We start from the raw sequence: 56,561 nt of genomic DNA, 5'->3' as shown, positions 1-56,561 counted from the left end.
CATAGTAAACCTGGAAATAGGGGAGTTTTAAGTCCTTAGCCAGCTGCAATTCGGCTTCTACATCATAATCCACTCGACGAAAATCGATATCGGCCAGTCCACCTTCGTCAAACTCTAAAATCATATATTGGGCACGCAGATCCTTACGCAACCATGCATCTAAAAAGAAGGGTTGCCCAATCGAACCTGGATTGAGAATCAACTGTCCGTCACTTCCATAGCGAAGCAACTGTTGGTGGATATGGCCATACACTGCTATAGAAGCATGCGGTTCCGTCACCAACCTATCAAAATCTTCTTGTTTTCCCGTATGAATCAACTCTCTACCCCAGTTTTTATCAGGGAGATGGTGAGTGATTCCTACCGTCAAATCACCAAACTGACGATGAACTTGCATGGGTTGATTGTGGAGGTCTTCGATTTCTTTAGGGCTAATTTCTTCTAAAATGTACTGACTTTGGCGCAGGAGGTAGCGATGACTCGCTTTTGTAGGATCTAGCTTACGATGCAAGCCTCGCCAGAGGCTATTCTCCCAATTACCAAGAACTCTTACAGAGATAGGCAAAGTAGCTAAAAGATTCAATATCCTTCTACGTCCCGTTCCCGGCATAAGTATATCCCCCAAAAGCCAGTACTCATCTACCTTTGCCTTTTCAGCATCAGCCAGTACAGCCTCCAAGGCTGTCGTATTCCCATGTATATCTGAAAGAACTGCTATTTTCGTCATTCTTTCTCCTCATTTCCTCTTACTTCTTCTGTTAGTATTATAGCAGAAAACACTCCAAAAAATCACTATCACTGCTTACCTGATCAACTTGTAAGAGCTTCCAAATCGTGCTATAATATAGGTAGAGAACTCCCCTTCATTTAGGATCATGTGGTCTTCAACCTCTCTCTATTTTTGCAGATTGGAGGACTATTGCCATGCGGAACTATCTTAAGTATATCCCATACTACCTTGTCATATTCTTCTTTTACTGGCCTTTCTATGAGTTGCTTTTACTGCTGATATCTGACCCTTATACGCTGAAAGGACTTTACATTTATAACATCATCCTCTTTTCACCTTTGGCAACCTTCATCGTGTCCCTTCTTTATAGCTACCGTTTCCATTTCTCACTCTGGTGGCTACTCGGTATTGGTCTGCTCTATTGCTTTACCATCATCACTTTCAATGAATTCATTCTCGTTTATTTCCTAGCTTATGAACTCTTTGCCCTACTTGGTATGGCTTCAGGGAAAGGTCTTAGTCATCTTACAAACAAGCAGAAAAGTAAAAAAATAGAATAAAAGCCTTGAAAAATCTCGCAATCATGCTATAATAATCCATAGAGACAAGTCACTTAGTCCCTTTCTACTAGAGAGTGCGTGGTTGCTGGAAACGCATAGAAAGCCTAAACTGATACTACTCAACTGACTTTTATGAAAACATAAAACGGTGGCCACGTTAAAGCCAATCTGAGGTGTCCCTCTTTTTTGAGGAACATAAATGAAGGTGGAACCACGTTGCGACGTCCTTTCGAGGATGTCGTTTTTATTTTGTCAGAAGGAGGAAGAATGATGCTTTATATGATTGGCGGATCGCCTTGTAGTGGAAAGTCAACAATTGCTTCACTTCTTGCTAGACAGTATCAACTACTTTATATCAAACTGGATGATTTGGTAGAAGAGATGATGAGTCAAGCAAGTGCAGACTCACAGCCAATTTGCCTTCTTAGGCAGGATAGAAATCCAGAACAAATCTGGATGAGAAATCCAGAAGAGATGGCAGATGAAGAATGGCGCTTTTATGAAGAGATTTTTCCTTATGTAAAATCTTACTTGATAAAAAATCAAAACAGACCTCTCTTGGTGGAGGGAGCAGGACTTTTGCCTCACTTGGTAAAGAAGCTTGAATGCCCAGCGTCTTCCTATCTATGCTTGACTCCGACAGCTGATTTTCAAAAAAAGCATTATAGACAAAGAGAATGGGTTCCTTATGTCTTAGAGGGTACAACCAACCCTGAGCAAGCTTTTGAAAACTGGATGCAACGAGATATTCTTTTTGCTCAAATGGTTCGTAAGGAAGCGGTGAGATTAGGCTATCCTAGCCTCATAACAGATGGCAGTCAATCAGAGAATCAAACTGCGGAAGAGGTTGCTCGGCTCTTAAAATTGTCCAACAAAAAAAGAATAAATATTTAAGGAGAAAACCATGATTAAGATTACTTTCCCAGATGGCGCTGTTCGTGAATTCGAATCTGGCGTTACTACTTTTGAAATTGCCCAATCTATCAGCAATTCTCTAGCTAAAAAAGCTCTCGCTGGTAAATTCAACGGCAAACTCATCGACACGACTCGTGCTATCACTGAAGATGGAAGCATCGAAATCGTGACACCTGATCACGAAGATGCCCTTCCAATCTTGCGCCACTCAGCTGCCCACTTGTTCGCCCAAGCAGCTCGTCGCCTTTTCCCAGACATTCACTTGGGAGTTGGTCCAGCTATTGAAGATGGTTTCTACTATGATACGGACAATCAGGCTGGTCAAATCTCCAACGAAGACCTGCCTCGTATCGAAGAAGAAATGCAAAAGATCGTTAAAGAAAACTTCCCATCTATTCGTGAGGAAGTATCGAAAGATGAAGCGCGTGAAATCTTCAAAAACGACCCTTACAAGTTGGAATTGATTGAAGAACACTCTGAAGACGAGGGTGGTTTGACCATCTACCGTCAAGGTGAATACGTGGACCTCTGCCGTGGACCTCACGTCCCTTCAACAGGCCGCATCCAAATCTTCCACCTTCTTCATGTAGCAGGTGCTTACTGGCGTGGAAATAGCGACAACGCGATGATGCAACGGATCTACGGTACAGCTTGGTTTGACAAGAAAGACTTGAAAAACTACCTTCAAATGCGTGAAGAAGCCAAAGAACGTGACCACCGTAAACTTGGTAAAGAGCTTGACCTCTTCATGATTTCACAAGAAGTCGGACAAGGTTTGCCATTCTGGTTGCCAAACGGTGCGACTATCCGTCGTGAATTGGAACGCTACATCGTAGACAAGGAGTTAGCTTCTGGCTACCAACACGTTTACACTCCACCACTTGCTTCTGTTGAACTCTACAAGACTTCTGGTCACTGGGATCATTACCAAGAAGACATGTTCCCAACTATGGACATGGGTGACGGGGAAGAATTTGTCCTTCGTCCAATGAACTGCCCACACCACATCCAAGTCTTCAAACACCATGTTCACTCTTACCGTGAATTGCCAATCCGTATCGCTGAAATCGGTATGATGCACCGCTACGAGAAATCTGGTGCCCTCACTGGTCTTCAACGTGTACGTGAAATGTCCCTCAACGACGGTCACCTCTTTGTCACTCCAGAACAAATCCAAGAAGAATTCCAACGTGCCCTTCAGTTGATTATCGATGTTTATGAAGACTTCAACTTGACTGAATACCGCTTCCGTCTCTCTCTTCGTGACCCTCAAGATACTCACAAGTACTTTGACAACGATGAGATGTGGGAAAATGCTCAAACCATGCTTCGTGCAGCACTTGATGAAATGGGTGTTGACTACTTTGAAGCTGAAGGTGAAGCAGCCTTCTACGGACCAAAATTGGATATCCAAGTTAAGACAGCTCTCGGAAAAGAAGAAACCCTTTCGACTATCCAGCTTGACTTCTTGCTTCCAGAACGCTTCGACCTCAAATACATCGGGCCTGATGGTGAAGAACACCGTCCAGTTATGATTCACCGTGGTGTTATTTCAACCATGGAACGCTTCACAGCTATCTTGATTGAGAACTACAAAGGTGCCTTCCCAACATGGCTTGCACCACACCAAGTAACTCTCATCCCAGTTTCTAACGAAAAACACGTAGACTACGCATGGGAAGTGGCTAAGAAACTCCGTGACCGCGGTGTCCGTGCAGATGTAGATGAGCGCAATGAAAAAATGCAGTTCAAAATCCGTGCTTCACAAACAAGCAAAATTCCTTACCAATTAATCGTTGGTGACAAGGAAATGGAAGACGGAACAGTCAATGTTCGTCGCTACGGCCAAAAAGAAACACAAACTGTCTCAGTAGATGACTTTGTGCAAGCTATCCTAGCTGATATCGCCAACAAATCACGCGTTGAGAAATAAGAGATAAAATCCTAGCTACCTAAAAAGCAACAACTATTTCAGCTGTTGCTTTTTATATTTTTACTCAATGAAAATCAAAAAGCAAACTAGGAAGCTAGCCGCAAGCTGTACTTGAGTACGGTAAGGCGACGCTGACGTGGTTTGAATTTGATTTTCGAAGAGTATTATTTAATCCGAGCTAGTAGTGATTGACCAAACCACCACACAAGATTTACTTTCATGAGTTAGATAAAGTCAGTATCCTCAATCCTTGTCTGCTTCATTTTCTTTTACGAGATCGTTTTGTGAATCTTTTTCAGAGAGTTTTTGATCAATATACTTGTCAATGTTTTCATAAAATTCCTTGGTCGCTTCACTATCTAATGTTGGCGAGTTCTGAACTTGATTCACTTTCAATTGAACAGATTGAATACCGTAAGAGGCTTGTTTTTGGTGGAGTGTTTCTAATTCTTCTTCTGAAATCGGATCTCCAACAACCGTCAAGACCAATTCATTGTTACTTGACTTGTAGACTTGATTAATAACCGTATAATTGGCGAACTCTTTTCCTACAAACTGTTTGATCCCTTCTTTGCGCGCTTGTTCTATTGTCAGAGTAACTGCCGAATAGCTAGCTGGAAGAATCAACAATACAATCAAAGAAATCAAGCCAATTCTCATTTTAATGCTCAGCTCTTTAAATGAAGTTAAAGGAGATTTTCTCATCAAAATTCTTGTTCCAACAATGTTGGCTAGCATGATAAAGACACAGTTGATCAAGAAAAGATAGAGAGCCCCCAATAAAAATCGTACATTCCCATTAGCTAAACCATAGCCAGCAGTACAGATAGGCGGCATCAAAGCTGTAGCAATGGCTACTCCTGGCACGATATTGTTTGCTTCTTTTTTCCTTGAACCGATCACACCAGCAATCCCACCAGCAATAGCAATGAGAACATCCCAAATGGTTGGAGAGGTTCGTGCGATCAACTCGCTACTTGCATAAGACAAGGGAGAAATCCAGAAATACAGAGTCGAGACAAGCAAACTGACCAACACTTGAGTCAATAAAACCTCTAGAGATTGCTTGATTAAACGCGTATCAAAAATAGCTAAACCGAATCCCAGTCCAACAATCGGTGTCATGAGAGGTGAAATTAACATGGCTCCAATAATAACAGCTGTTGAATTCATATTTAGACCGATAGAGGCAATAAAAATTGCACACATCAAAATCGCTGTATCTCTCAATCGAACATGAAGGTCATCGTATAATTTCTCACGGTATTCCCGTGTTGAATAATTGGCAGTCATTTGTCCTCTCCTCTTTCCTTATTTAAATCGGTATAATAATTAATAATAACAGCTGATAAACAGCCAAAAAATATGAGCCCATAAATCGTCAAGAAGACACTGGTAATCCTTCCAATCAAGGTCACAGCTAGGAGATCCCCGTAGCCGACAGTCGTCGAAGTCACAAAAGCATACCAAAGACCGTCTCCGTAATTTGTGATAGCAGGTTCAACTAGGAAAAGCACGCCTCCTGACCCAAAAACAAAGGTCACAAAACTCAGAGCAAACCGAGTAAAACCCGTAACCTGTATAATATGCCATAACATTTTTAAACGTCTCATTTGTTCTCCTTATTCATACTAGCTCCTGACCGAGCCGTTTTTTCCAATAATCAAAGTGAAGATAGGACATGATCTCCATCAGAGAAAGATAGACAAACTGATAGATCTGATTTAAGCTGATTATCAACTGATATTGTTTGAAAAATGACTGGAAGAAAGACCAGATATGACTGTCTTGAATCAGTCCCTTCTTAACATCAGACAGGATATTAGCTAAAGCTCCCAAGGACTGAAACGGTAAATCCTTGACATTTATATAGATCCGGTCCACCACATCATTCAGACTGGTATCTTGGATGGCATGAAATTCTCCAAAGAGAACTCCTGCCGCTCCAAGAGTAGAAACAAATTCCACCAAATAATTTCTGAGGAAATTTTCTCAACCTTTTCCCATAATGTGTTTAGTGCCATCCATAACGATCCCAACCAGAAAAAGGAAAGAAAACAAGCAAAGAAATTTTGCCGTAAATCCCAAAAAGCTTCAAGACTTGGTGTTGTTGGTTTTTCTAACTCTAAAATCAAGATGGTCATAATAATTGCTAGAACAGCATCTGTCAATACAATTAATCTGTCTTTCTTCATCGGATTGCATCCCCTTTCTTTTTTGTAACATTCTATCTTATCGCATAATATTGGATATTCTTTCATAATCCGACTACAAACAAAAATAAACCAAAAAGTCTGTCCCTATTATGCTATATTTAACTCTAGAAGTATTCATCCATCTAATTAATAAATATATCATATTTCACAATAAATGAATACTATCAAAGATTCATCCCCTTTCACTTCATCATTTAGTGTTGCTTAGATTTATCAAAAACAACCTGCTATAAGTAAGAAAGAGGAAGATACAAGAAAAACACGGCGTAAAAACCGATTCAGTTCATTGTCCTCAATCCTTGTCTGCTTCATTTTCTTTTACGAGATCTTTTTGTGAATCCTTTTCAGAGAGTTTTTGATCGATATACTTGTTAATGGTTTCATAAAATTCCTTGGTCGAATCACTGTCTAATTTTGTCGAATTATGAACTTGATTGACTTTCAATTGAACAGATTGAATACCGTAAGAGGCTTGTTTTTGGTGGAGCGTTTCTAATTCTTCTTCTGAAATCGGATCTCCAACAACCGTCAAGACCAACTCATTGTTTCTTGATTTGTAGACTTGATTAATGACCGTGTGATTGGCGAACTCTTTTCCTACAAACTGTTTGATTCCTTCTTTTCGCGCTTGATCTATCGTCAAAGTAATTGCTGAATAACTAGCCGGAAGAATCAATAATACAATCAAGGATATCAACCCAATTCTCATTTTAATGTTTAGCTCTTTAAATGAACTTAAGGGAGATTTTCTCATCATAATTCTTGTTCCAACAATGTTGATTAGCATGATAAAGACACAGTTGATCAAGAAAAGATAAAGAGCTCCAAATAAAAATCGTACATTTCCATTAGCTAAACCGTAACCTGCAGTGCAGATAGGTGGCATCAGAGCTGTTGCAATGGCTACTCCTGGTACGATATTGTTTGCTTCTTTTTTCCTTGAACCAATGAAACCTGCTATCCCACCAGCAATAGCAATGAGCACATCCCAAATTGTTGGAGAGGTTCGTGCAATCAATTCGCTACTTTCATAAGATAAGGGAGAAATCCAGAAATACAGAGCCGAGACAAGCAAGCTAACCAATACTTGGGTAAATAAAACCTCTAGAGATTGCTTGATTAAACGCGTATCAAAAATAGCTAAACCAAACCCCAGTCCAACAATCGGTGTCATAAGAGGGGAAATCAGCATGGCTCCAATAATGACAGCCGTTGAATTCATATTTAGGCCGATAGAGGCAATAAAAATCGCACACATCAAAATCACTGTATCTCTTAATCGAACATGAAGATCATCATATAATTTCTCACGGTATTCACGTGTTGAATAGTTTCCGGTCATTAGTTACTCCTTTTATTTCATATAATCTTGTTTCTGCATGGATGATGGTAGAGATACTTCTGTCCAATCTTACATATTTTTCTTCTCACCTGTTATTCTTTTGAACATTATCTTTTAAATATCCGTCAGTCCATCCCTAACATTATATCAAAAATTTTACAGTCTTTCTCTGAGGAAATCTCTCAATTTAACAGATAGATAAGATTATCGTTAACATCATGGTCGCATCAACTACTTCAATGATCTTGAGAATCAAACTAGGCATATGATAAGAAAAGGCAAAATGGAGGAAGGCAAAAATTACAGGAAGAAAGAAAACGGTCAAGATTTGCTTGTTAATGGTTTGCTTGATCTGCTTTTGATCAGGACCTACCTTTTTCAAGATGATAAAGCGTTCGCAATCTTCATATCTCTCAGAGATTTGTTTATAGTGGATAATTAATACTGCACCAACCATAAAAATAGTAAATAGGAAGAGACCGATAAAGAAGAACGCACCAAAAATCTCATTGATTTGCTCACTGGTACTTGCTCGAATAGAGCCGTAAACAGGACTAGCCTGAACTTCAAAACGCAATATCGATTTATTAAGACAGTCTGAATAATCATCAGCTAGTTTCAACTGTCCCTCTTTGCTTACAGTCACATCCATCCCACCAGCGAGTTCACTAGTAATTTCTGCATTTTGATGTTGAACCCAGTTCTTAGGAAGGATTGAAGATTGGATGCGACTAGATAATTATAGTCTGATGTTAAAAGAATAGCTTGATTTTGTAGATGACCTTTCACAAAGTCTGGTTGATTTTTATTTTTTAACCGGAAACGCCCAAGCAAATAGTGTACTAGGATACACAGTTAAAGATAAAAAAGCCCAGTTGTCTTATCCTGGGCTCTTATCTATTATCCTCACTCAATCATCAGATTCCTATTGGAAAACTTGATGCGTACTGTTGTTCCTTTTCCAACCTCAGACTCGATGCGAATCTGGTGGCCCAGTTCTTCAGAAATTTTCTTAGATAAGTAAAGACCAAGGCCAGATGACTGCTGAGTCAAACGACCATTGTAGCCTGAAAACCCACGTTCAAAGACTCGGAGAACATCACTGTTTTTAATCCCGATTCCCGTATCCTTGATACAGAGCTCCTGACCTTCCATATAGATCTCTAACCCACCTTCCTTGGTGTACTTGAGACTGTTTGAGAGGATTTGTTCAATGACGATCAACAGCCACTTCTTATCGGTCACGATGATTTTGTCAAGGTCATGGAGATTGAGCGTCAGTCCTTTTTGGATAAAGAAAAGGGCATACTTGCGAACCACTTCCTTCACCAAATCCTCCACTTGAACCTTTTCAAATACCAAGTCATCGTGGAAACTTTCCAAACGAAGATACTGCAACACCAGATTGGTATAGGAGTCAATCTTAAAGATTTCCTGTTCCAGTTGCTGCTTGACCTCCCGATCAGAGACTTCTGCTACCAAGAGACGACTCGCTGCAATGGGGGTCTTGATCTGATGAACCCACAAGGTGTAGTAGTCCAGCAAATCCGTCAGCTTGCTCTGCGCTTCCGACTTCTTTTGATACAATTCAGATTCACGCTCTTCGAGCTTTTCTACTAGCGCACATTCCAGAGGAGACTTGGGGTCTCTCTCAGCATAGAGTATTTCCTGCCGGTAAACCTGAGCTTCTGCAAATATATCCCAAGCCCAAAATAAGAAGGTCAAAAAACTACTGAGCAGAAAGAAATAAAGAAAATAAGTTCCTAGACTAGCAAATAAAAACTGAAAGAGAAGGACGAGAAAGCCTAATGAAAAAATATAGACAAAGATGCGACTGCGAGAACGCAGATAGGCTAGAAAAAATGATTTCCAATCAAGCATGTTTCAGTCCGTATCCTATCCCTTTCTTGGTTTCGATAAAGCCTGCCAATCCTTGTTCCTCCAACTTTTTACGCAGGCGAGCAACATTGACAGACAAGGTATTGTCATCGATGAAAAAGTCGCTATTCCAGAGTTCCCGCATCAGGTCATCACGCGCCACGATATTGCCAGCATGTTCAAACAAGACTCGCAAAATTTGAAATTCATTCTTGGTCAAACTCAGAACTTCCCCCTGATAGTGCAGGTCCATAGACTTGGTATTGAGGATCACACCTGCATACTCTAGCAAACTTTCATCCCGCCCAAACTCATAGGAACGGCGCAACAGACCCTGAACTTTGGCAAGGAGGACCTGCTGGTCAAAAGGCTTAGTTACAAAGTCATCCGCTCCCATATTGATTGCCATGACGATATCCATAGCCTGATCTCTCGAAGACAAAAACATGATGGGTACCTTGGAAATCTTGCGAATCTCCTGACACCAGTGGTAACCATTAAAAAGAGGCAGACCAATATCCATGAGGACCAAATGAGGTTCTGACTGAACAAAAAGGCTCAATACTTCCATAAAATCTTCTACCAAAACGACCTCAAAACCCCACTCAGAGAGCAGTTTCCCCACTTGTTGCCGAATAACTTGGTCATCTTCTACTAGTAAAATCTTGTGCATGCGCTCCTCCTTTGTTATTTCTCAAAGTATCAAAACCCTTCATATCAGATTTACGGATCAGTATCTCATACTGTTTAGCAGCCTATTTCCCAAATTCAGATCAGAAAACAGATGCTAAATAGAGAACATTCTCACTGATATCATACCTTATTTTTAATTATAGTTCCAGCCTTATCCTATATTTTCCTTTTTGTGCTCATTTTGTTAGCGTTTCTTTAACTTATTTAACAGATCTAGCCTTCTTATTGACAAGCTAGCCATGATTTGTTAGAATATGAATGAACTAATAAATTTATTCATTCATGAAGCAAAGGAGGTTAAATCCTATTGGACAAAAAACAATCTTTAAAGACAGCAGCCTATGAAGTTTTTTCGAAAAAAGGTTACAAGGCAACAGGTATTTCAGAAATTGCTAGGCAAGCTGGTGTTGCAGTTGGTTCTTTTTATAACTATTACGAGAGTAAAGAAGCCATTTTTCTAGACATCTATATAGATGAAAACAACCGTGTTCGCCAAGCTATGATCGAAGAACTGGATTGGGAAATTGACATGATTGACCTCATTGGTCAACTATTTGCTCAGTCCAGAACTCTCGTTTCTTCCAATAAAATCCTTGCAGAATGGTACAATCCTTCCATCGCAGATGAGTTACACAGCTACTATTCCTCGGAAGAAGGCAAAGTCGCAAATCCTTTTCATCAGTTTCTAGTTAAAACTTTTACAAATCGCATGCAGGCTGAAGGGTACTCGCCAGAAAAGATTCAAGATATTTTACAGGTTTATAATCTGTTTTACTATATGGATATGCATATCACGGAAAAAGATTTTCCAGATATTGGCAAAACTGTTGAAATACTTGCAACCAACTTCATTAAAGGAGTTCTAAAATAAAGAATGGATTTCTTTATTTTTTAAAAAAATATGAATGAATTATTTTTTTAGTTCATTCATAAAATTAAGAACAGGAGTCATAAAAAATGAAAAGAGGTAAAAAAATGTTTATTATCATTCTATCAACACTTGGAGCGCTATGTATTATAACTTGGGGTGCCATCGCTTATCTTGGACGAAACCAGACATTATCGATAAAATCCATCGAAAACCCCAGCGGAGATCTATATGTAATTCATATCACAAAACCGAGTCATCAAATCTGGAAAGCTGGGGCTTATGCTAAGTTTACACTCCCTGATACCTCGTCCGCTACTAGGAAAAACGAAGCTAAGGGAGAGCAGACCAGTCGATGGCTAACCATTGCCTCCACACCTGATGAAGATGAAATCCTCATTTTAACGCATAATAGTGGTAGCCACTTTAAGGAAACCTTGACACATTTACCGACTGGCAGTGAGATTGAGATGAGTTGGCTTGATTCCTCTTTAACCGTTAAAGATACGAATCAGCCACTAGTTTGCTTTGCATCTGATGTTGGTATTTCTGCTCTACGCCCCCTTATCAAAGAATGGGCTGGTAAAGCACCAATTATTCTCAACCATTTTGACAAAGGAGTAACTATTTTTGATAAAGAGATGAAAGAACTAGCTCAAAACACACCGAATTTTACTTATAAAACTAACGATGATTTTTCTCAAAGTCAAGAATTTTTAAAACGTGCTATTGATGAATACGGCAATCAAGCTAGCTATCTTATCACAGGACAGCCTGATGATGTAAATGAGATGAAGAATTTTTTAAAGGAAAATGGAATCGATAGCAAAAACATACAAGTAAGCTCGTTTAGAGGTTTGAAATAGGAGCAGCCTGTCTTCTATGTATTTCAATCAAACCCTACTAGGTCATTCTAACAAGCCCACTAGCTAATTCTAGGTAAATGTGGTAGGATAAACATAGAGAAAGGAGCTTTTATGGCTAATATTTTTGACTACTTAAATGATGTAGCATACGATTCCTTTTATGACCTCCCCGTGAATGAGTTAGATGTTCTTGCCCTTACTGAATTAACCTACCTTGCTTTTGATAATGTAGTCACTCAAGAACCAAAGCGTCTCATAGATCTTGCATCTCAAATCCCTAGAGACACGACTATGCTGACCAATAAGAACCGCCTCCAGTTATTAGATCAGCTCGCTCAACACAAACGCTTTAAAAATTGCAAGCTCTCAGACTTTATCAATGATATCGATCCTGAATTGCAAAAACAGTTCGCAGCCATGACTTATCGTATCAGTCTCGATACCTATTTGCTTGTCTTTCGTGGAACTGATGATAGCATCATCGGTTGGAAAGAAGATTTCCATATGACCTATATGAAGGAAATCCCTGCTCAAAAACATGCCCTCCAGTATTTAGAGAATTTTTTTGCTCAACACCCCAACCAAAAGGTTATCCTAGCAGGACACTCAAAAGGGGGCAATTTAGCTGTCTATGCTGCCAGTCAACTCGACCCACTCTTACAAAAAAGCATTGTCTCTGTCTATACTTTTGATGCGCCTGGACTTCACAAGGAACTAACCAAAAAAGCTGGCTATCAAAACATGATGGAAAGAACAAAAGTATTTGTCCCACAAGGGTCTATCATCGGGATGATGCTAGAAATTCCTGATAAAAAAATCGTCGTTCGAAGCACTGCCCTAGGTGGTATTGCCCAGCACGACACCTTTAGTTGGCAGGTTGCAGACAAACACTTTGTCCAACTGGATGAGACCAATAGTGACAGCCAGCAAGTCGATACTACTTTCAAGGAATGGGTTGAGACAGTTCCTGATACGGAACTGCAACTCTACTTCGACCTCTTTTTCGGAATCATTCTTGATGCAGGCATCTCCTCCATCAACGATCTTTCTTCCTTCAAGGTCATTGAACACATTCACCATCTCTTTGTCCAAGCCCAGTCCCTCACTCCCGAAGAAAGAGAAACCATGGGACGCCTAACTCAACTCTTGATTGACACCCGCTACCAAGCTTGGAAAAATCGTTAATAGAAAGAGAAGTTAGATATCAACTCAAGTTGAGGAGAAAATCCAGTAAATCTCTCTATGACAAAACGCATAGTATCAAGTTTTTTAATACCTGATATTATGCGTTTTTTGATTTTAAAGCTGTTTTCCCCATCTTCTTCGTCTGCTATCTACCCTTTTTCATGATGTATTTTCGTATAGGTACTTCAACCATTTGAACGATTTCAAATCCTGCTTTTTGGTAAAGATTGTAAGCTGTTTGATTTGCCTCGTAGACATTTAGAGAGACAGTATCTATGTCTTCATTTTCAAAGGCCAAACTAACAAATTTCCTTAAAGCCTGGCTACCTAAGCCCTGCCCCTGCTTCTGGGGATTGATAAAAAATCTCCCGATATGAAGATTTCTCTCTTCTAGCCTGATTTTCTGGATAAGCCCCACAAACTCTTGTCCATCAAAGATTGAAAAGATTCCTTCCAAATCTTGCAAGATTTGAATTGTTAAGGGAAAAGGAATCATTGTTCCCATCCATTGTTCTTGAAAGGATTTGCCAAGGGAGTTGGACCATTGGCATACGAGCTGAGCATTTTCTGTGCTCACATTTTCTTCAAAACGAATTGTCATCTTGACCTCACTATCTTATCTATGTTTCTCCATTATACCACTTCTCCTATTTTTTACGAATAGATAAGTATGATTGATCTTTATTTTTTTCTTGTCGGGAGTATTCTCGCTTCCTTTCTAGGTTTGGTCATTGACCGTTTTCCTGAGCAATCCATTATTCGACCAGCTAGCCACTGCGATTCCTGTCAGACTCGCTTGCGTCCGCTAGATTTGATTCCTATCCTTTCGCAGGTGGTTAATCGCTTTCGCTGTCGCTACTGCAAGGTTCGCTATCCTGTCTGGTATGCCCTATTTGAATTGGGCTTGGGATTCCTCTTTCTGTCTTGGTCTTGGGGCTTTCTTTCCTCGGGGCAAGTCATTCTAATCACTACTGGCTTGACCTTGGGCATCTATGACTTTCGCCATCAGGAATATCCCTTACTGGTCTGGATGACTTTCCACCTAATCCTCATGGCCTGCTCTGGTTGGAATCTGGTCATGGTCTTCTTCCTTGCCCTCGGAATCTTGGCTCATTTTTTCGATATCCGCATGGGCGCAGGGGATTTTCTCTTTCTGGCTTCTTGTGCTCTCGTCTTTAGCGCGACAGAATTACTCATCTTGATTCAGTTCGCTTCTGCGGCAGGGATTTTAGCCTTTCTTTCGCAAAAGAAAAAGGAAAGACTTCCTTTCGTGCCTTTCCTCTTACTTGCTGCGACTATAATAGTTTTCTATCAGTTCTTATTAGTTTGTTGAATTGGGAACCCAAAGCTCAACTTCTGCATCCATGGGATTACCGTTTAAAAGTATTTCTAAGATAATTCCATCATTGTAAAGCGAGCTATATTCTCCCTCAAAAAAGTTATCCTCCAATTTATCAAACAAGAGTCTTGATTTATCACCACTGGCTGAGCTTACTAAATAATCTTTCTCTGGGACAAGAATGCTTTCGTAACCTGCCACAGCATTATTTGCCGCAACTCCTGCGTAGTATTGTATACCATCTTTATGAGGAACTATCAAAGCATAGCCTCTTTTATCTATGGAATGGGGCATCAATTTTCCTAGCATTCCTTCTTTAAATAACTGAGTATAGAATGCCGTTTTCTCTTTAGAATAGTGATGTTCATGAACTGTAGTTCCTTCTATCAAAATACTCTTGCCAACTAAGGTAAACGATGGTTTAGTTTGATGTTTCATTATATGAACTCCTTTCTTTATGGTATAATCATAACAAAAGTAATATGACAACTATCTGTCATATTTAAGGAGAAAATTATGAAAATTGACCGTCAAATGGGGATTATTTCTCATTTAGTAAATAAACGAAAAACAACAGCTAAAGAATTATCAGAACTTTTTAAAGTCAGCACACGAACTATTATGAGAGATATTGATGATTTATCTCTTGCAGGCATTCCTCTCTATGTAATGAAAGGAAAAAATGGAGGCATTTTTCTTATGGAAGACTTCCAAACTGACAAACCTCCCCTGACCCAATCCGAACGGCTTTCGATCGAATCTGGTTTAAAAAGCCGTTATCAAGTATTGGAAGATGCCTCTACTTTCAATGCTATATTGAAATTAAATGCTGCCAATACATACTCTGATTTCGAAATTGATTTATCTCTATCTCAAGGGAACCTGGAAATACGAACTTTGATTTTTAAGTTATTGGAAGCTATCAGAGGTAGAGTAAAAATAAAATTTTCCTATATTAATTCACAAGGACTGGTGAGTCAAAAAAATTGTGAGCCTTACCGTATTGTCTATAAGGACCGGAGTTGGTATATGGATGCCTACGATACTGATAAAGCGCGTTTTTCTGTTTTTAAAGTTGCTAGAATTAGTGAACTTACTCTCTCCGATACTTTTTCAAAAAGACATTTTACACCACTTCCCTATGATGGTGGTGCTTGGATGAATGAAAACAAAGTACCTGTCATCCTGCATGTCCAGAAAATTGTTCTTGATCGATTTGTGGAACTCTTAGGCTATAATGCAATAAAACCTATTAATAGCGATATTTACGAGATTACTTATCCGTTAAACGACAATGATTGGGGATACAATACCTTGCTTGCTTTTGGAAAATACATCACTGTTATATCTCCTAAGCATTTCCTGAAACATTTCACCAACTATATAGATACCATTCATAAGCAATACCCAAACTAATATTCAACTGTCATTCATGAACTTATACCCTCAAAAGAAAAAGGAAGGACTTCCTTTTGTGCCTTTCCTCTTACTTGCTACTTATGTTATTATTTTTGGTAAGCTACTGCTTGTTTGATAAAGTCCTCAATCGGCTCTCCTTGGTGGAGAGCTTTTACAATTTTCGAACCGACGATAACGCCATCTGACACCGCATTGAAGCGCTCTACATCAGCCTGGCTAGACACACCAAAACCTGTCAAGACTGGGATGTCAGCTACTTGATGCAATTGCGCCAAGTGCTTGTCCAAGTCTGCACGGTAATTTCCTGATTTCCCTGTCACCCCATTGACAGCAACGGCATAGACGAATCCTTCAGCCCCCTTGATCAACTCTTTTTGGCGCTCAAGTCCTGTGGTCAAACTAACTAGGGGAATCAAGGCGATATCTGTGTCTACCAAAAATGGCTCTACAAAGTTGGCATGCTCATGAGGCAGGTCTGGGATAATCAAGCCCTTGACCGCTGTATCTGCCAGATCTTTGATAAATTTGTCCACACCGTACTGAAAGAGGGGGTTGAAGTAGGTCATGATGACAAGCGGAACTTCTGTTTGAATGGTTTTCAAGGTTTCAACCAAAGCCTGGGTAGAAGTCCCATGAGCTAGACTGCGCAAGCCTGCTTCTTCGATTACAGGTCCATCTGCAACAGGGTCTGAAAAGGGAATGCCCACTTCAATAGCTGAAACACCCAAATCTTCTAAAAAGTGGATTGTTTCACCAAGACCATCTAATCCTTTCTCATGGTCCCCAGCCATGATATAGGGAACGAAAATTCCTTTTCCGGTTGCTTTGATAGCGTTCAATTTTTCTGTTAGTGTCTTAGGCATGAGCTTCTCCCTTCTTTGTTGCGTCTGCTTCCAAACGGTCTTTGACTTGAACTACATCCTTGTCCCCACGACCTGATAGACAGACAATCATAGACTTGTCTGGACCAAGTTCTTTGGCCAATTTCACTGCAAAAGCGATGGCGTGGCTAGATTCCAAGGCTGGAATAATCCCTTCCACGCGAGACAAGAGTTGGAATCCTTCCAAAGCTTCCTCGTCTGTCACAGGAACATAGCTGGCACGTTTGATATCGTGGTAGTGAGAATGTTCTGGACCGATACCAGGATAGTCCAAACCTGCTGAGATAGAGAAAGCTTCAAGAATTTGACCATGAGCATCTTGGAGAACATCCATGAGGGAACCGTGAAGGACACCCGGACGACCCTTGGTCAAGGTCGCTGCGTGATGCTCTGTATCCACACCAAGTCCTGCTGCTTCAGCCCCATACATTGCTACTGACTCATCTTCTACAAATGGATGGAAGAGCCCGATAGCATTCGACCCACCACCAACACAGGCTACTAGGGCATCTGGTAAATCTTGCCCTGTTAAGTCACGGTATTGTTGTTTAGCCTCTCGGCCAATGACACTTTGGAAATCACGAACGATTTCTGGGAAAGGATGAGGTCCCAAGGCAGAACCAAGGATATAGTGGGTATCATCGATATTTGCCACCCATGAACGAAGGGCCGCATTGACCGCGTCCTTGAGCACGCGCGAACCATCTGTCACGGCCTCAACCTTGGCTCCCAAAAGCTCCATACGGAAGACATTGAGGGCTTGGCGTTTGACATCTTCCTCACCCATATAGATGGTACATTCCATGTTAAAGAGGGCTGCAGCTGTTGCAGTTGCCACACCGTGCTGACCAGCACCAGTTTCAGCAATAATTTTATTTTTGCCCATGCGTTTAGCCAGAAGAACCTGTCCCAAGGCATTGTTAATCTTGTGGGCCCCTGTATGGTTGAGGTCTTCCCGTTTGAGATAGATCTTGGCGCCACCGATATGCTGGGTCAAGTTTTTTGCATAGTAAAGAGGAGTTTCACGTCCTACGTACTGACGTAAGAGCTGGTTCAATTCCTCTTGGAAACTTGGGTCCGCCTGACTTTCACAGTAGGCCTTTTCCAACTCCAAAACTGCTGTCATCAATGTTTCTGGGACGAAACGTCCGCCGAATTTTCCGTAAAATCCATCTTTATTTGGTTCTTGATATGCCATTCTTTGCCCTCTCTATAAATCTTCTAATCTTTTCCTGATCTTTCTGTCCATCTGTCTCCACTCCGCTTGATACATCTACTGCATAGGGAGTAAAGTGTTGAATTGCTTTTACTACATTGTCTTCATTAAGCCCACCTGCGATAAAGAAGGGCTGAGCTAGTCCTGTCGTATCCAGTTGACCCCAGTCAAAGGTCTGGCCACTCCCAGCAACAGGGGCATCAAAGAGTAAATAATCTGCCCGAGAATGAGGGACATGACCATTTCCGTCAACCTGCACAGCCTGAATGCTGGCACAAGGCAAATCCTCTAACAAATCATCTGCTACCTGACCGTGAACTTGAACCAAGTCCAAGCCAACTTTGTCAATCGCTTTTAGCAGATCTGCTCGACTTGGTGAAACAAATACACCAACCTTTTTAATGTTGACAGGAATGAGCTTTGCCAGCTCTGTAGCCTCTTCCAAGGTCACCTGCCTTTTACTAGGTGCGAGGACAAAACCGATGTAATCCGCCCCTGCTGATACGGCTGTCTCTACCGCTTCTTTGGTCGATAGTCCACAAATCTTAACCTTTGTCAATCTGCAACTCCTTGATTCTTTGAGCCACATCCCCTGCCTGCATAAGAGCTGTCCCTACCAAAATTCCGTTAAAGTATGGTGCTAGTCGTTCCGCATCCTGACTTGTGAAAATAGCAGATTCGGAAATGTAGAAGCAATCGTCCTTGAAGTATTGTGCCAAGTCTACACTGGTCTGTAAGTCGACTTCAAAGGTGGTCAAATTGCGGTTATTGACCCCAATAATCTCAGCACCAAGTCTGTGGGCCACTTCCAGCTCAGCTAGATTGTGAGTCTCTACCAAGACTTCCAGTCCAAGCTCTGTCGCGTAGTCGTAAAGTTCCTTGAGACGTTCTTCTGACAAGGCAGCGACGATGAGCAAGATAACTGTCGCCCCTGCATTACGAGCTCGGATGATTTGCTTTTCATCGATGATAAAGTCCTTGTTGAGCATCGGAATTCCTACCTGACTGGAAATCTCACGCAGATAATCCAAATGCCCTTTAAAGAAAATCTCATCTGTCAAAACTGAAATCATCACTGCGCCGTTTGCTTCATAAGTCTGGGCCTGTTGCACAATATCCACATCTAGATTGATATCTCCCAGACTAGGGCTAGCTTTCTTGACCTCAGCAATTACCTGTAATCTGTCCTGGTGATTCTTTAAAAATTCTGCTAAGCGATAGGTCTGGCGCAGGGGCTGGACTTCCTCCAGCGCCATTTGCTCGACTTCACGCGCCTTCTGCTCCAAGATTCGTGCTAAAAATTCCTGACTCATTTTTGGTACTCCTGTAACAGTCTGAGTTTTTCAAGGGCCTTGCCACTAGCAATCACTTGACGAGCCAAGGCAACACCTTCTTTAATACTATCAACCTTACCATTAGCATAGAAACCAAGACCAGCATTTAAGACTGTAGTTTCCAAGAATGGACTTGGTTCGTTCTTGAGAACACTGAGCAAAATTTCTGCATTTTCCTGAGCATTTCCTCCACGAATATCTTCGATAGCGTAGCCTTCCATCCCCAAATCCTCTGGAGTGAAGCTTGACAAAGTGATTTCACCATTTTCAAGAAGAGCAATCTTGGTTGTTCCGTTCAAGCCAGCTTCATCTAGCCCTTCTGGTCCAGCAACCACGATGGCACGTTTGCGACCCATATTTTTCAAAACCTGAGCGGTACTTTCTAGCAGTTCTGGACGACTAATACCAAGAAGCTGTGTTTCCAAAGCCATTGGGTGAATCAGTGGACCAGTCAAGTTCATGATCGTTGGAATTCCCAATTCCAAACGAGCTGGCATGATGTATTTCATAGCTGGGTGCATATTTTTGGCAAAGAGAAAGACGATTCCAGTTTTATCAAAGACCTTACCTAGTTCAGCTGGTTTGAGATCTAGGTTGATACCCAAGGCTTGAAGGACATCTGCAGAACCAGATTTGGAAGAAATCGAGCGGTTACCGTGTTTGGCCATGTGAACACCACCACCAGCCAATACAAAGGCTGCCGTCGTAGAGATGTTAAAACTGAAGGACTTGTCCCCACCTGTACCACAGTTGTCCATAGCATCATGAATTTCAGTTGGAATGTGTTGGGCATGTCCTCTCATGACTTGGGCAATGGCAGTGCGTTCTTCTGGTGTTTCTCCCTTCATCTTAAGTGCCAAGAGAAGAGAAGCAATCTGTGCTTCGGTTACACGGCCAGTTACGATACGCTCAATGACATCCGTCATTTCCACACCTGTCAAATTTTCAAATTTTGCTAGTTTTTCGATAATCTCTTTCATCCTAGTTTCCTCACTTTACAACCTTCTCGATAAAATTCCGAATAGAAGACAAGCCATCTGGCGTTCCTATACTCTCTGGATGGTATTGGAAACCATAAATTGGAAGGCTTTTGTGTTGAATTCCCATAATGGCTTGGTCATCGGTCGAACGGGCTGTCACTTCAAAGTCTTCTGGCATTTCTTCAATCAAGATACTGTGGTAACGCATGACCGGACGGCCATCCTCAATGCCTTGATACAAAACAGATGGCGCTTCAAAGCTGATATTGCTCTGTTTCCCATGCATGACTTTGGGAGCCAAACCTAGTTTACCGCCAAAGACTTCTGCGATAGCTTGATGACCCAAACAAATCCCAAGAATTGGCTTCTTGCCAGCAAAGTAACGAATCATGTCCTCCATCTTACCAGCATCAACTGGCCAACCGGGACCAGGAGAAAAGACCAGACCATCTGCTTTTTCAGCTTCTTCATACAGCTTGGGGTCATCATTTCTCAAGACCTGTACCTCAGCAAAGTTCCCAATGTATTGGGCTAAGTTATAGGTAAAGGAATCATAGTTATCAATCAATAAAATCATGGTCTTAGTTCTCCAATTCTAGTCATAGATTTTGCTTTGTTAATGGTTTCTTGGTATTCGTTTTGGGCGATAGAGTCGTAGACAATCCCTGCCCCAGCCTGCACATAGGCTCTTTGTTTTTTGAGAATCATCGTTCGGATGGCAATGGCCAAATCCATATCACCCGTCGCAGACAAGTAGCCGATTGCTCCTGCGTATACGCCCCGTTTTTCCATTTCCAGTTCATAGATGCGTCTCATAGCTCGAATCTTTGGAGCTCCTGAAACTGTTCCAGCTGGAAGTGTAGCTTTCAAGGCATCCATGGCAGTGAGTTCTGGAAGCAACCGTCCTTTCACAACACTGGTCAAATGCATAACGTAGCGGAAGAGCTCCACTTCCATATACTTGGTAACTTGGACACTGGCCGTTTCAGAGATGCGGCCAACATCGTTACGACCCAAGTCTACCAACATCCGATGTTCTGCTGTTTCCTTCTCATCCGAAAGCAAGTCTGTCGCCAAGGCCTTGTCTTCTTCATCCGTAGCTCCTCTTGGTCGTGTACCGGCAATCGGATTGGTTGTCACGATGCCATTTTTGACAGAAACCAAACTTTCAGGACTGGCACCGATGATTTGATAATCCCCAAAATCATAGAAATAAAGGTAATTAGATGGATTGGTCACGCGAAGATTTCTGTAGAAGTCAAATGAATTTCCAGTAATCTCTGCTGAGAAACGCTGACTGAGCACGCATTGGAACATATCGCCGTTACGAATCAAGTCACGAGCCCTTTCCACCATTTCCTCAAACTTCTGAGGAACGATATGGGGTTTGAAGTCAAGTGGTGATAGATCCAAGTCTTCAAATTCATTTGGAGCAGGAATGCGTAATTCCTCAAGCACTTGATTCAAGGCTTTTTCTAAGTCTTCTTGACTGCGCTCATTATAAAGTGCATCCTCTATGACATGGATTTTTTCCTTCTTGTGGTCAAAGACCATGTAACTCTCATAGACAAAGAAATGCATGTCTGGCGTCCCAATTGTATCCTCAGGAATTTGACCAATTTCTTCATAAAGCGAAATCATATCGTAACCCACAAAACCAATGGCTCCCCCACCAAAAGGTAGGTCTGAATGATGTTGGCTCTTATGAGTAACTTCATAAAGGAAATCCAAGGGATCACGATCAATCACTTGCCCATTTTGATAAAGAACTCCATTTTCAAACTTAATCTCAAAAACTGGATTATAGGCTAGGATAGAAAAACGAGCTGTTTCCTTGTCTCTCGGAATACTCTCTAAGATAACCTTGTGTTGCCCCTTTAGGCGCATATAAGCCAAGATTGGCGATAAGACATCTCCATGAATGATTCGTTCCATTGTAATTTCCCTTTCAATTCTAGTTCGTGGTGACTATATAAAAAATCCTCACGCAAACTAACTTGCGTGAGGACGAAATTCGCGGTGCCACCTCAATTATAGGATTTCTCCTATCTCTCATTCCTGTCTCAGATACCTCTTGTAACAGGCTGTGCGATAAAGGGCACTCCCTTGAGAATTATGTTTTCTCCTCTCGTTTCAGATGGACCCAACCTTACAGCTTTCTCTGCTTGTTTCCAGCAACCACAAGCTCTCTGTGAGAGAAAGGACTGTAATTTTTCCATCTATTATTTTTTAGCTTCTAGGTAGTCTGCAATCGCAGCTACGTCCTTGTCTCCACGACCAGAGACATTGATGATGATAATCTCATCTTTACTTAGTTTCGGTGCACGTTTGACCGCTTCTGCGATGGCATGCGAACTTTCAATCGCTGGGATAATCCCTTCTGTCTTGCTGAGAAGGAGCAGGGCTTGGACAGCTTCTTCATCCGTCGCTGCCACATATTCCACGCGACCTGAATCTTTAAAGTAGGCGTGTTCTGGGCCAACGCCTGGATAGTCCAAACCAGCTGAGATAGAGTAAACTGGCGCCAACTCTCCATCTTCTTTAAAGACAGCATAGGTCTTCATTCCGTCGACAATTCCGACACTACCTTTTGTCATGGTAGCTGCGTGCTTGTCTGTATCAAGTCCATGACCAGCGGCTTCGACCCCAACTAATTTAACTTCTTCATCAGCCACATACTGTGAAAAAGCACCGATGGCATTGGAACCACCACCTACACAGGCAATAACGTAGTCTGGCAAGCGTCCTTCTTTTTCCAAAATTTGACGGCGAGATTCTTCACTGATGACCTTTTGGAACTCATGAACAATGGTTGGATATGGATGAGGTCCCACAGCAGATCCTAAAACATAGAAGGCTTCAAGGTCATTCATCCATGCTCCAAAGGCTGCATCAACCGCATCTTTGAGTGTACGAGTGCCTGTTTCAACTGCGTGCACAGTTGCTCCCATCATCTCCATACGGAAAACATTGAGACGTTGACGTTCCACATCTTCTGCCCCCATGTAGACATCACAGGCCATACCAAACTTGGCTGCAGCAGCTGCAGTCGCCACACCATGCTGACCAGCACCTGTTTCTGCGATAACTCGTTTTTTCCCCATACGTTTAGCAAGAAGAATTTGCCCTAAAACGTTATTGAGCTTGTGAGAACCCAGATGGTTAAGGTCTTCGCGCTTGAGATAAATCTTAGCGCCACCTAGGTGATCTGTCAAACTTTCCGCAAAATAAAGCGGTGTTTCGCGACCTGAATAATCCTTCAAGTAATGGCGAAATTCTGCCAAAAATTCTGGATCATCCTTGTACTTGTCAAATGTCACTTCCAACTCATCCAACAAAGCCTGAATCGGCTCCGGTACAAAACTACCACCAAATTGTCCAAAATAACCTTTAGTTGTCATAATTTTTTCCTCTTTTTGTATTGATTTCAAGATATGAAAAAAGCCCACACACAGAATCTACTTCCGTGTGAGGGCGTTGGTAACGCGGTGCCACCTCAATTATAAAGGGATTATTCCCCTTTACATCTCTGCCTTGTCTAACAACAAGTTGCACTGTAAGGTGTGCGCACCGAATTTTTATTGTTTCAAATTCATTTTTTAAATCAGCCCACTTTCACTACTTCCAACCACCTGTTCACAATCACCACAGGCTCTCTGAAGATCAAAAATAACTACTTTTCTGATTTATCGAGAATATTATATGTTATTGTTCTATCTTTGTCAAGACTTTTTTACGATTTTTTTGATAAAGTTAGCACTTTTTCAGAAACTGTTTTGAAAGTCTCAATGATATAGTCCACTTCTTCATCGCTTAATTTCGTGTGAAGAGGGAGCGTAATTTCATTTTCAAAGAAGGCATAGGCCTTAGGATAGTTCGACATATCAAAACCAAGATTCTTATAGGCTGTCAAGAGTGGAAGCGGTTTGTAGTGGACGTTACTTGCAATTCCTGCTTTAGCCAATTCTTGGATGATGAGATTGCGTTCTTCTAGGCTTGCTCCTTCAACATGTGTGATGTAGAGGTGACGACAAGATTCGACAGTATCAGTCTTGTGTGCTAATGGATGGATGCGAGAACCAGCAAAACCACGATCATAACGGTCTACGATTTCCTTACGACGTTGTAGCAAAACAGGGTAACGATCCAATTGTACTAGACCAAGGGAAGCCATGATATCCGTCATGTTGCACTTGTAGGCAGGGGTTACGATATCGTATTCCCATGAGCCAAGTTGCATCTTGGCAAGGGCATCTTTGGTCTGACCATGAAGGGAAAGGATTTGGAATTCCTTGTACATTTCTTCGTCGTCAATCGCTGGATTGGCTTTCCAAGTGGCACTTCCTCCCTCAGCCGTTGTAAAGTTCTTAACGGCATGGAATGAGAATGATGTAAAGTCAGCGATGGAACCAGCCGGTTGTCCTTTATAAGTAGATCCCAAAGCATGTGCACTGTCTGAGACAATGACAATACGGTTAAAGGCTTTTTGCCACTTGCTAGACGCTACAAACAAGTCACGTTTGTTTTCCACAACTTGGAACAAACGGTCATAGTTGCAAACAATCCCTGCAAGGTCTACTGGGATGATCACCTTGGTTTTTTCAGTAATAGCTTGCTCAAGCAAGTCATAGTCCATCTCAAACGTATCTGCTTGAATATCCACCATGACAGGTGTTGCTCCTACGTGTGTGATGACACTACATGAAGCTGTATAGGTCATGGCTGGAACGATGACTTCATCACCTGGTCCCACTTCCAAAACACGTAAAATCAACTCAAGAGCCGCAGTCGCAGAGTTGAGGCAGACAGTCTTAGGTGTCTGTGTGTATTGGGACAAGCGACGCTCCAGTTCTTTTGTCTTAGGACCTGTTGTGATCCAACCAGAACGTAGGGTATCCGCTACTTCAGCAATTTCAGCTTCGGTAATATCGGGTGGTGAAAATGGAATATTGTAATTTGGCATTGATTTGCTCCTTTTATCTGTACTCATTTTCTCATGACTACTTTATTTTAGTACCTCAAACACGGTTTGAAACATGATTTTGATGTCTCCAAGGAAACTAAACTCTCGGAGATAGGCGAGGTTATAGCGCATCTTTTCAGGAAGGACGTGTTCGACATAGGCCTGGTCAACTGACAGACCTTTCTCCGTCATTTGACTGATAATGGTGTCCTCATCCTTGTAGTTGATACTAGCTGGAGAGGTGATTCCGGCTGGTAAGAGCAAGGTCGCCATCATTTCAGGACTATACTGCTCCGTGTAGCGTGGCACCTCAGGTCTTGTTCCAACAAAGGACATCTCACCTTTAAGGACATTGACCAACTGAGGCAGTTCGTCCAAGCGCACACGGCGGATGAAATTTCCAACCTTGGTAATGCGACTATCGTTAGCAGAAGTCACCAGGCTTCCTTTTTTATCCGCATCTGTTACCATAGTACGGAACTTCCAAATCTTGAACGGACGGTTGTACTGGGTCACGCGCTCTTGCTTGTAAATGACAGCTCCCTTGCTATCCAACTTGATCCAAATGCTCAAGATAAGAAAGATGGGAGAAGTCAAAAGTAGTAAAACCAAGGCCAGAACCCAGTCCAGACAACGCTTGAAAATCAGCGAACCCTTCCTTTTAGAGACAAGCTGGTAGTAAGACTCAACCTCGCTTGATTGCATTTCCACGGGCAAGTCTTCCCATTTCAGCATGCTGTTTCTCCTTTGTTTTTATTATACTATTTGTCAACATTTTTCATTATACCACAAAATGGAAAAGGCGGTGCAAGAAATCTGTAATTTAAAGAATTTCCTTCTTATACTCAATGAAAATCGAAACGCAAACTAGGAGGCTAGCCACAGGCTGCTCAAAGTACACCTTTGAGGTTGCAGATAAAGCTGACGTGGTTAGAATAGATTTTCAAAGAGTATTAGGACATAGCTCCTGCCTGCAAGCTATACATCTTGTGATAGGTTCCTTCCAAGGCCAAGAGTTCCTCATGGGTTCCACTCTCGATGATGCGCCCCTTATCCAAGACATAAATGCAGTTGGCGTCCTGGATGGTCGAAAGGCGATGAGCGATGGCAATGGTCGTCCGCCCCTGTCTCATCTTAGCTAGGGAATCTTGGACCAAACTTTCTGTTTCAGAGTCAATATTGGCTGTCGCTTCATCCAAAATCAGGATTTTAGGCTGACTAGCGACTGTTCTGGCGAAGGCAAGAAGCTGGCGCTGTCCAGTAGAAAAGCTCGAACCACGCTCAGAAACAGGGGAGTCGTAACCCTGCGGAAGGTCCTGAATAAAGGAATCTGCATCCACAAAGGCAGCCGCAGCCTGGACCTCTTCATCACTAAGATCTTGATACATGGCGATATTGGACTTGATAGTCCCGTGATAGAGGAAGGGATCCTGCAAGACCAGACCGATGTTCTTTCTCAGCTCTTCCTGACTGTAGTCCCTAATATCCACACCATCCAAGAGAACTCGGCCTGACTGAAATTCATAAAAACGCATGAGGACATTGATAATCGAAGATTTCCCCGAACCTGTATGACCTACAAAGGCAATGGTTTCGCCCTTGTTAACAGAAAAGGAAATATCATCCAGAATCGGATGTTTGCCGTCATATGAGAAACACACATGTTCAAAACGGATATTGCCCTCTTTGATTTTGGCTTGCCCATTTTCTTGAAGAGGCTCATAGGTCCTCTCATCAATCAAGGCAAAAACACGACCTGCAGACACCATGGACGTTTGAAGGGTTGAAAAGTTTTGCGTCACCTCAATCAGAGGATCAAAGAGACGGTTGATGTACTGGATAAAGGCATACATGGTTCCTGCTGTTATCCCGATTGAAAGACCACGGTAACCAAAGTAAGCCATCAAAACGGTGTAGCCTAGGAGTTTCAGTAAACTCATGGCAGGACGTAAAAAGAGGGCGTCCAAGGCTACAGAACGGTTGGCGTAGACCAAGTGTTCTTGGTTGATGTCATCAAATTCTGCCTGCAGGCGCTTCTCCTGATTAAAGGCCTGGATAATCCTAATTCCTTCGATACTTTCTGCTAGCTTACTATTGATATCTGATAAGAGACTTCTGGTTTTCTCAATAATCTTAACTGACTTTTTCCGATAGAGATTGACCAAAAGAAAAATCAAGGGGAGAAAGAGCAAGACTAAAGCAGTCAAACGAAAATCCAGCACCAACATAGTGTAAAGGGTTGTCAGAAAGATAAATACTGCTGAGATAAAGCTGGATAGAATCCCCGAAAACATATCACTGATGGTCTCAGTATCATTTGTCAAACGAGAGACGATAGAGCCTGCTGGTGTCTGGTCAAAATAAGACATGCCTAATTTTTCCATATTGGCAAAGGCATCTCGACGAATATCCCTAACGATGCTGTAGGACACCCTCGCAAAAAGAAGATTGCCGACATACTGAACTACAGTTTGCAGGATATATAGAACATAGTAGGCCAGCAAAACGGTCACAGCGAGTTGGTTGAGATTGCTCAGATACTGGTCAATAAAGTGGGAAGCCACAAGGGGAATGACACTTTTAATGACCGTCGTCGCTAGGAGAAAACTGAGTGCCAAAAAGGTAAGGAGCCCATAAGGCTTGAGATAAGACATCAAGCGCTTCAATACAGTCCATTGTTCTTGTTTATTCTGCATCTTCTTCTCCTTTCATTTCCAACTGTTGAGACTGGTAGGTCTGGGCATACCAGCCATCCAAAGCTAATAAGTCATCGTGTGTACCTCGTTCGATGATTTGACCATTTTGCAGGACTAAAATCAAATCTGCATGGACAACTGCACTCAGGCGATGAGCCGTGATAATGGTTGTCTTGTCCTTGCGCGTCTCCTTGAGATTGTCAATAATCGCATACTCTGTCTTGGCATCCACGGCTGACAAGGAATCATCCAAAATCAAGATATCAGGGTCTAAAATCATCGCCCGACTCATGGCCAGACGTTGCTTTTGCCCACCAGAAAGACTGACTCCCTTTTCACCAATCAACGTATCAAAGCCCTGAGGCATGGCTACAATGTCTTGGTAAACTTGGGCTAGCTTAGTCGCTTCCTCGACCGCTGAAAGGGGCAAGTTAGGATTTCCAAAGCGGATATTGTCTAAGATAGAGGTCGCAAAGAGGAACTGGTCCTGAGGGACATAGCCCATAAGACTACGAAGATCTGTCAAACGATAGTCTCGAATATCATGACCATTTAGGTAAATAGCTCCCTTATCCACATCGTATTCACGCAAGAGGAGTTTGATCAAGGACGTTTTCCCAGATCCTGTCTGACCAACCAAACCCAGAGTTTGCCCTTTTTCCAAACTAAAGTGAACATTTGTCAGTGTTTCCTCATTTTCAAAAGCAAAGCTGTCAATATCGTACTCTAAGCGTCCATTTTCAATACCATCTAAAGGAAACTCAGGGTCTTGTACAGGTGATTCCTGAGACAAAAGTTCCTCAATCCGCTGATAGGAAACCTTCCCTCGCTGGGTAATATTAAAGAGGAAGCCGATGGCCATAAGAGGCCAAACTAGCATATCCAAATAGCTGATAAAGGTAACTAGATTACCAACTGTAATCTGTCCCTCCTGAACCATCAAGGAGCCGACCAAGAGGGTTAACACATAGGATGAACCAACAAATAAGAGAACCATAGGGTCAAAGAGACTATCGTATTTCATGGTTTGCAGGTTCTTCTGGAAGGTCAATTCATTGACTGCCTGAAAGGACTTCAACTCGTCCGCCTGGTAACCGAAAGACTTGGTCACTTTAATACCTGATACAGACTCCTGTACCTTGTTATTAAGTTCGGAAAAGGCAGCTTGGGATTCGCCAAAGGCCTTGTGGGTCTTTCTCCCTAGACGACTGGTCGCATAAGCCATGAAAGGCAGGGGTAAAATGGCAACCAGAGTCATTTGCCAAGAAATGCTAAAGAGCATGGTCAGCAAGGTCACTAAAGCTGTGATTGAGGCATCAACCGCTGACATAACCCCTCCCCCTGCCAGACGAGTCAAGGCATTGATATCGTTGGTTGCATGCGCCATCAGGTCCCCCGTCCGATAGGTCTGATAAAAGGCTGGAGACATTTTTGTAAAATGCTCAAACAAGCGAGATCGCATAATCTGCCCCAAACGGTAGGAAGTTCCAAGGATATACATACGCCAAACATAGCGCAGATAGTACATCCCAAAGGCCGCAAGAAGCAAGTAAAATAGGTCAAAAAGGAGGTCCTGCTGGGTTAATTTCCCCGATGTGATGGCATCGATGACCCGCCCCATAACCATAGGGGGAATAAGATTGAGGACGGAAACCAAGATCAGGGCCACAATCCCGACTAAATAACGGTGTTTTTCTAACTTGAAAAACCACCAAAGTTTTTGAATAATGGACATAAAATCCCTTTCTGATTGCAAATTGAAACCTGAGGCCAAGACCCCAGGTTTTTCTTATTCATAGGTTACGACTGAGACGACACCCTTGTCATACTCAGCGATAAAGATATTGGCTACATTGTCATGTCCTTGTTTGCTGAGATTATCAAGCAACCACTCTTCGCTACGACCAATCGACTCCAAGACATCGACTTGGATCACACCGTCAGTCACAACTGGATACTTAGGATTTTCATCTCCTATTTGGACCACGATGAGTTGGCCATTTTGCTCCTGCACAGCGCATTTGACCTGTTTCATCTGGAAAATCCCTTGGCTACGAAGTTTGAGAGCAACTTCTGCTGCAGACAAACCAACTGAACGACAGGCTTCTGGGTCAATCTGCCCATTTTTGATAAGGAGAGTTGGTTTTCCATCAATCAAGCGTTTGACAAAACGAACATTGTTATTGAGCCACTTGAGGGTCAAGACCAAAATCGTCCACATCATCAAAATCACTGCGTACTGCAGAATACTGATTGAACTATTGTAAATCACCCCACCGATGATACCACCAAGAACATAGTTCTGAATTTGGTCTATAGCAGAGTTAGGTGCTAGATTCCCCTTTCCTGTCACATTAATAACAAAAACAAGAGAGAAAAGACCCAGGGCCAGTTTGATTAAAATTTCCATATAATTGAGTGTCATTTGTTTACCTCCACCAATTCAATAGCGTCTGTTTGATTCAATTCTAATTTCTCTAAAAGATACTTGTCTGGTTGGCTCCCGTTCATGGCGCGGTAGAAATTTGGACCTACCTTGACAAGCGCTCCATCAGTGGCTGCAGAAGTATTGACATAAACTTCTGATTTATCCACTCCCAAGTCTTTGGAAACAACCTCTATGAAATGAAGGGAGGTTTGAAATTGGTTGTTAGAGGCTTGATTGGTCTGGTATTTTGAGATTGTCACCAAAAGCATGGCCACCAAGGTCAAGGCCAAAATCATGACCAATTCCCGAAACTTAGTCCCCTTTTTATCTCGATAGGCTTTAAAAGCAAAAAATCCTGTAACAGCTAATAAGACGATCCCAAAGCCAATCATGATGCCATTTTGCTGACCGATTTGGCTGAGGACATAGTCATAAGAGTAGAATTTCATATAGTTTTACTCCCTTTCATAAAATCACTCTTCATTATAAACGAAAGAGGGTGATTTTTCAAACCATACGTTGGGGAAATGCGCCTTTTTTTGGTATAATATAGTCTGTAATCTCAATGAAAAAGGTAACTTTATGAAACTCATCTCATGGAATATTGATTCCCTCAATGCTGCCCTAACGAGTGACTCTGCTCGCGCCAAACTGTCACAGGAAGTCCTACAAACCTTGGTAGCTGAAAATGCCGATATTATCGCTATCCAAGAAACCAAACTTTCTGCCAAAGGGCCTACAAAGAAACACTTGGAAATTTTAGAAAAACTCTTCCCAGGCTACGAAAACACGTGGCGCTCTTCCCAAGAGCCTGCTCGTAAAGGCTATGCTGGAACCATGTTCCTCTATAAGAAAGAACTCACACCCACTGTCACTTTCCCAGAAATCGGTGCTCCGTCTACCATGGACTTGGAAGGCCGTATCATCACTCTAGAATTTGATGAATTTTTCGTAACCCAAGTATACACACCAAACGCTGGAGATGGTTTGAAACGCTTGGAAGAACGCCAAGTCTGGGATGTCAAATACGCCGAATACTTGGCATCACTGGATGAACAAAAACCAGTCCTTGCAACGGGTGACTACAATGTAGCCCACAAGGAAATCGACCTTGCAAACCCTGCCAGCAACCGCCGTTCACCAGGATTTACCGACGAGGAACGTGCTGGATTTACCAACCTTTTGGCAACTGGATTTACGGATACCTTCCGCCATATTCATGGCGATGTTCCAGAACGCTACACTTGGTGGGCACAACGCAGCAAGACTTCTAAAATCAACAATACAGGCTGGAGAATCGACTACTGGCTGACTAGCAACCGCGTGGCTGACAAGGTGACCAAGTCTGACATGATTGACTCAGGTGCGCGTCAAGACCATACACCGATTGTATTGGAAATTGAACTTTAAGGATTTTCACGATGAACTACAATGCAGTTATTCCCGAGTTTATGGTATCGAATATCGAACAGTCTCGTTCCTTCTACTGCGATTTACTCGGTTTTAGGATCGAATACGATCGTCCAGAAGAAAACTTCCTCTTTCTTTCTCTTGAAGAGTGCCAACTAATGCTAGAGGAAGGAACCCCTGAGGAACTGGCTAACCTTACCTACCCTTTTGGAAAAGGTGTCAACCTATCCTTTGGTATAAAGGATGTCCCACAACTTTATCAAAAAGTGATCGAAGCCAACTATCCTATCCATCGTCCGCTGATCAAGAGAACATTTCGTGTTGGAGATCACTATATCTATCCTCACGAATTTGCAGTTTTGGATCCAGACGGCTATTTTTTAAGATTTAGCGAATAGAAGTGAAGTATAGAAACCTGCAATACCGTATCGTGTTGTAGGTTTTTATTCGTTCGCTTTTTCTACTCAAACGCTAACAAAATATTTGATTTCTAAAGCTATTTGGTGTAAAATAATGACATTAACGCTATCGTGTTTAACTATAGTAGCATTTTACTTGTTTATGTCGTGAATTGGCACGACGTTTCTACAAGGTGCCGGAACACCTAACAATGAGTAAGTCTGTTGAAGGTATGTTTTTGCCATGCCTATTTGAAGGGCTTGCTTATCTGTTAAGTAGGTCCTTTTTTCTAGCCCTTTTTAGAGATGATAAAGGCGATAGAAAAACACAAAAGAGTTTAGACTTTAGGAGGTCTTATGAAATTATTAGAAGAGCGCATCCTTCAGGATGGGCATATCTTGGGTGACAACATCCTCAAGGTAGATTCCTTTTTAACCCATCAAGTTGACTATCGTTTGATGCGGGAGATTGGTAAAGTTTTTGCGGAAAAATTCGCTTCTGCTGGCATTACCAAGGTCGTGACCATTGAAGCTTCAGGCATTGCCCCAGCTGTTTTTACAGCTGAAGCCTTAGATGTCCCTATGATTTTCGCCAAGAAAGCTAAAAACATCACCATGAATGAAGGCATCTTAACTGCTGAGGTTTACTCCTTTACCAAGCAGGTGACCAGCACCGTTTCCATCGCTGGGAAATTCCTCTCACCAGATGATAAGGTCTTGATTATCGATGATTTCCTAGCCAATGGCCAAGCCGCCAAAGGCTTGATCCAAATCATCGAACAGGCCGGAGCTAAAGTCGAAGCCATCGGTATTGTTATCGAAAAATCCTTCCAGGATGGTCGTGATTTGCTTGAAAAAGCTGGCTATCCAGTTCTATCACTCGCTCGTTTGGAACGTTTTGAAAACGGTCAGGTCGTATTTAAGGAGGCAGATCTCTAATGCAAAAACAAGAAAAACACTCGCAAGCAGCCGTTCTTGGCTTACAGCACTTACTAGCCATGTACTCAGGCTCTATCCTAGTTCCTATTATGATTGCGACAGCTCTTGGCTATTCAGCTGAACAGTTGACCTACCTAATCTCCACAGATATCTTCATGTGTGGGGTGGCGACCTTCCTCCAACTCCAACTCAATAAATACTTTGGGATTGGACTTCCAGTTGTTCTCGGAGTTGCCTTCCAGTCAGTCGCTCCTTTGATTATGATTGGTCAGAGCCACGGTAGCGGTGCTATGTTTGGTGCCCTTATCGTTTCAGGGATTTATGTGGTTCTGATTTCAGGCATCTTCTCAAAAGTGGCCAATCTTTTCCCTTCTATCGTAACAGGATCAGTCATTACCACGATTGGATTGACCTTGATTCCTGTCGCTATTGGAAATATGGGAAATAACGTTCCAGAGCCAACTGGTCAAAGTCTCTTGCTTGCTACTATCACTGTTCTGATTATCCTCTTGATTAACATCTTTACCAAAGGATTTATCAAGTCCATCTCTATTTTGATTGGCTTGGTTGTCGGAACTGCCATCGCTGCTACCATGGGATTGGTGGACTTCTCGCCTGTTGCGGCAGCACCGCTTGTCCATGTCCCAACTCCACTCTACTTTGGTGTACCGACTTTTGAAATCTCCTCTATTGTCATGATGTGTATCATCGCAACGGTGTCTATGGTTGAGTCTACTGGTGTTTACCTAGCCTTGTCAGATATTACCAACGACCCTATCGACAGCACGCGCCTTCGCAATGGTTACCGCGCAGAAGGCTTGGCTGTACTTCTCGGAGGAATCTTTAACACCTTCCCTTACACAGGATTTTCACAAAACGTTGGCTTGGTCAAATTGTCTGGTATCAAGACCCGTCTGCCAATCTACTACGCAGCTGGTTTCCTAGTCCTCCTTGGACTCCTACCTAAGTTTGGCGCCCTTGCCCAAATCATTCCAAGCCCTGTCCTTGGAGGTGCCATGCTGGTGATGTTTGGATTTGTTTCCCTTCAAGGAATGCAAATCCTCGCTCGCGTTGACTTTGCTAACAATGAACACAACTTCCTTATCGCAGCTGTCTCCATTGCTGCAGGTGTCGGACTCAACAATAGCAATCTCTTTGTCAGCATGCCTACAGCCTTCCAAATGTTCTTCTCAAACGGAATCGTCGTAGCCAGCCTACTAGCCATTGTACTCAATGCCGTATTAAATCGGAAAAAGAAATAAGAAAAAAGAGGTGGGAACCTCTTTTTTGTGTGACAAAATAAAAACATCTACTCATATATACTAGTCTCATAGTCCTGAAAATCATCTGCATCAAGAACAATTTCACAACTCTTATACTTTTCTCTTACAATACGTTCAGCTTCATACTTATCTTCAGCTTCTATACTCACTAAACGGGTTAGAGTTTCAGTAATTTCTATAGTATACTTTTTCATCTTAAGTTTCTCTCCAATAACTCACTTATTAGCAATAATCTATGTTTTGGGCTTTCCAACCACTCTGGTAATTCATCTCCATATTCCCAGCTATATTTTTTATTCAATAAAGAAAGTTGTTTCTCATCACCAAACTCCATATTTTCAGATAACCACCTCACACAATCAGGGTCTGATAAAGTATAAACCATTACACATAAGTTTTCATAATTACTCTCTGTTTCATAATCAGGCCAGATGACTTTTAAGAAATCATACACCTCTTCTGATGCAACAAGTTGTTTCGTTTTCATAATTTCCGATACTTTCCTCTACCTTTAAATTCTATTATTTCTTTGTCTCTTAATATTTGAAGCTGTTGCCTAATCTTTTCTTTGATATGATTGTTCTTAACAAAGATATTTTTTAGGTCACTTTCAAAACGATACATATCTTCAAGGGTAAATTCTGAACCCTCTATCTTATCTATACAATTTAGAATTTCTATTGTCCAACCTCTTACTGAAAGAGAGTTCTTCCTTAAAAATAAACTTTGCTTAAATTCTTTTGTAACTTTTTCTGGATCTCTAACTTGTCCATTTTTCACAAGAAATATTCTTCCTTTAGAAGGTACTTGTGATAAATCAATGTTACAACCAATCCAACCTGCTCGTCTAGCAGTTGGAGCAAGTGGCTTCCTTTGAATAATTGATTTCGGTGTAACAAATTGCTTTGGAAGAACCAGAAAATTATTTACCTCAAAATTTTTTGTATAAGTTAAAAAAAAGAAATTAGGATTATTATCTGCCTGAACACGCTCCATCATCGTTGCATAAGCACCATCATTGATTGTTGATGAAAAATTTCCTTTTTTGCTCTTTAGTTCAAACTCCTCACTACAATGATTACAGTAAAAATCTGCTACAGGCCGATTATTTTCAAAATGATTTAAGGGATTGTTCCCACAATTAGGGCAATAAGACTGACGATAAACCCAATCCTCCGTTAAGATACGTGCCTTTTGGCTATTACTTTTATAGGTTTCTACTAATTCTAAATTAAAGTGTAATTCCATTTAAAAATTCCTCACTAATATGAGAATTCACTCGATATAAGCAATTAAAATCTACTATAACTAGTATACCACAATATGTACCTATTACATTTGTATTTCATCACTCTCTTTTATATTTCCTTCTAACATATCTCATAAATTAAAAATGAGTGAGATAAATTTATCCCACTCACCTTTCTTTATATCCTTACCTGTCTTTCTTCTGACCGCTGGCCTGTGACAAACATGGTAAAGGTTGCTTTGCAGACATTTCTGCCCTCTTGATTGGTGATATCCACATCCACGACACAGGTTGTACGACCTTGGTGGACACATTCTCCTTTAATGGTCAGCACATCGTCAAGTTTTCCTGCTTTGAGGTAGTTGATAGAGGATTGGAGTGTCACTCCATCAAGCCCCAGCGAGATGACCACCAAACCACTGATTTGGTCACAAAGGGTGAAGAGATAGCCACCATGGGCATTGCCATAGTAGTTGAGTGACGAGTCCACCACTTTGGTCGTCACTACAACCTGACCATCTCTCATTTTTTCTATTTCGTAATTTTCAAAGGCAGATATAGCGTCAAAATGAAAATCTTTCATCGTTTCCTCCTGATAGTTCAAACGACACTATGATACTACTTTTTATAGGACTGCGCAAGGAAAAAGCTCCTAGTCTGGCAAAATGCCGACCTGATCAACAAAGCGCATAAAGGCTACCTGTCCCTGTTCCGTTTGCTTGTAGACTCCTGCATCCTCAAGTACACGAGCAAAGATAGCACCCACAGAGTCCTTAACGATTTCAAGGGCTTTTTCTTTACCCGTCAGGTCTGAATGTTGGACTTTGAGTTGGTCTGCCCATTCCTGATGATAGTCTGTAACTGCATCACCTTCTCCTACAAGATAGCTAGCTACTTGCTCCACTTCTGCTTTCAGACGTGGTGGCAGGATAGCCAAGCCCATGACCTCAATCAAGCCGATATTTTCCTTCTTGATATGTTGGACATCCTTGTGGGGATGATAGATGCCATCAGGATGTTCTAGCGATGTCTGATTGTCCCGCAAGACTAAGTCCAACTCAAACTGTCCATCACGCTTACGCGCAATCGGTGTGATAGTGTGATGCGGTGTCCCGTCTGTCTCTGCTAAAATCTGCACTGCAGGATCTGAATACTGACGCCATTCCTGCAAAATCTTGTCAGCCAAGTTGATCAAATCCTCTTTGGAATCCGACGTCAAACGCAACACTGACATAGGCCACTTGACAATCCCAGCCTTTACCTGTTCAAAACCAGCAAATCGGAAGGTCTTTTGCAAAGGAGCCAATTCCATAGGAAAAACATGTCGCCCCCCCTGATAGTGATCATGAGTTAGAATAGAGCCTCCCACAATCGGCAAGTCGGCATTTGAGCCCGCAAAATATCCCGGAAACTGCTCTACTATAGCCAACAAACGCTCAAAACTCTGACGACTAATGGCCATGGGACGATGCTGACCATCTAAGAAAATACAATGCTCATTAAAGTAAGCATAGGGCGAATACTGGAAGCCCCACTCCTGACCCGCCATTTCAAAACGGATAATTCGGTGATTGCTACGAGCTGGATGGTTGACCCGACCATGGTAGCCTTCATTCTCTAGACACAGTTGACACTGGGGATAATTGCTAGCTTGCACCAACTTAGCTGCCGCAATCTCCTTAGGATCTTTTTCAGGCTTAGAGAGGTTGATAGTGATCTCAAGTTCTCCGTAGTCAGACGGTACACGATAAGCAATATTTTTAGCAATGGCCTTGAGTTTGATGTAGTCATTCTTCTGACTGAGTTGGTAAAAGTCCGCTATCGCTTGCTCAGGAGAGTGGGCATAGGTTGTCCAAAAGTCACGATTGACCTGACTTGGGCAAGGGGTTACCAAGTCCATCAATTCAGCACCAAGGATTTCACGCGCAGTCTGACTATCCTCAATCATCTCTAATCGAACGGCTTCCTCGACCAGCTGGTCCTTGAGATCAATCACTTTATCCAGATCCGTCTCAATTTCCAAAACACCTTCTCCCACTCGTGCCAAAACACGATTGATCAGGTAGATTCGATCCATTTCCTCAAATGAACTTTCAGAAATGACGTGTGTTACAAATTTATCTACTAAGGTCACCATAGAGCCTCCTTTGGACTAGTCAAGGATGCGAGTGCCACCTGCAACTTCAGCGATATAGAAGCTTGGAGCGTATCCAACTACTTCCTCGTAGTGTTTGCCTACAGCTTCTTTAAAGGCCTCAACAGTGTCTTTTTGCACCAAGGCAATGGCACATCCGCCAAAACCTGCCCCTGTCATACGAGCACCAAGAACACCTTCTTGAGCCCAAGCTGTGTGAACAAGAGTATCCAATTCCAAGCCAGTTACTTCGTAGTCATGCTCCAGAGAAGCGTGAGAAGCATTCATCAAGCGACCAAATGTTTCCAAATCACCTGCTTGAAGGGCTGCTTGGGCTTTGAGGGTACGTTGGTTTTCAAGCACAGCATGGCGAGCACGTTTCAAACGATTTTCGTCTTTAATCAGGTAGCTGTATTGGTCAAAGGCCCACTCATCCAATTCACCCAAGGTCTGAATATCCAAGGCAACTTGCAATTCTTCCACAGCTTTTTCACACTCAGCACGGCGTTCATTATATTTAGAATCCGCCAATTCACGGCGCTTGTTAGTATTCATGATGACAACGACATTGTCCTTCAAATCAAGTGGCACCAAGTCGTACTCCAAAGTATTAGTATCTAGGTAAATAGCACGTTGGTCAGCTCCCATACCGATAGCAAACTGGTCCATGATACCAGAGTTGACTCCGATAAAGTTGTTTTCTGTTTGTTTCCCGATTTTTACCAAATCCAAACGGTCTAATTTTAAATCAAAGAGATGCTCTGCCACGACCCCTGTCAAAAGTTCCAAGGATGCTGAAGAAGACAAGCCAGCACCATTTGGGATATTCCCAAAGACATAAAAATCAAAACCTTTGTCAATGACGTGCCCAGCTTCTTGCAAGAAATGAAGGACCCCTTTTGGATAATTGGTCCAGCTGTGCTCTTTTTCAAATTTGAGGTCAGCAAGAGGAACTTCGATGATACCTTTGTCCTCAAAGTTGGCTGAGTAGAAACGCAAGACTTGGTCGTCACGCTTGCGAGCCGCCCCATAAGTTCCCAAGGAAATAGCCGCCGGAAAAACGTGCCCACCGTTGTAGTCCGTGTGTTCACCAATCAAATTGATACGCCCTGGTGAAAAGAAGGTTTGGTCTGCTTCTTGACCAAAAACGGCAAGAAAGTCTTTGCGAAGGGCTTCAGTAGTAAGATGTTGTGTCATATGAATTCTCCTTTGACTGTCCGTTAAGTCACCTTAACGTGTAATCGTTTTCTTCTATTGTATCTAAGGCTTTTACCAAGGTCAATCCTTTTTACTAAACTTTTACTAAACTATCAGTAAAAAGCAGAAAAATATGATATACTAACCTAAAAGGAGGAGGATTTATGGCTACCTTAAAAGACATCGCACAGCTAGCCTCTGTCTCTATCGCGACCGTATCTCGTGTCCTCAATCGCGACCAGAGTCTATCTGTTACAGAGGAAACCAGACACCGTATATTAACCGTTGCTGAAGAGCTGGGCTATACCAAGCATCTCAAGACAGGCGAATCCCACAAACCCAAGCAAAAGATTGCCATTATCCAATGGGTCAGCGAGCAGGGGGAGCTTGATGATCTTTACTATTATCAGATTCGTCTCGGTATTGAAAAGAGAGCCCAAGAGTTGGACTATGATATCTTGCGCTATTTTAACGACCATCCTTTTACACTGAGTGAGGAAGTAATCGGGATACTCTGTATTGGAAAGTTCAGCCGAGCTCAGATTTCTGCCTTTGAAGAATACCAAAAACCTTTAGTCTTTATAGACAGCGATACCCTCTCACTAGGCCATACCTGTATTATAACCGACTTTTACACTGCTGTGAAACAAGTTGTCAATCACTTCGTCAGTCAAGGGCTGGATCGCATCGGGATTCTCACTGGCCTTGAAGAAACCACCGATCAAGAAGAAATCATCCAGGATAAACGCCTAGAACATTTTAAAAACTACTCTCTATCAAAAGGCATCTACCATGATAAACTGGTCTTTCAAGGTAGCTTTACTGCCCAGTCTGGCTATGACTTGATGAAGGAGGCTATTCACAAGTTGGGTGATCAACTCCCCCCAGCATTTTTCGCAGCCAGCGATAGTTTAGCCATCGGTGCCCTCCGTGCCCTTCAAGAAGCTGGAATCAGCCTGCCAGACCGTGTCAGTCTCATTTCTTTTAACGATACTAGCCTGACCAAGCAAGTCTATCCTCCCCTATCTAGCATCACAGTCTATACTGAGGAGATGGGCCGAGCAAGTATGGATATTCTTAACAAGGAAGTTCTTCATGGTCGGAAAATTCCTAGCCTAACTATGCTGGGAACTAGACTGACTCTGAGAGAAAGTACTCTGCCATAACTCAACTAATATAATAAAGTCAAAAATCCTAATAGAGATTCTCAAATCTCCATTAGGATTTTTTTAATCAATCACAATCATTGCCTTAATCGTCTTACGTTCATCCATATCTTTATAGGCTTGGTCAATGTCTTCCAATTTATAACTTGAAGTAAAGACACGACCTGGATTGATATCACCATCAAGGACGGCTTTTAGTAAGAATTGCTTATCGTATGTTGTGACAGAAGCTGGGCCACCACCGATTATTGTATTTTGACCAAAGGTTGAGCCAATGGCTCGATTTTCATAGTGCGGTACACCAACAAATCCCATGCGCCCTCCATTATGGAGAACACCAAGCGCTTGATCAACCGCTGCTTCCGTTCCAACACATTCAAGTGCTGCATCTGCTCCACCACCGAGGATTTCACGCACCTTGGCAATACCTTCTTGACCTCGCTCAGCTACAACAGCTGTCGCACCCGACTCCAGAGCCATCTTTTGACGATCTTCATGACGACTCATAAGGATAATTTGCGATGCTCCACGCATTTTAGCTGCGATAACAGCACATTGACCAACAGCCCCATCACCAATGACCACAACCTTATCCCCTTTTTGAACATTTGCAACACGCGCCGCATGATAGCCTGTCGGCATAACATCTGCAAGAGTCAAGAGGGACTTTAGCATGCCTTCTGTATAGTCAGAAGGTTGTCCAGGGATTTTAACCAGTGCCCAGTTGGCATAGTGGAAACGGATATACTCAGCCTGGACACCACCTGACCAGTTGTTACCAGGATGATTATCACACGAACCATCAAAACCAGCACGACAAGCATCACACTGACCACAACCATGTGTGAAAGGGGCAATGACAAAATCGCCAGGTTTAACGGTCGTCACTGCATCACCAATTGCCTCAACGATACCAATCGCTTCGTGCCCGCTATTCTGATGCCCTGCTTCAATATCCGGATTGCGATAGCTCCACAGATCAGAGCCACAGACACAAGTCCGAACGATCCGAATAATGGCATCGTCTGCCTCAATGATTTGCGGATGCTCCACTTCAACAAGACCAACCTGACCAGCTTTTGTATAAACTGTTTTCTTCATAGAATCACTCCTTTTCTATTAGTTTCTCACTTTTATTGTACACTTTTTGTCAAGCTTTCGCTCGTATCAATCATTATTAACGGCGATAAGGCACTGGTTTAGTCCAATATAGTCTTTTCTTCTCGAAATTTAAGTTTTATAAGGAGAGATTTTTCGATTACGTTTTTAATAGTTTCCAGCCAATAGAAAAAGGTGAATAAAGAAGTAGGCTTTTATCCACCTTTTTGCGGTTTAGTTGTTATTCGCTACGAAGCGATTCGACTGGGTCTTTCTTGGCGGCGATGCGTGAAGGGATTAGACCGGCTAACATGGTGAGGACAATCGAAATACCGATAAGGATTAGAGCTACTTCTATTGGTAATTGCGCTACATTTTCCACATTTGTCATTTTAGCAACAATCGCATTGATTGGAAATGTCGCAAGGAGAGTAACCGCGATACCGAGCACCCCAGAGACAAATCCTTCGATGGCTGTTTCAGCAGTGAAGATACGACGAATATCTTTCTTCGAAGCCCCCATTGCACGTAGGATTCCGATTTCTTTTGTACGTTCGAGAACTGAAATGTACGTGATAATCGAAATCATTATAGAAGATACAATGAGTGAGATGGCCACAAAGCCAACGAGCACAGTTGTCACTACGCCAACCAATGTCGTAATTGAAGACATGATAGTTTGGATATCATCTGAATAAGCGAGTACCTTATCGTCTTCTCCAGCTTCTTTTTTCGCCGTGTTATAGGCGTTTATGAATTCTTTTAAGTCTTGTTTTTGTTGGAACGAAGAGGTGTAGAGCTCAATGGCAGCTGGTTTGGATTTGTTGATGACACCCATTTTTGCGAGGTTTTCCTCGTAAGTTGAAGCCGAGTTGTCGTTATATTGTTGGACATACTGAGCTTGTTCTTCAGGCGTCATTTTGGCCAACTGGATTTTTTCTTCTTCGGTTAAATTCTCCGAACTGAATGGTTTAGGATCTTTGGCAAAGTCTTTACCCGTAAATACATTTAGATTTTGATTGGCTTCCTGTTCCTTAACGATATCACTATTTTGAATGTGTTCGGAAGTGTAATCAATAAGGGTGCTTGTGTAGGCGATTCCTCCTGAAGGAGCATTCACGCTTGAACTTGTGCCGTCTTTTTGGCGAAGGACACCCACAATTTTAAGTTCGAGCCCATTCTCGATTTGAGTTTTCATATAAGAAGCATCTGCAATCTTATTGACCCATAAGTTATTTTCTTTCACAAAACGGTTTGTATTGACAACTGCTTTGAAAGTTTTTCCGATAAAGTCACTATATTGATACGTTTGAGAAGAGAGTTCGTCGAGCTTCTTCGTATCGTTCAATTCACTGGGATCTTTGATACGCAAACTATAGAGCAACAAGTCGCTAATTTGATTGTTTTCATCTACGATAAGGACGATCTCGGACTTATCTTGTGGGAAGCGTCCTTCCAACACGTCGTACTTGCTTTCTAGCATTGAAGAATCACTAGAAAGTTCACTCCAGTAGTTGAGGTTTTGTAAGTATCCCTTCATCGTTTGATTCGCTGTTTCTACTTCATCAGCTAAGGTTGAAGGCAGAATACTTTTGGGTCCGTTGGAAGTATCACTTGCATAGATAAACGGTTGTAAATTGTATCGGTAACGAATGTCTTTTGTGAGAGATTCGACCTTCGAAGCATGTTCCTCCAAGTAAGTCTTAAAGGAAGCTAGGTCGTTCTTTCCGATTTGTTTTTTCAATAAATTCGTTAAAATCGTATTGATACCGAGCTCATGATTATCCTTGTAAGGCTTCTCGCTCAAATCTGGAGAGGTCGCCAACAAGTTGCTCTGGTTCTGCTCGCTAATCGTCAATGGAAGAGAGACGAGAGTATCTTCCTGCACCTTTTTAACGTAATCACTCACACCATTGGAAAGGGCTAAGATAAGAGCAATCCCGATAATCCCAATAGAACCCGCAAAAGCTGTTAGTAAGGTACGACCTTTCTTCGTCAATAGGTTATTAAAGGAAAGTACAAAGGCGGTTATAAAGCTCATCTTCGTCTTCGTGAACTGGATGTTGACTTGCTTTGTCTCCTCTGTTGGTTCGCATGGGTTTGAGTCGCTCAAGATGTTTCCATCTAATACTTGTACGATACGTGTGGAGTACTTCTGTGCCAGCTCTGGGTTATGCGTCACCATGATAACCAAACGTTCCTTGGCGATGTCTTTTAATAAATCCATGATTTGAACAGAAGTCTCAGAATCGAGCGCTCCTGTCGGTTCGTCGGCTAAAACGACTTTGGGATCATTAACAAGAGCACGCGCAATCGCGATTCGTTGCATTTGTCCCCCAGACATTTGACTTGGTTTCTTATATAAATGGTCTTTTAGGCCTACGCGTTCGAGCACTTCGATAGCACGTTTCTTACGTTCTGCTTTTGAAACACCCGAAAGAGTCATTGCAATTTCTACGTTAGAGAGTGCAGTTTGGTGCCCGATGAGATTATAAGACTGAAAGACGAAACCGATGGTGTGGTTTCTGTAGCTATCCCAATCGCGGTCTTTAAATTGCTTTGTTGATTTTCCTTGGATGAGTAAATCACCAGATGTGTATTGGTCGAGTCCCCCGATGATATTTAATAGGGTGGTTTTCCCAGAACCCGATTGCCCGAGAATAGAGACAAACTCATTCTCACGGAAGCGAATCGAGATATCCTTTAGCGCGTGGAACTCTTGATCGCCCGTATGATAGACTTTTGAAATGTGTTGTAGCTGTAACATCGCCTATCTCCTTTCAGTGATATAGGTAGTCTATCACAATTTCATAATGGAGTAAAGATGTTACATTTACAATTCATCAAAAATAATCAACAAATGGAAAATCGACTTCTTATGAGTGATGATGTCCATGACTTTGACCTACTCCCAACTCCTCAATTTTTCGCTTATGGGTTTGGTGACTTGCTAGGTTTGCATCAACCTCAATGGTGACATTTTGAAAGTCATAATCTTTGAGTAAATTACGAATGGATTCTTTACAATACTCTATATGTTCAATCTCTTCTAGGCAAACATGAACAATGGCATTTTTTTCCAAACCATCCATAGTCCAGAGATTGAGCTGATTAACACTGACCACATGGTCCAATTGCTCCAAGTCATTCTTCACTTGTTTGATATCTACTCCTTCAGGCACAGCATCTAGGAAAATTTTTAGTGCGCTCCAAAAGCGAGGAATGGCTTTCGACAGAATAAAGATGGAAATAACCAGTGATAAAAGCGGATCAAGGATATACCAATCTGTAAATCGGAGGATAATCGCCATTAGGATGACGGCCAACCAACCAAGAGTGTCTTCCAAAAAATGCAAGCTAAGAATTGACTCATTCTTTGTCTTTCCTTTACGAACTACCAGACTTGCTAGTACATTAATGATTACTGCAATGATTCCCAGCCAGAGGATACCTTCCTCATTGACAGGTTGCGGGTGAGCAATCTTTGTGATATTTTCCAAAATCACTAGGACAGAGCCTATCATAAGAATCACAGCCGTTAGCATGGCCCCTAAAAGACTGAAACGCTTGTAACCCAAGGTGTACTGCCCGTCTTCTTCTCGGTTTGAGATTGTTTCTAAAAGGGCTGATATGCCAATGGCTATAGCATCTCCTAAGTCATGAACAGAATCAGCAAGAACAGCACTCGAACCAAAGATTCCTCCTGCGATAAACTCAACAATAGCATAGCTTAAATTTAAGAAAAAAGCTAACCAGATTGATGTTTTAGAGCTCATTTCTCTCCCTCCTTTGGTATAATGGGTATATACATACTTCTTTCATTTGTATTATCTAATAAAATCCAAAGAAAGGATAGAAGCAAACGGTCAGTCTTATTCAGTTCTGAACAGTTTGTCTCAAGTGTCTATATGCTAAAAAGAGATCGTCGAGTCAACAAGACAAAAAAAGCCATCTATCAAGCTTTTTTACAACTTTTGAACGACAAGGGCTATGATGCTACTACTGTCCAAGATATCATTGACTTGGCAGATGTTGGACGCTCGACCTTTTACTGTCACTACGAGAGCAAGGAACTGCTTTTAGATGAACTCTGTCGCTACCTCTTTCATCATCTCTTTGAAAGGGAAGAACACTTAACTACCGAAGACTACCTCGCACATATCTTTTTACATTTTCAGAAAAACCAGGACCATGTCACCAGTCTTCTTTTTTCAAAAAATGACTACTTTCTCCGCCAACTACACAAGGAGCTCGAACACCATGTTTACCCCATGGTGGCAGATGACTTGCAAGAAGCCTATCCAACTATTCCATGCTCCTACCTCCAGCATTTTGTTGTGACGAACTTTATCGAGACTCTAACCTGGTGGCTTAAAAAAGGACAAACCTATACAGAAGACCAAGTGGTAAGATTTTACCTTGAGGTAATGGAGATGACCTATACAACTCCGCTTGATATCTAAGTCTGTAACTCAGAAAGGAACCAACTATGTTAACTTCGATGATTTTAGGGATATTAACAATCGTACTAGCTCTTGCCTTCTCGCTCCTTCACCTTGCTGCTGCTTTTTCAGCTATGAAACAAAAGGACTACAGTCTGGGAAACAAGTGCATCTTGGTCGGCAGTTGCCTCACTTCTCTGGCTCTGGCCATCTTTTACTTCGTCCCACTTGCAACCATTCTTCTGTGGACTATGGGTGCGAGTATTGTCTGCTATGGAGCCTACTGGAACGGCCAACAGACAGAAAGTCAACATATATCGCACCACATCATTCGTATAACGAGCGCTATCGTTATTACGGTATTGCTCATTTTGCTCTAACACAAAAAAAGGATCTTCTGATCCTTTTTTATTTTTAAGCGCTTTTTGCTGCCTTGCTCCATTGATACCAACCAACTAGACTGTTAATGAGATAAATCAAGTATTTCCCTTGGATTTGCAGGCTTTCTCCCCACCAGAGATAGATTGAAAAGACATTAGTAGCTGCCCAGAATATCCATTGCTCACGGTAAACAGCTGTCATGAGGATTTGCCCAACCCCATTGGTCGCATCGGTAATGGAATCGCGATAAGGACGATTGGCTCCGATAGATTGATAAATGAACCCAAATACCAACCACCAAAGAACACTAATAGAAAGATACTTTGTCCAACCCTTGCCGTCCAGTTTACGTGCGACAAACTCCTGCTTTTCCTTCTTAAACTGTGCCTGGTAAATCCAAACTAGAAGTCCAATCGGTTGCATGATCGTAAAGTAGAGTGTCGTCAACACCTCACCATAAAAGCCTTTCTGTAGGGCCAAAATAAGGTAAATAACAGAGTTAATCAAGCCAAACAGATAATTACTTGCTCGACCTTCCGATACAAAAATAACACAGATAATCCCAGTCAAGCTACAAATCATCCCAATCCAATCAACAATGTGGTGTTCGTAAATCAACTCCAGCCAGATTGGAAAACTTCCTAAAACCAGCAGATAAAGCCACTGGGCAAAACTACGATGGGCAAAGAGGTCATCCCAGATAGCCTTCATAGTTCCTGAAAATCCCAAATCAGCCATAGTCGCAACCATACGACGGTAACCACCTGACATTTCACCAAGGGTTGTTTTGATATTCTCAATTTTCTTTTGTAAATAAGTCGTCATATTTTCTCCTTTTGTTTTTAAAGAGCCGTGTCTGGATAGACTTTCGGACGCAACGCTCTATTATATATCTACTGAACTGTCTATACACAAGATTTCCATTCTTAGTCGACATGAGCTGGAAATCTTTATTTGTTAAGTAGTTCACAACACATTATACACCTATTATCTGAATAGTCAAGTGTATTTACAGTAAAATTTTAGAAAATCCTGAAAATTTCCTCTTATTTTCTATTTAAAAATGAAAATCATTAATTCTGACACTAAAAAAGCCCAGACAAGATTGTCTGAGCATTTTTCTATATGGTCGTTTAAAGAAGTTGAGTTTGACATTTTCAATCTATTTCTTCAACAATCCTTGTTCTTGTAGAAATTCTTTGGCTACTTGTTCTGCTGACTTGCCTTCAACACCGACTTGGTAGTTGAGCTGGCTCATCTGGCTTTCCGTGATTTTACCAGCCAATTTATTGAGAACTGTCTCCAACTCAGGATGTTTCTTGAGAAGAGCTTCTTTCATTAGTGGAGCTCCTTGATAAGGTGGGAAGAGTTGCTTGTCATCTTCCAAGACCTGTAAATCATAACGCGCCAACTCTGCATCGGTCGAATAGGCGTCCGTGATTTGAATATCCCCTGACTGAATCGCCTGATAGCGAAGGGCTGGCTCCATGGTTACTACATTGAGATTGAGACCATACATTGATTGCAAGCCCTTATTTCCATCTTCACGGTCGTTAAACTCGAGTGTAAAGCCTGCCTTCAGTTGCCCTTCCACTTTTTTCAAGTCCGAAATAGTCTTCAAGCCATATTCTTGAGCAATCTTTTTCGGAACAGCTACAGCATAGGTATTTTGATAAGACATAGGTTTGAGATAGGCTAGATGATCCTGCTTGGCAATGCCATCACGCGCCACTTGATAAACCTGATCTGGCTCATGACCCACCTTGGGTGATGGTTGAAGCAAACTTTCAGTCACCGTACCAGTAAATTCAGGATAGATGTCAATATCCCCTTTTTTCAAAGCTTCATAGAGAAAACTTGTCTTCCCAAAATTCGGTTTAACAGTCGCAGTCATACTGGTATTTTCTTCAATGAGGAGTTTATACATATTGGCCAAAATTTCTGGTTCCGGTCCCAATTTCCCAGCAATAACCAAGTTTTCTTTCTCTTTTTGAGCTAAGAGAGCTGGGCTATAAGACAGACCCAGCAATACCGTCACCAAGGCAAAACCAGAGAAAATCGTCCGCAATTTTGCTTTTTCCATCACTTTTAGTAGGAAGTTAAAGGCAATGGCTAGCACTGCAGAAGAAAGTGCCCCAATCAAAATCAGACTGGCATTATTTCGGTCAATTCCCAAAAGGATAAAGGAACCCAGACCCCCTGCCCCAATCAAGGCCGCCAAGGTTGCCGTACCGATAATTAAGACCGCTGCCGTCCGAATCCCAGACATCATAACAGGCATGGCAAGTGGAATTTCAAACTTCTTGAGACGCTCCCATCTAGTCATCCCAAAGGCAGTCCCAGCCTCTTGCAGACTTGGATCAATTCCCTTCAGCCCAGTGATAGTATTTTGCAAAATCGGAAAAATCGCATAAATCACTAGTGCTGTCAAAGCAGGCAAGGTCCCAATTCCCATCAAGGGAATAAAGAGCCCCAACAAGGCAAGAGACGGGATGGTCTGGAAAATCCCTGCAATCTGCAAGACCCAGTCCGCCATCTTTTCATGATAACGAAGAAATACCGCTAAGGGGACTGCAATAAAAATAGCTAGTAACAGGGTCAAAAGTGACAACTGTAAATGTTGAGATAGAGCTGTTACCCAATCACTAAAACGATCCTGAAAAGTTGAGATTAAATTAGCCATGAACACTACCTCCAAACAAGTCTGCTACAAAGTCTGTTGCAGGCGCTTTTAAAATCGTCTCGGGATTCGCCACCTGACAAATCTCTCCATCCTGCAAGACAGCAATACGGTCCGCCAACTTCAAGGCTTCATCCGTATCATGGGTCACAAAAATCGTTGTCATCCCAAACTCTTTATGTAATTCTTTCGTCAGAATCTGTAGCTGTTTTCTCGAAATAGCATCCAAGGCCGAAAAGGGCTCATCCATGAGGAGAATCTTAGGCTGACCAATCATGGCACGGACAATACCAACCCGTTGCTGTTCTCCACCAGATAATTCACTAGGTAGGCGATGCCCATACTCAGCTACTGGTAAACCAACCTTAGCCAAAAGCTCTTCTGTTTTCTGAGCAATTTTTTCCTTAGTCCAGCCCTTCATTTCTGGAATCAGCGCAATGTTCTCCGTAACCGTTAGATTGGGAAAGAGGGCAATAGCCTGTAAGACATAGCCTGTAGAAAGGCGCAACTCTCGCTCATTATATTCCTTGATGCGCTTGCCATCCATATAGATATTGCCATCTGTTGGCTCTAAAAGGCGGTTAATCATCTTAATCATGGTTGTCTTACCGGAACCAGAAGGACCCACTAAAACCATGAACTCACCATCCTCAATCTGTAAATTGACATCTCTCAAGACATCTTTTTCTGTATAGCATAGCGCTACATTCTTGTATTCAATCATGTTCTTCCTCAATAAGTTTTCTGTCTCTAAGAATATCCAATAGGCTACTTGCTGGATTCCCTAGGACTTTTTCGACATCTGTTGAAACCCCAGCTTGTTCCCCAACTTTGATAGCTGTATAGGTAGTGACCCAGGCATCGTACTCCCAAGTTTGTGCTGGCCATTTTTTCCGTGACTCATAGGGTTCTTCTAGCGATTCATCTACATACCTGATGGAGTTGCCGGTCTCTTTTGAGAGATGCGCTACGATCTCTTCCATGGAAAGATCCTCTGGCCCTGTTAGATTTAAGGTTTGATTTTCCCATTCCTTAGGATTTAATAGAATTTCTGCTGCAATCCTAGATGTATCCTTACGGGCAACAGCTGACACAAGGCCGCTGCCAGCAGGACCACGAATTTCTCCATTTTCAAGCGCAATATCAATAAATAAGTCCAAGTAGAAATTATCTCTTAGAAAAGTGTAGGTGAATCCTAACTCCTTGATATAAGCTTCCGTCTGGGCATGATCCCGAGATAAGGTAATGGTTGCCTTTTCATCTGCCCCGTAAAAGGAGGTATAGACGATATGCTGCACCCCCGCTAGCTTTGCGGCATCCAAAAAACTCTTATGTTCCTTCACACGCTCTGGATTTTCCCGAGCAGAGACCATCAACAGGACATCGAGCCCCTTTAAGGCCTCAACGACCTCTGGAGTATTGGCATACACCATCTTACGAATTTCCGCAGACGCGTAGACTTTTGCACGCTCTGGGCTTCGTGCTAGATGGACGGAAGCGATTCCTTTCTTATCGACAAGATTAGGCACATAGGAGCCTAATTTCCCTGTTACACCCGTAATTCCAATCATAAGCATTTTCCCTTCTATAGTTCGTTTTCTTTAGCTTTTAGATTTGAGATAATTCGCTCTTGATAAGCCTCAAATTCTCGGATTTCTTGATCCGAAAAGCCTTGGTAGAAAATATCGCCCAACTCTTTACTAACACGATCCCCAATTTCCTTTTGTGCCCAACCCAATTCGGTCAAACTAACAAATTTTCTTCTCTTATCTTGAGTACAAGGTTTTACAGTAACCAAGCCCTGGTCTTCTAAGTTCTTAATCATGCTGGTCAGGGTATTGTTAGCTAGTCCTGAAGCAAGGGCGATATCCGTAGCAGTTGCTCTACCATTTTCTTTTTGCCAAAGCACTGTTAAAATTTTCCCTTGTTCACTTCTGTATTGAGCTTCTGGTTCCTTCCTCAATAGCTTTTGAAAGATACGCCCATTCAATAAACGAATCTGTAGAGTTTGGTAGCCCCCTATCATCTTATCCATTCCGTCTCCATTTTCTTCTATATCGAATTATTTTTATTGTAACACCCATTATTTCATATGTCAACTGTTTGAATTTGGGAATAATTTCGCAATTAAAAAAATCTCCTACTCAAGGTAGAAGATCTTCACTATTTATAAACTTAGTCCGTCATGTCCGCTACTAAGGTACGATGTTCCAGTGGTAAACTGCACATAACCAACAAGAAGATAAATCCTGACTGAACCCAGAAGAGAGCCAGGTCAAAAATTCCATGTACAGCTACTACTGTAAGGAAGGAGAGATAAAGACCGATAATTGGTCGTTTACCAGACTCCTGACTCATATCCATCATCATATGAACTGGGATAACCGAAGAAATGGATAGGAGAATTGTTCCAATTAAGCCATAACTCAAAATGGTATCAATGTAAAGACTGTGCGCGTGTTCGTGATAGGGAGCATGGATTCTCGGATAGGAATTCATATAGGTCAGTGGTCCTTCACCCCAGATAGGATTTTGTTTAAACAAAGTCATACCCGCATTCCAGATTGAAACACGCTCCTCCATTGAAGAATCTAATGTTCCCATACGGACACCCAAATCGCTTGAGAAGAGGAAGCAAAGGCCAATCCCGAAAACTCCAATACTGAGCCAGAAGGCACGCCAGTTTTTAATGGTTGTAAAAAGATAAATAATCGCACCAGCGATAATGGCAGGAAAGGCTGTTCGATTCTGCGTAAAATTCAAACCAAATAGATTTACAAAACCTGCTAGCACACAAAAGACTTTTAACCATTTTAACTTGGTCGTTGTAAAGAGATAAAAGGCAATCATGATACAGAAACAACAGATAATCCCATAGTAATTCGGATTAAAGAAGGTTACCTCTGCACGGTTCTGGTGCCATACTTGCATATTAGGCGAAAGAAAGGCATAGTTAAATTTCTTTACAATTTGGAAATGCTCCAAAGTAGCAAAAGCCGCGGAGAGCACACTGCCAAACAAGATTGTTTGCAAAATCAAACGGAAGAAAGCATGTGTCAAACGTTTCTGGTAAAAACTAAAGAAAATGAGGAAGAGAAACATCAGTAAAGATGCAACCAATCCAAGCCAGTTCTTGGCGACGATGGAGATGATACTACTGTAGGCAATAAAAAAGAGAAGTACAGGATGTTTGGCCAATCCTTTGATAATTCCCTTCATCTCTCCAGTAACAAGTAAACCTATCAAATATAAAGCAAAGAGCCCTAAGAATAAATAAAAAGGTAAAAAGATACTTATGATCATCAAATACAAAAAGAAATCTTTTTTCGAAAGCCCTCTTATCTTATCCAGTAATCCAATTGATTTCAAAACGGATCCTTTCTGTTCTGGATTTCTCCAGAAGATAAATGCTAAACTATCTTTATATTCTACCATTTTTTCCGTCATTTGGGAACAATGAACACGTTATCAAAATGAAAAAACTTTTAGGTAGGAATACAAGTATATGCACTCTGTCATAATAAGCATTACAAAAAAATTGTCGCTGATGAAAAAGAAGTAAACTTCCTAAAAAAGGAAAAGCTATGGTAGAATATAAGAAAGGCGAAAATATCTACTATTGAACGACAGTAAAAAGGAAAGAAAGTATGAAATCACACCAACTAGTCTACCAAATACTAGCCAGAGAAAACGACTATGTCAGTGGGGAAAAAATTGGCGAAGAACTGAATCTAAGTCGGACATCCATATGGAAAGCAATCCAACGCCTTCAATTAGAAGGCTTAGAAATTGACAGTATCAAAAATAGAGGATACAAGCTTATTCAAGGTGATTTGATATTGCCTGATTTGATTCAAGAAAAAACCAACTTAACCATTCTCTACAAACCTGAAACCAAATCAACACAAACAGATGCAAAAAAAGGTATTGAGGATGGAAACAAGGGAAACACCCTCTATCTTTCCACATGTCAGACAGCAGGGCGTGGACGCTTTCAGCGTCCTTACTACTCACCTTCTCAAGGGGGAATTTATATGTCCTTGCATATTCAACCAAATCTTCCCTATGAAAAACTTCCTTCCTATACTCTCCTTGTAGCTGGTGCAATTTACAAAGCGATTAAAAATCTGACCTTGATTGAAGTAGATATCAAATGGGTAAATGACATCTACTTTAAACATAAAAAAATAGCAGGTATCCTTACCGAAGCTATGACGTCCGTTGAAACAGGTTTAGTGACAGATGTCATTATCGGACTTGGAATAAATTTTTCTATTACAAATTTCCCAGACGATTTAAACGAGAAAGCAGGAAGTTTATTCACACTACCTACCCCAATTAGCCGCAATGAGTTGATTAGCGAAATATGGACCTGTTTCTACAAGACTGATCCAGATGAGCTACTTTATATCTATAAAGAGAGATCTTTAGTTCTTGGAAAAGAAGTCACCTTCCAGCTAGATGGAAAAGAGAAAAAAGGCCTTGCAAAAGACATCTCAAACACAGGTCAACTTCAAGTCGAACTAGAAGATAAAAAAACAATTTGGCTAAATAGCGGAGAAATATCCCTAACGAGCTGGTAATAATAAAATCCCCCTCTTGTAAACTATGTACTGACCCCAAAAAGTTAGACAATTAATTTATCCGAAGGATTTAGCTCTGTATTGCACTGGACTGAGTCCTTTTAGTTTGACCTTAATTCGTTTATTGTTATAGTAATCAATATAGTCTACAATAACTTGTTCCAATTGTTCAAGTGATTTAAACGACTTCTCATAACCATAAAACATCTCAGACTTAAGAATACCGAAGAAGGACTCCATCATACCATTGTCTGGGCTGTTGCCCTTGTGTGACATGGATGCATGAATTCCCTTACTCTCTAGGAACCGATGATAAGAATCGTGTTGGTATTGCCAGCCTTGGTCGCTGTGTAAAATAGTATTCTCATAGTGTTTCTCTGTGAAGGCCTGTTCCAACATGACTTTCACTTGTTCTAAGTTGGGCGAAGTAGAAAGATGATAAGCAATAATTTCACTGTTAAATCCATCTAAAACAGGCGATAAATAGAGTTTCTGTGTGCTATTTGGAATGGCAAATTCTGTCACATCCGTATAGCACTTTTCCATTGGCCTTGATGCTTCAAACTGGCGTTGAATGAGATTCTCTGCTTTCTTGCCAATCTCTCCTTGGTAGGAAGAATACTTGCGTTTACGACGAATACGAGCTGTTAGACCAAGTATTTTCATTAGACGTTGAACCTTTTTATGATTCACTGTAAATCCGCGATTTCTTAGTTCAAGAGTAACTCTACGAAAGCCGTAATTTCCTTTATGCTCACTATAAATGGCCTGAATTTCGGTTTTAAGCTCTTTATCTTTATCAAGCCCATCCAGTTGCTTCAATTGATAATAGTAAGTCGAGCGAGCTAGACGTGCTGTTTCAAGAAGAAAATCTAGTCGAAATCCTCCTGAAACCATTTCTCTAACTGTCTCTGCCTTTCTCGCTCTAGGGCTTCCTCCCTTTCCTCTAACTCTTTTAACTTTTTTAGGTAGGCCACCTCAGTCCGTAAGCGTTCATTCTCCTCCTGAAGTCGCTCCAGTTCTGTCATTTCTTCCCAAGTTTTCTTCCGTTTACGTCCCATTTTAGCTGGTCTCCCTCTTGTTTTCTCAAGAATAGTATACTCGTTTTTCTTGTATTGCGCCAGCCAATTTGGAAGCATTCCTTGGTTTGGGAGAGCATAATCAAGACTGACACTTCTTTGCGAACGACCTTCCAGCAAGACTTTATCCATCATTTCTTGTTTCAATTTAGAAGAATAGTAACGATTCTTCCCTTTTTTAACGATTTCTATGCCATGACGGTCAATTAATTTCACCATATACTTTAGACCAGCAACATCCACTCCAAATCTTTTTGAAAGCTGCTTGAAGCTTTGTCCTTGCTTTCTTAGTTCATAGATCTGAACTTTATCATCATAAGTTAACTTCATAATAAAAACACCCCAAAAGCTAGATTTTTTCTGTCTAACTTTTGGGGTGCAGTTCACTAAGAGGGGGTAAACTTATCACACAAAGACAATAAAAAAAGAGATGACACTCTTAGTTTACGGAGAATGGGGGATTCGAACCCCCGCGCCAGTTACCCGACCTAACGATTTAGCAAACCGTCCTCTTCAGCCTCTTGAGTAATTCTCCATTATAATAATCAAATGGGCACGAGTGGACTCGAACCACCGACCTCACGCTTATCAGGCGTGCGCTCTAACCACCTGAGCTACGCGCCCAAGTTAAAAACTTGGTATTGAACAAAGTTCAAAGCGGGTGACGAGAATCGAACTCGCGACAACAGCTTGGAAGGCTGTAGTTTTACCACTAAACTACATCCGCTTACAAAATATGATATGGCGCGAGACGGAATCGAACCGCCGACACATGGAGCTTCAATCCATTGCTCTACCAACTGAGCTACCGAGCCAAATTGCGGGAGTAGGATTTGAACCTACGACCTTCGGGTTATGAGCCCGACGAGCTACCGAGCTGCTCCATCCCGCGTTATTATGAAAGGAGGATGTGGGATTCGAACCCACGCACGCTTTTACACGCCTGACGGTTTTCAAGACCGTTCCCTTCAGCCGGACTTGGGTAATCCTCCATTATTTTCAATGGACCTTGTAGGACTTGAACCTACGACCACTCGGTTATGAGCCGAGAGCTCTAACCAGCTGAGCTAAAGGTCCAACAAGATCATTATAGCGGCGAAGGGGATCGAACCCCCGACCTCCCGGGTATGAACCGGACGCTCTAGCCAGCTGAGCTACACCGCCATCAATCGGGAAGACAGGATTCGAACCTGCGACACCTTGGTCCCAAACCAAGTACTCTACCAAGCTGAGCTACTTCCCGTTTTATAAAAAAATGCACCCTAGAGGAGTCGAACCTCTAACCGCCTGATTCGTAGTCAGGTACTCTATCCAGTTGAGCTAAGGGTGCCCATTAGTATATGCCGAGGACCGGAATCGAACCGGTACGATCGTTACCAATCGCAGGATTTTAAGTCCTGTGCGTCTGCCAGTTCCGCCACCCCGGCCTCTCTAAGCGAACGACGGGATTCGAACCCGCGACCCCCACCTTGGCAAGGTGGTGTTCTACCACTGAACTACGTTCGCATCGACCTCTTATTCTATATAAAAAAATGCCGGCTACATGACTTGAACACGCGACCCTCTGATTACAAATCAGATGCTCTACCAACTGAGCTAAGCCGGCTAATCTCTATTATGCGGGTTAAGGGACTTGAACCCCCACGCCGTTAAGCGCCAGATCCTAAATCTGGTGCGTCTGCCAATTCCGCCAAACCCGCAAATATGACCCGTACTGGGCTCGAACCAGTGACCCATTGATTAAAAGTCAATTGCTCTACCAACTGAGCTAACGAGTCTAAAATAACTTCCGTTATCTTAAACGGTCCCGACGGGAATCGAACCCGCGATCTTCGCCGTGACAGGGCGACGTGATAACCGCTACACTACGGGACCTATGGGAGTTAACGGGATCGAACCGCTGACCCTCTGCTTGTAAGGCAGATGCTCTCCCAGCTGAGCTAAACTCCCAAAAGCTAAGCGACTTCCATATCTCACAGGGGGCAACCCCCAACTACTTCCGGCGTTCTAGGGCTTAACTGCTGTGTTCGGCATGGGTACAGGTGTATCTCCTAGGCTATCGTCACTTAACTCTGAGTAA

General features: G+C 42.0%; 55 protein-coding genes, 17 tRNA genes, 1 rRNA gene, 2 pseudogenes, 1 riboswitch and 2 other annotated features (1 of these 78 running past the window's edge). Of the genes and pseudogenes, 17 read left to right on the top strand and 58 right to left on the bottom strand.

All coding sequences use genetic code 11. The annotated features are described in order from the left end of the window. A protein-coding gene (locus DF216_RS05910) for a metallophosphoesterase family protein (protein ID WP_129326256.1) crosses the window boundary here: on the bottom strand, positions 1-727 show its 5' portion. The gene continues 125 nt to the left of window position 1, outside the view; the window shows 727 of its 852 coding nt (coding positions 1-727); its start codon is at positions 725-727; its stop codon lies beyond the left edge, outside the window. A 197-nt stretch (positions 728-924) separates the two neighbouring features. Between DF216_RS05910 and DF216_RS05905 the strand changes: the two genes are divergently transcribed. The 3 genes from DF216_RS05905 to thrS all read left to right on the top strand — a co-directional run bounded on the left by DF216_RS05905 (position 925) and on the right by thrS (position 4,138). Then, entirely contained in the window at positions 925-1,290 is a 366-nt protein-coding gene (locus tag DF216_RS05905) for a hypothetical protein (RefSeq protein ID WP_129326255.1), read from the top strand. 267 nt (positions 1,291-1,557) lie between these two features. Continuing rightward, the gene (locus DF216_RS05900) at positions 1,558-2,184 is read left to right on the top strand and encodes an AAA family ATPase (protein WP_240659321.1); all 627 of its coding nucleotides are present in this window, start codon (positions 1,558-1,560) and stop codon (positions 2,182-2,184) included. A gap of 10 nt (positions 2,185-2,194) precedes the next feature. Then, positions 2,195-4,138: a threonine--tRNA ligase gene (gene thrS / locus DF216_RS05895; protein WP_129326253.1), complete on the top strand. Its 1,944-nt coding sequence runs from the start codon at positions 2,195-2,197 to the stop codon at positions 4,136-4,138. 243 nt (positions 4,139-4,381) lie between these two features. Here the strand turns inward: thrS and DF216_RS05885 are convergent, their stop codons facing one another. The 8 genes from DF216_RS05885 to DF216_RS05850 form a co-directional block, all read right to left on the bottom strand. Next, positions 4,382-5,431 carry a DUF389 domain-containing protein gene (locus tag DF216_RS05885; protein ID WP_000126416.1) on the bottom strand — a complete coding sequence of 350 codons (1,050 nt, stop codon included), beginning with the start codon at positions 5,429-5,431 and terminating at the stop codon, positions 4,382-4,384. Continuing rightward, positions 5,428-5,751: a potassium channel family protein gene (locus DF216_RS05880; protein ID WP_001253404.1), complete on the bottom strand. Its 324-nt coding sequence runs from the start codon at positions 5,749-5,751 to the stop codon at positions 5,428-5,430. Before DF216_RS05880 ends, DF216_RS05885 begins: the two co-directional genes overlap by 4 nt. Positions 5,752-5,764: 13 nt before the next feature. After that, complete coding sequence (locus DF216_RS05875) at positions 5,765-6,106, bottom strand: hypothetical protein (RefSeq protein WP_000397556.1); 342 nt, start codon at positions 6,104-6,106, stop codon at positions 5,765-5,767. Continuing rightward, positions 6,031-6,333 carry a TMEM175 family protein gene (locus DF216_RS05870; RefSeq protein ID WP_004240734.1) on the bottom strand — a complete coding sequence of 101 codons (303 nt, stop codon included), beginning with the start codon at positions 6,331-6,333 and terminating at the stop codon, positions 6,031-6,033. Before DF216_RS05870 ends, DF216_RS05875 begins: the two co-directional genes overlap by 76 nt. 313 nt (positions 6,334-6,646) lie before the next feature. Beyond that, positions 6,647-7,696: a DUF389 domain-containing protein gene (locus tag DF216_RS05865; RefSeq protein WP_000147503.1), complete on the bottom strand. Its 1,050-nt coding sequence runs from the start codon at positions 7,694-7,696 to the stop codon at positions 6,647-6,649. Between the two features lie 187 nt (positions 7,697-7,883). Next, a complete protein-coding gene (locus DF216_RS05860) occupies positions 7,884-8,348 on the bottom strand; it encodes a hypothetical protein (protein WP_129326252.1) in 465 nt (154 codons plus the stop codon). Between the two features lie 254 nt (positions 8,349-8,602). Next, entirely contained in the window at positions 8,603-9,577 is a 975-nt protein-coding gene (locus DF216_RS05855) for a sensor histidine kinase (protein ID WP_129326251.1), read from the bottom strand. Continuing rightward, positions 9,570-10,247 (bottom strand): response regulator transcription factor, encoded by a 678-nt coding sequence (locus tag DF216_RS05850; RefSeq protein ID WP_000548981.1) that lies wholly within the window; start codon positions 10,245-10,247, stop codon positions 9,570-9,572. Before DF216_RS05850 ends, DF216_RS05855 begins: the two co-directional genes overlap by 8 nt. Before the next feature lie 321 nt (positions 10,248-10,568). Between DF216_RS05850 and DF216_RS05845 the strand changes: the two genes are divergently transcribed. The 3 genes from DF216_RS05845 (at position 10,569) to DF216_RS05835 (ending at position 13,186) form a co-directional block, all read left to right on the top strand. Continuing rightward, positions 10,569-11,138 (top strand): TetR/AcrR family transcriptional regulator, encoded by a 570-nt coding sequence (locus DF216_RS05845; RefSeq protein ID WP_049518895.1) that lies wholly within the window; start codon positions 10,569-10,571, stop codon positions 11,136-11,138. An 86-nt stretch (positions 11,139-11,224) separates the two neighbouring features. Next, complete coding sequence (locus DF216_RS05840; protein ID WP_129326250.1) at positions 11,225-12,001, top strand: ferredoxin reductase; 777 nt, start codon at positions 11,225-11,227, stop codon at positions 11,999-12,001. Between the two features lie 111 nt (positions 12,002-12,112). Beyond that, positions 12,113-13,186, top strand: coding sequence for a DUF2974 domain-containing protein (locus DF216_RS05835; RefSeq protein WP_129326249.1), 1,074 nt, complete (start codon positions 12,113-12,115; stop codon positions 13,184-13,186). 145 nt (positions 13,187-13,331) lie between these two features. Here the strand turns inward: DF216_RS05835 and DF216_RS05830 are convergent, their stop codons facing one another. Then, positions 13,332-13,787: a GNAT family N-acetyltransferase gene (locus tag DF216_RS05830; RefSeq protein ID WP_129326248.1), complete on the bottom strand. Its 456-nt coding sequence runs from the start codon at positions 13,785-13,787 to the stop codon at positions 13,332-13,334. 69 nt (positions 13,788-13,856) lie between these two features. Between DF216_RS05830 and DF216_RS05825 the strand changes: the two genes are divergently transcribed. Next, positions 13,857-14,519, top strand: coding sequence for a prepilin peptidase (locus DF216_RS05825; RefSeq protein ID WP_129326247.1), 663 nt, complete (start codon positions 13,857-13,859; stop codon positions 14,517-14,519). On the opposite strand, the gene DF216_RS05820 is transcribed toward DF216_RS05825, so the two are convergent. Next, positions 14,508-14,963: an effector binding domain-containing protein gene (locus tag DF216_RS05820; RefSeq protein WP_000682682.1), complete on the bottom strand. Its 456-nt coding sequence runs from the start codon at positions 14,961-14,963 to the stop codon at positions 14,508-14,510. The two genes, DF216_RS05825 and DF216_RS05820, sit on opposite strands and share 12 nt — an antisense overlap. Before the next feature lie 78 nt (positions 14,964-15,041). Between DF216_RS05820 and DF216_RS05815 the strand changes: the two genes are divergently transcribed. Together DF216_RS05815 and DF216_RS11180 are read left to right on the top strand one after the other, a co-directional pair. Further along, positions 15,042-15,941 (top strand): helix-turn-helix transcriptional regulator, encoded by a 900-nt coding sequence (locus tag DF216_RS05815; protein WP_129326246.1) that lies wholly within the window; start codon positions 15,042-15,044, stop codon positions 15,939-15,941. A 31-nt stretch (positions 15,942-15,972) separates the two neighbouring features. Continuing rightward, positions 15,973-16,059: pseudogene (locus tag DF216_RS11180) on the top strand (prepilin peptidase); the annotation flags it as partial. On the opposite strand, the gene trpA reads toward DF216_RS11180, so the two are convergent. From trpA to DF216_RS05740, 14 genes are all read right to left on the bottom strand, one after another. Then, complete coding sequence (trpA, locus tag DF216_RS05810) at positions 16,031-16,807, bottom strand: tryptophan synthase subunit alpha (protein WP_129326245.1); 777 nt, start codon at positions 16,805-16,807, stop codon at positions 16,031-16,033. The pseudogene DF216_RS11180 and the gene trpA overlap by 29 nt on opposite strands. Next, on the bottom strand, positions 16,800-18,023 hold the full coding sequence (gene trpB, locus DF216_RS05805) for a tryptophan synthase subunit beta (protein ID WP_129326244.1): 1,224 nt from the start codon (positions 18,021-18,023) through the stop codon (positions 16,800-16,802). The genes trpA and trpB (DF216_RS05805) overlap by 8 nt, the downstream gene beginning before the upstream one ends. Further along, positions 18,001-18,600: a phosphoribosylanthranilate isomerase gene (locus DF216_RS05800; RefSeq protein ID WP_164979008.1), complete on the bottom strand. Its 600-nt coding sequence runs from the start codon at positions 18,598-18,600 to the stop codon at positions 18,001-18,003. Before DF216_RS05800 ends, trpB (DF216_RS05805) begins: the two co-directional genes overlap by 23 nt. Then, positions 18,587-19,354 (bottom strand): indole-3-glycerol phosphate synthase TrpC, encoded by a 768-nt coding sequence (trpC, locus tag DF216_RS05795; RefSeq protein WP_129326242.1) that lies wholly within the window; start codon positions 19,352-19,354, stop codon positions 18,587-18,589. The genes DF216_RS05800 and trpC overlap by 14 nt, the downstream gene beginning before the upstream one ends. Further along, positions 19,351-20,355 carry an anthranilate phosphoribosyltransferase gene (gene trpD / locus DF216_RS05790; protein ID WP_129326241.1) on the bottom strand — a complete coding sequence of 335 codons (1,005 nt, stop codon included), beginning with the start codon at positions 20,353-20,355 and terminating at the stop codon, positions 19,351-19,353. Before trpD ends, trpC begins: the two co-directional genes overlap by 4 nt. 10 nt (positions 20,356-20,365) lie before the next feature. Further along, the gene (locus DF216_RS05785) at positions 20,366-20,932 is read right to left on the bottom strand and encodes an aminodeoxychorismate/anthranilate synthase component II (RefSeq protein WP_129326240.1); all 567 of its coding nucleotides are present in this window, start codon (positions 20,930-20,932) and stop codon (positions 20,366-20,368) included. After that, positions 20,929-22,290 carry an anthranilate synthase component I gene (gene trpE / locus DF216_RS05780; protein ID WP_129326239.1) on the bottom strand — a complete coding sequence of 454 codons (1,362 nt, stop codon included), beginning with the start codon at positions 22,288-22,290 and terminating at the stop codon, positions 20,929-20,931. Before trpE ends, DF216_RS05785 begins: the two co-directional genes overlap by 4 nt. A gap of 65 nt (positions 22,291-22,355) precedes the next feature. After that, positions 22,356-22,581: a binding site (T-box leader), on the bottom strand. Continuing rightward, positions 22,578-23,759: a tryptophan synthase subunit beta gene (gene trpB, locus DF216_RS05775; RefSeq protein WP_129326302.1), complete on the bottom strand. Its 1,182-nt coding sequence runs from the start codon at positions 23,757-23,759 to the stop codon at positions 22,578-22,580. (Overlaps the previous feature by 4 nt.) A gap of 63 nt (positions 23,760-23,822) precedes the next feature. Continuing rightward, positions 23,823-24,054: a binding site (T-box leader), on the bottom strand. Positions 24,055-24,088: 34 nt separating this feature from the next. Further along, positions 24,089-25,318: a DegT/DnrJ/EryC1/StrS family aminotransferase gene (locus DF216_RS05770; protein ID WP_129326238.1), complete on the bottom strand. Its 1,230-nt coding sequence runs from the start codon at positions 25,316-25,318 to the stop codon at positions 24,089-24,091. Between the two features lie 42 nt (positions 25,319-25,360). Beyond that, positions 25,361-26,053, bottom strand: coding sequence for a sugar transferase (locus tag DF216_RS05765; protein ID WP_129326237.1), 693 nt, complete (start codon positions 26,051-26,053; stop codon positions 25,361-25,363). Between the two features lie 218 nt (positions 26,054-26,271). Beyond that, a complete protein-coding gene (locus tag DF216_RS05755; protein WP_129326236.1) occupies positions 26,272-28,014 on the bottom strand; it encodes an ABC transporter ATP-binding protein in 1,743 nt (580 codons plus the stop codon). Beyond that, positions 28,004-29,749, bottom strand: a complete 1,746-nt coding sequence (locus DF216_RS05750) for an ABC transporter ATP-binding protein (protein WP_129326235.1) — start codon at positions 29,747-29,749, stop codon at positions 28,004-28,006. Before DF216_RS05750 ends, DF216_RS05755 begins: the two co-directional genes overlap by 11 nt. Before the next feature lie 54 nt (positions 29,750-29,803). Beyond that, positions 29,804-30,439 (bottom strand): DUF421 domain-containing protein, encoded by a 636-nt coding sequence (locus tag DF216_RS05745; RefSeq protein ID WP_038804936.1) that lies wholly within the window; start codon positions 30,437-30,439, stop codon positions 29,804-29,806. Next, on the bottom strand, positions 30,436-30,891 hold the full coding sequence (locus DF216_RS05740) for a DUF3290 family protein (RefSeq protein WP_129326234.1): 456 nt from the start codon (positions 30,889-30,891) through the stop codon (positions 30,436-30,438). Before DF216_RS05740 ends, DF216_RS05745 begins: the two co-directional genes overlap by 4 nt. A gap of 133 nt (positions 30,892-31,024) precedes the next feature. Here DF216_RS05740 and DF216_RS05735 point away from each other — a divergent pair, with 133 nt between their 5' ends. From DF216_RS05735 to DF216_RS05720, 4 genes are all read left to right on the top strand, one after another. Continuing rightward, positions 31,025-31,852 carry an exodeoxyribonuclease III gene (locus DF216_RS05735; RefSeq protein ID WP_129326233.1) on the top strand — a complete coding sequence of 276 codons (828 nt, stop codon included), beginning with the start codon at positions 31,025-31,027 and terminating at the stop codon, positions 31,850-31,852. 11 nt (positions 31,853-31,863) lie between these two features. After that, a complete protein-coding gene (locus tag DF216_RS05730) occupies positions 31,864-32,250 on the top strand; it encodes a bleomycin resistance protein (RefSeq protein WP_129326232.1) in 387 nt (128 codons plus the stop codon). A 137-nt stretch (positions 32,251-32,387) separates the two neighbouring features. Next, positions 32,388-32,483, top strand: a riboswitch (purine riboswitch). 124 nt (positions 32,484-32,607) lie between these two features. Next, the gene (locus tag DF216_RS05725) at positions 32,608-33,189 is read left to right on the top strand and encodes a xanthine phosphoribosyltransferase (RefSeq protein WP_129326231.1); all 582 of its coding nucleotides are present in this window, start codon (positions 32,608-32,610) and stop codon (positions 33,187-33,189) included. After that, positions 33,189-34,451, top strand: coding sequence for a nucleobase:cation symporter-2 family protein (locus DF216_RS05720; RefSeq protein ID WP_129326230.1), 1,263 nt, complete (start codon positions 33,189-33,191; stop codon positions 34,449-34,451). The genes DF216_RS05725 and DF216_RS05720 overlap by 1 nt, the downstream gene beginning before the upstream one ends. Positions 34,452-34,498: 47 nt before the next feature. Here the strand turns inward: DF216_RS05720 and DF216_RS10950 are convergent. The 5 genes and pseudogenes from DF216_RS10950 to DF216_RS05690 all read right to left on the bottom strand — a co-directional run bounded on the left by DF216_RS10950 (position 34,499) and on the right by DF216_RS05690 (position 39,052). Next, positions 34,499-34,959 (bottom strand): annotated as a pseudogene (locus DF216_RS10950) (DpnD/PcfM family protein). Beyond that, a complete protein-coding gene (locus DF216_RS05705) occupies positions 34,956-35,720 on the bottom strand; it encodes a DpnI domain-containing protein (protein WP_061453317.1) in 765 nt (254 codons plus the stop codon). Before DF216_RS05705 ends, DF216_RS10950 begins: the two are co-directional and overlap by 4 nt. A 179-nt stretch (positions 35,721-35,899) precedes the next feature. Further along, the gene (locus tag DF216_RS05700; RefSeq protein WP_038804441.1) at positions 35,900-36,304 is read right to left on the bottom strand and encodes a PaaI family thioesterase; all 405 of its coding nucleotides are present in this window, start codon (positions 36,302-36,304) and stop codon (positions 35,900-35,902) included. Positions 36,305-36,373: 69 nt separating this feature from the next. Further along, positions 36,374-37,855, bottom strand: coding sequence for a UDP-glucose--hexose-1-phosphate uridylyltransferase (locus tag DF216_RS05695; protein ID WP_129326301.1), 1,482 nt, complete (start codon positions 37,853-37,855; stop codon positions 36,374-36,376). A gap of 18 nt (positions 37,856-37,873) precedes the next feature. Beyond that, entirely contained in the window at positions 37,874-39,052 is a 1,179-nt protein-coding gene (locus tag DF216_RS05690) for a galactokinase (RefSeq protein ID WP_129326229.1), read from the bottom strand. Between the two features lie 164 nt (positions 39,053-39,216). Between DF216_RS05690 and galR the strand changes: the two genes are divergently transcribed. Next, on the top strand, positions 39,217-40,218 hold the full coding sequence (gene galR, locus DF216_RS05685; RefSeq protein ID WP_129326228.1) for a DNA-binding transcriptional regulator GalR: 1,002 nt from the start codon (positions 39,217-39,219) through the stop codon (positions 40,216-40,218). Positions 40,219-40,281: 63 nt separating this feature from the next. Here galR and DF216_RS05680 read toward each other — a convergent pair whose 3' ends face one another. The 3 genes from DF216_RS05680 to DF216_RS05670 all read right to left on the bottom strand — a co-directional run bounded on the left by DF216_RS05680 (position 40,282) and on the right by DF216_RS05670 (position 45,092). Further along, the gene (locus DF216_RS05680) at positions 40,282-41,319 is read right to left on the bottom strand and encodes a zinc-binding dehydrogenase (protein ID WP_125828090.1); all 1,038 of its coding nucleotides are present in this window, start codon (positions 41,317-41,319) and stop codon (positions 40,282-40,284) included. Between the two features lie 238 nt (positions 41,320-41,557). Beyond that, positions 41,558-44,083: an ABC transporter ATP-binding protein/permease gene (locus DF216_RS05675; RefSeq protein ID WP_129326227.1), complete on the bottom strand. Its 2,526-nt coding sequence runs from the start codon at positions 44,081-44,083 to the stop codon at positions 41,558-41,560. 109 nt (positions 44,084-44,192) lie between these two features. After that, positions 44,193-45,092, bottom strand: a complete 900-nt coding sequence (locus tag DF216_RS05670; RefSeq protein WP_129326226.1) for a cation diffusion facilitator family transporter — start codon at positions 45,090-45,092, stop codon at positions 44,193-44,195. Positions 45,093-45,224: 132 nt separating this feature from the next. Between DF216_RS05670 and DF216_RS05665 the strand changes: the two genes are divergently transcribed. Continuing rightward, positions 45,225-45,779: a TetR/AcrR family transcriptional regulator gene (locus DF216_RS05665; RefSeq protein WP_061453817.1), complete on the top strand. Its 555-nt coding sequence runs from the start codon at positions 45,225-45,227 to the stop codon at positions 45,777-45,779. A 26-nt stretch (positions 45,780-45,805) separates the two neighbouring features. After that, positions 45,806-46,138 carry a glucuronide permease gene (locus DF216_RS05660; RefSeq protein WP_129326225.1) on the top strand — a complete coding sequence of 111 codons (333 nt, stop codon included), beginning with the start codon at positions 45,806-45,808 and terminating at the stop codon, positions 46,136-46,138. 34 nt (positions 46,139-46,172) lie between these two features. Here the strand turns inward: DF216_RS05660 and pnuC are convergent, their stop codons facing one another. The 6 genes from pnuC to DF216_RS05630 form a co-directional block, all read right to left on the bottom strand. Further along, complete coding sequence (pnuC, locus tag DF216_RS05655) at positions 46,173-46,964, bottom strand: nicotinamide riboside transporter PnuC (protein WP_129326224.1); 792 nt, start codon at positions 46,962-46,964, stop codon at positions 46,173-46,175. Between the two features lie 337 nt (positions 46,965-47,301). After that, positions 47,302-48,822 (bottom strand): ABC transporter permease/substrate-binding protein, encoded by a 1,521-nt coding sequence (locus tag DF216_RS05650; protein ID WP_129326223.1) that lies wholly within the window; start codon positions 48,820-48,822, stop codon positions 47,302-47,304. Continuing rightward, positions 48,815-49,543: an ATP-binding cassette domain-containing protein gene (locus DF216_RS05645; protein ID WP_129326222.1), complete on the bottom strand. Its 729-nt coding sequence runs from the start codon at positions 49,541-49,543 to the stop codon at positions 48,815-48,817. Before DF216_RS05645 ends, DF216_RS05650 begins: the two co-directional genes overlap by 8 nt. Continuing rightward, positions 49,536-50,390, bottom strand: a complete 855-nt coding sequence (locus DF216_RS05640) for an SDR family oxidoreductase (RefSeq protein WP_129326221.1) — start codon at positions 50,388-50,390, stop codon at positions 49,536-49,538. Before DF216_RS05640 ends, DF216_RS05645 begins: the two co-directional genes overlap by 8 nt. Positions 50,391-50,404: 14 nt before the next feature. Further along, the gene (locus tag DF216_RS05635; RefSeq protein ID WP_125828097.1) at positions 50,405-50,854 is read right to left on the bottom strand and encodes a MarR family winged helix-turn-helix transcriptional regulator; all 450 of its coding nucleotides are present in this window, start codon (positions 50,852-50,854) and stop codon (positions 50,405-50,407) included. A 140-nt stretch (positions 50,855-50,994) separates the two neighbouring features. Beyond that, positions 50,995-52,188, bottom strand: a complete 1,194-nt coding sequence (locus DF216_RS05630; protein WP_129326300.1) for an O-antigen ligase family protein — start codon at positions 52,186-52,188, stop codon at positions 50,995-50,997. A 278-nt stretch (positions 52,189-52,466) separates the two neighbouring features. On the opposite strand from DF216_RS05630, the gene birA reads away from it, so the two are divergent. Further along, complete coding sequence (birA, locus tag DF216_RS05625; protein ID WP_129326220.1) at positions 52,467-53,402, top strand: bifunctional biotin--[acetyl-CoA-carboxylase] ligase/biotin operon repressor BirA; 936 nt, start codon at positions 52,467-52,469, stop codon at positions 53,400-53,402. Positions 53,403-53,459: 57 nt separating this feature from the next. Here birA and DF216_RS05620 read toward each other — a convergent pair. From DF216_RS05620 to rrf, 19 genes are all read right to left on the bottom strand, one after another. Beyond that, positions 53,460-54,811 (bottom strand): IS3 family transposase gene (locus DF216_RS05620; protein WP_129326219.1). Its coding sequence is split into 2 segments (ribosomal slippage): positions 53,460-54,370 and positions 54,370-54,811, totalling 1,353 coding nucleotides; the frame shifts between segments, so codons are not numbered across the junction. A gap of 117 nt (positions 54,812-54,928) precedes the next feature. Continuing rightward, positions 54,929-55,016, bottom strand: a tRNA-Ser gene (locus DF216_RS05615). Positions 55,017-55,031: 15 nt separating this feature from the next. Next, positions 55,032-55,105 (bottom strand) — tRNA-Ile (locus DF216_RS05610). A gap of 32 nt (positions 55,106-55,137) precedes the next feature. Next, positions 55,138-55,208, bottom strand: a tRNA-Gly gene (locus DF216_RS05605). Between the two features lie 15 nt (positions 55,209-55,223). Next, positions 55,224-55,296, bottom strand: a tRNA-Phe gene (locus DF216_RS05600). A gap of 3 nt (positions 55,297-55,299) precedes the next feature. Further along, positions 55,300-55,373: transfer RNA gene (locus DF216_RS05595), tRNA-Met, on the bottom strand. A 10-nt stretch (positions 55,374-55,383) separates the two neighbouring features. Further along, positions 55,384-55,473: transfer RNA gene (locus tag DF216_RS05590), tRNA-Ser, on the bottom strand. A gap of 11 nt (positions 55,474-55,484) precedes the next feature. Then, a tRNA-Ile gene (locus tag DF216_RS05585) sits at positions 55,485-55,558 on the bottom strand. Between the two features lie 13 nt (positions 55,559-55,571). After that, a tRNA-Met gene (locus DF216_RS05580) sits at positions 55,572-55,645 on the bottom strand. A 5-nt stretch (positions 55,646-55,650) separates the two neighbouring features. Next, positions 55,651-55,724: transfer RNA gene (locus DF216_RS05575), tRNA-Pro, on the bottom strand. 13 nt (positions 55,725-55,737) lie between these two features. Further along, positions 55,738-55,811, bottom strand: a tRNA-Arg gene (locus DF216_RS05570). Between the two features lie 11 nt (positions 55,812-55,822). Then, positions 55,823-55,908, bottom strand: a tRNA-Leu gene (locus DF216_RS05565). Positions 55,909-55,915: 7 nt separating this feature from the next. Beyond that, positions 55,916-55,987 (bottom strand) — tRNA-Gly (locus DF216_RS05560). A 27-nt stretch (positions 55,988-56,014) separates the two neighbouring features. After that, positions 56,015-56,087: transfer RNA gene (locus tag DF216_RS05555), tRNA-Thr, on the bottom strand. A 12-nt stretch (positions 56,088-56,099) separates the two neighbouring features. After that, positions 56,100-56,181, bottom strand: a tRNA-Leu gene (locus DF216_RS05550). 5 nt (positions 56,182-56,186) lie between these two features. Beyond that, a tRNA-Lys gene (locus DF216_RS05545) sits at positions 56,187-56,259 on the bottom strand. A 24-nt stretch (positions 56,260-56,283) separates the two neighbouring features. After that, positions 56,284-56,356 (bottom strand) — tRNA-Asp (locus tag DF216_RS05540). Positions 56,357-56,358: 2 nt separating this feature from the next. Further along, positions 56,359-56,431: transfer RNA gene (locus DF216_RS05535), tRNA-Val, on the bottom strand. A 4-nt stretch (positions 56,432-56,435) separates the two neighbouring features. Next, positions 56,436-56,551: ribosomal RNA gene (gene rrf / locus DF216_RS05530) — 5S ribosomal RNA — on the bottom strand. Positions 56,552-56,561: the final 10 nt, after the last annotated feature.

The sequence above is a fragment of the Streptococcus oralis genome (assembly GCF_004127215.1).
Taxonomy (GTDB): domain Bacteria; phylum Bacillota; class Bacilli; order Lactobacillales; family Streptococcaceae; genus Streptococcus; species Streptococcus oralis_BD.
Note: the sequence above shows the minus strand (reverse complement) of the source record. Positions and strands in the feature narration are given on the sequence as shown.

What these genes read in the sequence shown, in the direction of transcription:
- DF216_RS05905 (WP_129326255.1), top strand. Translation starts at nt 925, where the DNA reads ATGCGGAACTATCTTAAGTATATCCCATACTACCTTGTCATATTCTTC.
- DF216_RS05900 (WP_240659321.1), top strand. Translation starts at nt 1,558, where the DNA reads ATGATGCTTTATATGATTGGCGGATCGCCTTGTAGTGGAAAGTCAACA.
- thrS (WP_129326253.1), top strand. Translation starts at nt 2,195, where the DNA reads ATGATTAAGATTACTTTCCCAGATGGCGCTGTTCGTGAATTCGAATCT.
- DF216_RS05885 (WP_000126416.1), bottom strand. Translation starts at nt 5,431, where the DNA reads ATGACTGCCAATTATTCAACACGGGAATACCGTGAGAAATTATACGAT.
- DF216_RS05880 (WP_001253404.1), bottom strand. Translation starts at nt 5,751, where the DNA reads ATGAGACGTTTAAAAATGTTATGGCATATTATACAGGTTACGGGTTTT.
- DF216_RS05870 (WP_004240734.1), bottom strand. Translation starts at nt 6,333, where the DNA reads ATGAAGAAAGACAGATTAATTGTATTGACAGATGCTGTTCTAGCAATT.
- DF216_RS05865 (WP_000147503.1), bottom strand. Translation starts at nt 7,696, where the DNA reads ATGACCGGAAACTATTCAACACGTGAATACCGTGAGAAATTATATGAT.
- DF216_RS05860 (WP_129326252.1), bottom strand. Translation starts at nt 8,348, where the DNA reads ATGGATGTGACTGTAAGCAAAGAGGGACAGTTGAAACTAGCTGATGAT.
- DF216_RS05855 (WP_129326251.1), bottom strand. Translation starts at nt 9,577, where the DNA reads ATGCTTGATTGGAAATCATTTTTTCTAGCCTATCTGCGTTCTCGCAGT.
- DF216_RS05850 (WP_000548981.1), bottom strand. Translation starts at nt 10,247, where the DNA reads ATGCACAAGATTTTACTAGTAGAAGATGACCAAGTTATTCGGCAACAA.
- DF216_RS05840 (WP_129326250.1), top strand. Translation starts at nt 11,225, where the DNA reads ATGAAAAGAGGTAAAAAAATGTTTATTATCATTCTATCAACACTTGGA.
- DF216_RS05835 (WP_129326249.1), top strand. Translation starts at nt 12,113, where the DNA reads ATGGCTAATATTTTTGACTACTTAAATGATGTAGCATACGATTCCTTT.
- DF216_RS05830 (WP_129326248.1), bottom strand. Translation starts at nt 13,787, where the DNA reads ATGACAATTCGTTTTGAAGAAAATGTGAGCACAGAAAATGCTCAGCTC.
- DF216_RS05825 (WP_129326247.1), top strand. Translation starts at nt 13,857, where the DNA reads ATGATTGATCTTTATTTTTTTCTTGTCGGGAGTATTCTCGCTTCCTTT.
- DF216_RS05820 (WP_000682682.1), bottom strand. Translation starts at nt 14,963, where the DNA reads ATGAAACATCAAACTAAACCATCGTTTACCTTAGTTGGCAAGAGTATT.
- DF216_RS05815 (WP_129326246.1), top strand. Translation starts at nt 15,042, where the DNA reads ATGAAAATTGACCGTCAAATGGGGATTATTTCTCATTTAGTAAATAAA.
- trpA (WP_129326245.1), bottom strand. Translation starts at nt 16,807, where the DNA reads ATGCCTAAGACACTAACAGAAAAATTGAACGCTATCAAAGCAACCGGA.
- trpB (WP_129326244.1), bottom strand. Translation starts at nt 18,023, where the DNA reads ATGGCATATCAAGAACCAAATAAAGATGGATTTTACGGAAAATTCGGC.
- trpC (WP_129326242.1), bottom strand. Translation starts at nt 19,354, where the DNA reads ATGAGTCAGGAATTTTTAGCACGAATCTTGGAGCAGAAGGCGCGTGAA.
- trpD (WP_129326241.1), bottom strand. Translation starts at nt 20,355, where the DNA reads ATGAAAGAGATTATCGAAAAACTAGCAAAATTTGAAAATTTGACAGGT.
- DF216_RS05785 (WP_129326240.1), bottom strand. Translation starts at nt 20,932, where the DNA reads ATGATTTTATTGATTGATAACTATGATTCCTTTACCTATAACTTAGCC.
- trpE (WP_129326239.1), bottom strand. Translation starts at nt 22,290, where the DNA reads ATGGAACGAATCATTCATGGAGATGTCTTATCGCCAATCTTGGCTTAT.
- DF216_RS05770 (WP_129326238.1), bottom strand. Translation starts at nt 25,318, where the DNA reads ATGCCAAATTACAATATTCCATTTTCACCACCCGATATTACCGAAGCT.
- DF216_RS05765 (WP_129326237.1), bottom strand. Translation starts at nt 26,053, where the DNA reads ATGCTGAAATGGGAAGACTTGCCCGTGGAAATGCAATCAAGCGAGGTT.
- DF216_RS05755 (WP_129326236.1), bottom strand. Translation starts at nt 28,014, where the DNA reads ATGCAGAATAAACAAGAACAATGGACTGTATTGAAGCGCTTGATGTCT.
- DF216_RS05750 (WP_129326235.1), bottom strand. Translation starts at nt 29,749, where the DNA reads ATGTCCATTATTCAAAAACTTTGGTGGTTTTTCAAGTTAGAAAAACAC.
- DF216_RS05745 (WP_038804936.1), bottom strand. Translation starts at nt 30,439, where the DNA reads ATGACACTCAATTATATGGAAATTTTAATCAAACTGGCCCTGGGTCTT.
- DF216_RS05740 (WP_129326234.1), bottom strand. Translation starts at nt 30,891, where the DNA reads ATGAAATTCTACTCTTATGACTATGTCCTCAGCCAAATCGGTCAGCAA.
- DF216_RS05735 (WP_129326233.1), top strand. Translation starts at nt 31,025, where the DNA reads ATGAAACTCATCTCATGGAATATTGATTCCCTCAATGCTGCCCTAACG.
- DF216_RS05730 (WP_129326232.1), top strand. Translation starts at nt 31,864, where the DNA reads ATGAACTACAATGCAGTTATTCCCGAGTTTATGGTATCGAATATCGAA.
- DF216_RS05725 (WP_129326231.1), top strand. Translation starts at nt 32,608, where the DNA reads ATGAAATTATTAGAAGAGCGCATCCTTCAGGATGGGCATATCTTGGGT.
- DF216_RS05720 (WP_129326230.1), top strand. Translation starts at nt 33,189, where the DNA reads ATGCAAAAACAAGAAAAACACTCGCAAGCAGCCGTTCTTGGCTTACAG.
- DF216_RS05705 (WP_061453317.1), bottom strand. Translation starts at nt 35,720, where the DNA reads ATGGAATTACACTTTAATTTAGAATTAGTAGAAACCTATAAAAGTAAT.
- DF216_RS05700 (WP_038804441.1), bottom strand. Translation starts at nt 36,304, where the DNA reads ATGAAAGATTTTCATTTTGACGCTATATCTGCCTTTGAAAATTACGAA.
- DF216_RS05690 (WP_129326229.1), bottom strand. Translation starts at nt 39,052, where the DNA reads ATGACACAACATCTTACTACTGAAGCCCTTCGCAAAGACTTTCTTGCC.
- galR (WP_129326228.1), top strand. Translation starts at nt 39,217, where the DNA reads ATGGCTACCTTAAAAGACATCGCACAGCTAGCCTCTGTCTCTATCGCG.
- DF216_RS05680 (WP_125828090.1), bottom strand. Translation starts at nt 41,319, where the DNA reads ATGAAGAAAACAGTTTATACAAAAGCTGGTCAGGTTGGTCTTGTTGAA.
- DF216_RS05675 (WP_129326227.1), bottom strand. Translation starts at nt 44,083, where the DNA reads ATGTTACAGCTACAACACATTTCAAAAGTCTATCATACGGGCGATCAA.
- DF216_RS05670 (WP_129326226.1), bottom strand. Translation starts at nt 45,092, where the DNA reads ATGAGCTCTAAAACATCAATCTGGTTAGCTTTTTTCTTAAATTTAAGC.
- DF216_RS05665 (WP_061453817.1), top strand. Translation starts at nt 45,225, where the DNA reads ATGCTAAAAAGAGATCGTCGAGTCAACAAGACAAAAAAAGCCATCTAT.
- DF216_RS05660 (WP_129326225.1), top strand. Translation starts at nt 45,806, where the DNA reads ATGTTAACTTCGATGATTTTAGGGATATTAACAATCGTACTAGCTCTT.
- pnuC (WP_129326224.1), bottom strand. Translation starts at nt 46,964, where the DNA reads ATGACGACTTATTTACAAAAGAAAATTGAGAATATCAAAACAACCCTT.
- DF216_RS05650 (WP_129326223.1), bottom strand. Translation starts at nt 48,822, where the DNA reads ATGGCTAATTTAATCTCAACTTTTCAGGATCGTTTTAGTGATTGGGTA.
- DF216_RS05645 (WP_129326222.1), bottom strand. Translation starts at nt 49,543, where the DNA reads ATGATTGAATACAAGAATGTAGCGCTATGCTATACAGAAAAAGATGTC.
- DF216_RS05640 (WP_129326221.1), bottom strand. Translation starts at nt 50,390, where the DNA reads ATGATTGGAATTACGGGTGTAACAGGGAAATTAGGCTCCTATGTGCCT.
- DF216_RS05635 (WP_125828097.1), bottom strand. Translation starts at nt 50,854, where the DNA reads ATGGATAAGATGATAGGGGGCTACCAAACTCTACAGATTCGTTTATTG.
- birA (WP_129326220.1), top strand. Translation starts at nt 52,467, where the DNA reads ATGAAATCACACCAACTAGTCTACCAAATACTAGCCAGAGAAAACGAC.